At 54.1% G+C, this 57671-nt stretch carries 51 protein-coding genes and 1 pseudogene; 41 read left to right on the plus strand and 11 right to left on the minus strand.

The window, feature by feature from the left end; all coding sequences use genetic code 11:
- Window positions 1-692: 692 nt before the first annotated feature.
- Genes B7E11_RS04210 through B7E11_RS04220 form a run of 3 tightly spaced genes read right to left on the minus strand, consistent with a single transcriptional unit; the run spans window position 693 to window position 3790 of the window.
- Window positions 693-1523 carry a carbohydrate ABC transporter permease gene (locus tag B7E11_RS04210; protein ID WP_080832356.1) on the minus strand — a complete coding sequence of 277 codons (831 nt, stop codon included), beginning with the start codon at window positions 1521-1523 and terminating at the stop codon, window positions 693-695.
- Window positions 1520-2461, minus strand: coding sequence for a carbohydrate ABC transporter permease (locus tag B7E11_RS04215; protein ID WP_080832357.1), 942 nt, complete (start codon window positions 2459-2461; stop codon window positions 1520-1522). Before B7E11_RS04215 ends, B7E11_RS04210 begins: the two co-directional genes overlap by 4 nt.
- Window positions 2462-2485: 24 nt before the next feature.
- The gene (locus tag B7E11_RS04220; RefSeq protein ID WP_176220601.1) at window positions 2486-3790 is read right to left on the minus strand and encodes an ABC transporter substrate-binding protein; all 1305 of its coding nucleotides are present in this window, start codon (window positions 3788-3790) and stop codon (window positions 2486-2488) included.
- Between the two features lie 280 nt (window positions 3791-4070).
- On the opposite strand from B7E11_RS04220, the gene B7E11_RS04225 reads away from it, so the two are divergent.
- The 4 genes and pseudogenes from B7E11_RS04225 to B7E11_RS04240 all read left to right on the plus strand — a co-directional run bounded on the left by B7E11_RS04225 (window position 4071) and on the right by B7E11_RS04240 (window position 8474).
- Window positions 4071-4835, plus strand: coding sequence for a response regulator transcription factor (locus B7E11_RS04225; protein WP_080832359.1), 765 nt, complete (start codon window positions 4071-4073; stop codon window positions 4833-4835).
- 1043 nt (window positions 4836-5878) lie between these two features.
- Window positions 5879-6135: pseudogene (locus tag B7E11_RS30100) on the plus strand (sensor histidine kinase); the annotation flags it as partial.
- Between the two features lie 63 nt (window positions 6136-6198).
- Window positions 6199-6600 (plus strand): sensor histidine kinase, encoded by a 402-nt coding sequence (locus tag B7E11_RS04235; protein ID WP_245809622.1) that lies wholly within the window; start codon window positions 6199-6201, stop codon window positions 6598-6600.
- 509 nt (window positions 6601-7109) lie between these two features.
- Window positions 7110-8474, plus strand: coding sequence for a DEAD/DEAH box helicase (locus B7E11_RS04240; RefSeq protein WP_080832362.1), 1365 nt, complete (start codon window positions 7110-7112; stop codon window positions 8472-8474).
- Window positions 8475-9199: 725 nt separating this feature from the next.
- Here B7E11_RS04240 and B7E11_RS04245 read toward each other — a convergent pair.
- The gene (locus B7E11_RS04245) at window positions 9200-10390 is read right to left on the minus strand and encodes a stalk domain-containing protein (RefSeq protein ID WP_176220602.1); all 1191 of its coding nucleotides are present in this window, start codon (window positions 10388-10390) and stop codon (window positions 9200-9202) included.
- Window positions 10391-10655: 265 nt separating this feature from the next.
- Here B7E11_RS04245 and B7E11_RS04250 point away from each other — a divergent pair, with 265 nt between their 5' ends.
- The 3 genes from B7E11_RS04250 to B7E11_RS04260 all read left to right on the plus strand — a co-directional run bounded on the left by B7E11_RS04250 (window position 10656) and on the right by B7E11_RS04260 (window position 12011).
- Window positions 10656-11357: a pirin family protein gene (locus B7E11_RS04250; RefSeq protein WP_080832364.1), complete on the plus strand. Its 702-nt coding sequence runs from the start codon at window positions 10656-10658 to the stop codon at window positions 11355-11357.
- A gap of 31 nt (window positions 11358-11388) precedes the next feature.
- The gene (locus B7E11_RS04255) at window positions 11389-11724 is read left to right on the plus strand and encodes a hypothetical protein (protein WP_080832365.1); all 336 of its coding nucleotides are present in this window, start codon (window positions 11389-11391) and stop codon (window positions 11722-11724) included.
- Window positions 11725-11795: 71 nt separating this feature from the next.
- A complete protein-coding gene (locus tag B7E11_RS04260) occupies window positions 11796-12011 on the plus strand; it encodes a YwbE family protein (protein WP_245809616.1) in 216 nt (71 codons plus the stop codon).
- A gap of 43 nt (window positions 12012-12054) precedes the next feature.
- Here the strand turns inward: B7E11_RS04260 and B7E11_RS04265 are convergent, their stop codons facing one another.
- The 3 genes from B7E11_RS04265 to B7E11_RS04275 form a co-directional block, all read right to left on the minus strand.
- Entirely contained in the window at window positions 12055-12933 is an 879-nt protein-coding gene (locus B7E11_RS04265) for an HNH endonuclease (RefSeq protein WP_080832367.1), read from the minus strand.
- A gap of 288 nt (window positions 12934-13221) precedes the next feature.
- Window positions 13222-13767 carry a P-loop nucleotide/nucleoside kinase family protein gene (locus B7E11_RS04270; protein ID WP_080832368.1) on the minus strand — a complete coding sequence of 182 codons (546 nt, stop codon included), beginning with the start codon at window positions 13765-13767 and terminating at the stop codon, window positions 13222-13224.
- Window positions 13768-13900: 133 nt separating this feature from the next.
- Window positions 13901-14242, minus strand: a complete 342-nt coding sequence (locus B7E11_RS04275) for a winged helix-turn-helix transcriptional regulator (protein WP_028598480.1) — start codon at window positions 14240-14242, stop codon at window positions 13901-13903.
- Window positions 14243-14379: 137 nt separating this feature from the next.
- Between B7E11_RS04275 and B7E11_RS04280 the strand changes: the two genes are divergently transcribed.
- The gene (locus tag B7E11_RS04280; protein ID WP_176220603.1) at window positions 14380-15018 is read left to right on the plus strand and encodes an NADPH-dependent F420 reductase; all 639 of its coding nucleotides are present in this window, start codon (window positions 14380-14382) and stop codon (window positions 15016-15018) included.
- 76 nt (window positions 15019-15094) lie between these two features.
- Here B7E11_RS04280 and B7E11_RS04285 read toward each other — a convergent pair whose 3' ends face one another.
- The 3 genes from B7E11_RS04285 to B7E11_RS04295 all read right to left on the minus strand — a co-directional run bounded on the left by B7E11_RS04285 (window position 15095) and on the right by B7E11_RS04295 (window position 17566).
- Entirely contained in the window at window positions 15095-15607 is a 513-nt protein-coding gene (locus B7E11_RS04285) for an SRPBCC domain-containing protein (protein WP_080832370.1), read from the minus strand.
- 36 nt (window positions 15608-15643) lie between these two features.
- On the minus strand, window positions 15644-15976 hold the full coding sequence (locus B7E11_RS04290) for an ArsR/SmtB family transcription factor (RefSeq protein ID WP_080832371.1): 333 nt from the start codon (window positions 15974-15976) through the stop codon (window positions 15644-15646).
- A 618-nt stretch (window positions 15977-16594) separates the two neighbouring features.
- Entirely contained in the window at window positions 16595-17566 is a 972-nt protein-coding gene (locus B7E11_RS04295; RefSeq protein WP_080832372.1) for a lipoate--protein ligase family protein, read from the minus strand.
- A 312-nt stretch (window positions 17567-17878) separates the two neighbouring features.
- On the opposite strand from B7E11_RS04295, the gene B7E11_RS04300 reads away from it, so the two are divergent.
- Window positions 17879-19984, plus strand: coding sequence for an alpha/beta hydrolase family protein (locus tag B7E11_RS04300; RefSeq protein ID WP_080832373.1), 2106 nt, complete (start codon window positions 17879-17881; stop codon window positions 19982-19984).
- 61 nt (window positions 19985-20045) lie between these two features.
- On the opposite strand, the gene glpK (B7E11_RS04305) is transcribed toward B7E11_RS04300, so the two are convergent.
- Window positions 20046-21590 carry a glycerol kinase GlpK gene (gene glpK, locus B7E11_RS04305; protein WP_080832374.1) on the minus strand — a complete coding sequence of 515 codons (1545 nt, stop codon included), beginning with the start codon at window positions 21588-21590 and terminating at the stop codon, window positions 20046-20048.
- Window positions 21591-21944: 354 nt separating this feature from the next.
- Here glpK (B7E11_RS04305) and B7E11_RS04310 point away from each other — a divergent pair, with 354 nt between their 5' ends.
- The 32 genes from B7E11_RS04310 to B7E11_RS30745 all read left to right on the plus strand — a co-directional run bounded on the left by B7E11_RS04310 (window position 21945) and on the right by B7E11_RS30745 (window position 57608).
- Window positions 21945-22523: a glycerol-3-phosphate responsive antiterminator gene (locus tag B7E11_RS04310; RefSeq protein WP_028598486.1), complete on the plus strand. Its 579-nt coding sequence runs from the start codon at window positions 21945-21947 to the stop codon at window positions 22521-22523.
- Complete coding sequence (glpK, locus tag B7E11_RS04315; protein ID WP_080832375.1) at window positions 22524-24020, plus strand: glycerol kinase GlpK; 1497 nt, start codon at window positions 22524-22526, stop codon at window positions 24018-24020.
- A gap of 165 nt (window positions 24021-24185) precedes the next feature.
- Complete coding sequence (locus tag B7E11_RS04320; RefSeq protein ID WP_080832376.1) at window positions 24186-25859, plus strand: glycerol-3-phosphate dehydrogenase/oxidase; 1674 nt, start codon at window positions 24186-24188, stop codon at window positions 25857-25859.
- Window positions 25860-26111: 252 nt separating this feature from the next.
- A complete protein-coding gene (locus B7E11_RS04325; RefSeq protein WP_080832377.1) occupies window positions 26112-28445 on the plus strand; it encodes a type IA DNA topoisomerase in 2334 nt (777 codons plus the stop codon).
- A 181-nt stretch (window positions 28446-28626) separates the two neighbouring features.
- Complete coding sequence (gene rlmH, locus B7E11_RS04330) at window positions 28627-29106, plus strand: 23S rRNA (pseudouridine(1915)-N(3))-methyltransferase RlmH (protein WP_080832467.1); 480 nt, start codon at window positions 28627-28629, stop codon at window positions 29104-29106.
- Between the two features lie 409 nt (window positions 29107-29515).
- Window positions 29516-30400, plus strand: coding sequence for a leucine-rich repeat domain-containing protein (locus B7E11_RS04335; RefSeq protein ID WP_080832378.1), 885 nt, complete (start codon window positions 29516-29518; stop codon window positions 30398-30400).
- A gap of 4 nt (window positions 30401-30404) precedes the next feature.
- The gene (locus B7E11_RS04340) at window positions 30405-30857 is read left to right on the plus strand and encodes a hypothetical protein (RefSeq protein WP_080832379.1); all 453 of its coding nucleotides are present in this window, start codon (window positions 30405-30407) and stop codon (window positions 30855-30857) included.
- A 155-nt stretch (window positions 30858-31012) separates the two neighbouring features.
- Window positions 31013-32662 (plus strand): stalk domain-containing protein, encoded by a 1650-nt coding sequence (locus B7E11_RS04345; protein WP_080832380.1) that lies wholly within the window; start codon window positions 31013-31015, stop codon window positions 32660-32662.
- 110 nt (window positions 32663-32772) lie between these two features.
- Window positions 32773-33597, plus strand: a complete 825-nt coding sequence (locus B7E11_RS04350) for a hypothetical protein (RefSeq protein ID WP_080832381.1) — start codon at window positions 32773-32775, stop codon at window positions 33595-33597.
- A gap of 204 nt (window positions 33598-33801) precedes the next feature.
- The gene (locus tag B7E11_RS04355; RefSeq protein ID WP_080832382.1) at window positions 33802-38856 is read left to right on the plus strand and encodes a hypothetical protein; all 5055 of its coding nucleotides are present in this window, start codon (window positions 33802-33804) and stop codon (window positions 38854-38856) included.
- A 408-nt stretch (window positions 38857-39264) separates the two neighbouring features.
- On the plus strand, window positions 39265-40272 hold the full coding sequence (locus tag B7E11_RS04365) for a hypothetical protein (RefSeq protein ID WP_080832384.1): 1008 nt from the start codon (window positions 39265-39267) through the stop codon (window positions 40270-40272).
- Window positions 40265-41293: a DNA adenine methylase gene (locus tag B7E11_RS04370; protein ID WP_080832385.1), complete on the plus strand. Its 1029-nt coding sequence runs from the start codon at window positions 40265-40267 to the stop codon at window positions 41291-41293. Before B7E11_RS04365 ends, B7E11_RS04370 begins: the two co-directional genes overlap by 8 nt.
- A gap of 757 nt (window positions 41294-42050) precedes the next feature.
- Entirely contained in the window at window positions 42051-42230 is a 180-nt protein-coding gene (locus B7E11_RS04375) for a hypothetical protein (RefSeq protein WP_139787060.1), read from the plus strand.
- A gap of 45 nt (window positions 42231-42275) precedes the next feature.
- Window positions 42276-42482: a DUF5348 domain-containing protein gene (locus tag B7E11_RS30870; protein WP_425430052.1), complete on the plus strand. Its 207-nt coding sequence runs from the start codon at window positions 42276-42278 to the stop codon at window positions 42480-42482.
- A 21-nt stretch (window positions 42483-42503) separates the two neighbouring features.
- Window positions 42504-43025, plus strand: a complete 522-nt coding sequence (locus B7E11_RS04385; protein WP_080832388.1) for a hypothetical protein — start codon at window positions 42504-42506, stop codon at window positions 43023-43025.
- Window positions 43026-43074: 49 nt separating this feature from the next.
- Window positions 43075-43758, plus strand: a complete 684-nt coding sequence (locus B7E11_RS04390) for an HNH endonuclease family protein (protein ID WP_080832389.1) — start codon at window positions 43075-43077, stop codon at window positions 43756-43758.
- A gap of 15 nt (window positions 43759-43773) precedes the next feature.
- Window positions 43774-44460 carry a hypothetical protein gene (locus tag B7E11_RS04395; protein ID WP_080832390.1) on the plus strand — a complete coding sequence of 229 codons (687 nt, stop codon included), beginning with the start codon at window positions 43774-43776 and terminating at the stop codon, window positions 44458-44460.
- 978 nt (window positions 44461-45438) lie between these two features.
- On the plus strand, window positions 45439-46173 hold the full coding sequence (locus B7E11_RS04405) for a hypothetical protein (RefSeq protein WP_080832392.1): 735 nt from the start codon (window positions 45439-45441) through the stop codon (window positions 46171-46173).
- A 45-nt stretch (window positions 46174-46218) separates the two neighbouring features.
- On the plus strand, window positions 46219-47034 hold the full coding sequence (locus tag B7E11_RS04410; RefSeq protein ID WP_080832393.1) for a class B sortase: 816 nt from the start codon (window positions 46219-46221) through the stop codon (window positions 47032-47034).
- 250 nt (window positions 47035-47284) lie between these two features.
- On the plus strand, window positions 47285-47827 hold the full coding sequence (locus B7E11_RS04415) for a hypothetical protein (RefSeq protein ID WP_080832394.1): 543 nt from the start codon (window positions 47285-47287) through the stop codon (window positions 47825-47827).
- Between the two features lie 14 nt (window positions 47828-47841).
- On the plus strand, window positions 47842-48432 hold the full coding sequence (locus B7E11_RS04420) for a hypothetical protein (RefSeq protein ID WP_080832395.1): 591 nt from the start codon (window positions 47842-47844) through the stop codon (window positions 48430-48432).
- A 126-nt stretch (window positions 48433-48558) separates the two neighbouring features.
- Window positions 48559-48828 (plus strand): hypothetical protein, encoded by a 270-nt coding sequence (locus B7E11_RS04425; RefSeq protein ID WP_080832396.1) that lies wholly within the window; start codon window positions 48559-48561, stop codon window positions 48826-48828.
- Window positions 48829-49103: 275 nt separating this feature from the next.
- Entirely contained in the window at window positions 49104-49967 is an 864-nt protein-coding gene (locus B7E11_RS04430; RefSeq protein WP_080832397.1) for a hypothetical protein, read from the plus strand.
- A 105-nt stretch (window positions 49968-50072) separates the two neighbouring features.
- Window positions 50073-51815: a GLUG motif-containing protein gene (locus tag B7E11_RS04435; RefSeq protein ID WP_080832398.1), complete on the plus strand. Its 1743-nt coding sequence runs from the start codon at window positions 50073-50075 to the stop codon at window positions 51813-51815.
- Between the two features lie 288 nt (window positions 51816-52103).
- Window positions 52104-53054 carry an amidoligase family protein gene (locus tag B7E11_RS04440; protein ID WP_080832399.1) on the plus strand — a complete coding sequence of 317 codons (951 nt, stop codon included), beginning with the start codon at window positions 52104-52106 and terminating at the stop codon, window positions 53052-53054.
- A 72-nt stretch (window positions 53055-53126) separates the two neighbouring features.
- Window positions 53127-53669: a gamma-glutamylcyclotransferase family protein gene (locus B7E11_RS04445; RefSeq protein WP_080832400.1), complete on the plus strand. Its 543-nt coding sequence runs from the start codon at window positions 53127-53129 to the stop codon at window positions 53667-53669.
- Between the two features lie 100 nt (window positions 53670-53769).
- Window positions 53770-54039, plus strand: coding sequence for a hypothetical protein (locus B7E11_RS04450; protein WP_080832401.1), 270 nt, complete (start codon window positions 53770-53772; stop codon window positions 54037-54039).
- A gap of 623 nt (window positions 54040-54662) precedes the next feature.
- Complete coding sequence (locus B7E11_RS04455) at window positions 54663-55295, plus strand: hypothetical protein (RefSeq protein WP_080832402.1); 633 nt, start codon at window positions 54663-54665, stop codon at window positions 55293-55295.
- 155 nt (window positions 55296-55450) lie between these two features.
- A complete protein-coding gene (locus B7E11_RS04460) occupies window positions 55451-55909 on the plus strand; it encodes a VOC family protein (RefSeq protein ID WP_080832403.1) in 459 nt (152 codons plus the stop codon).
- A 220-nt stretch (window positions 55910-56129) separates the two neighbouring features.
- Window positions 56130-56396, plus strand: a complete 267-nt coding sequence (locus B7E11_RS28785; protein WP_139787063.1) for a hypothetical protein — start codon at window positions 56130-56132, stop codon at window positions 56394-56396.
- 233 nt (window positions 56397-56629) lie between these two features.
- Complete coding sequence (locus B7E11_RS04465; RefSeq protein WP_080832404.1) at window positions 56630-57268, plus strand: hypothetical protein; 639 nt, start codon at window positions 56630-56632, stop codon at window positions 57266-57268.
- 130 nt (window positions 57269-57398) lie between these two features.
- Complete coding sequence (locus B7E11_RS30745) at window positions 57399-57608, plus strand: DUF6199 family natural product biosynthesis protein (protein WP_342744448.1); 210 nt, start codon at window positions 57399-57401, stop codon at window positions 57606-57608.
- The last annotated feature ends 63 nt before the right edge of the window (window positions 57609-57671 follow it).

Raw genomic sequence — 57671 nt, forward strand, 5'->3', positions numbered from 1 at the left:
CAGCCCGCCATGCGCATGCAGCCGAACTCATTTGAGTAACCATGACTCATCTCGCCGTCTTCGCACGCACGCTAACGATCCAGTTGAGTCGTAGCTACTCATCTCAGCCCGCCATGCGCATACAGCCGAACTCATTTGAGTAACCACGACTCATTTCGCAGCCCTCGCAGGTCCGCTAACAATCCAATTGAGTCGTAGTAACTCATCCCAGCCCGCCATGCGCATACAGCCGGACTCATTTGAGTAACCATGACTCATTTCGCAGCCCTCGCAGGTCCGCTAACGATCCAGTTGAGTCGTGGCGACTCATCCCAGCCCGCCATGCGCATGCAGCCGGACTCATTTGAGTAACCACGACTCATTTCGCAGCCCTCGCAGGTCCGCTAACGATCCAGTTGAGTCGTGGCGACTCATCTCAGCCCGCCATGCGCATGCAGCCGAACTCATTTGAGTAACCACGACTCATCTCGCGCCTTCGTACGCACGCTATCGACCCAGTTGAGTCGTAGCTACTCATCTCAGCCCGCCATGCGCATGCAGCCGGACTCATTTGAGTAACCACGACTCATCTCGCCGCCTTCGCAAGCACGCTAACAATCCAATTGAGTCGTAGCTACTCATCTCAATCCGCCATACGTCAATCCGACCATGCGCATGCCGCCGCACTCCGTTGAGTAATTCTTGCCGTGCCGTCATCCCTTCAAGCCGGTCGTCGAGACGCCTTCCACGAAATATTTTTGCGCCATGAAGAAAATGACGACGCAAGGAATGATCGTCACGACGGACATCGCCATGATCTGGTTCCAGTTGACGGCGCCCTCCGTGTCCAGGACGAGGCGAAGGCCGAGCGACACCGGGAACTTGGTCACGCTGTTGATGTAGATCAAGGCGTTGAAAAACTCGTTCCACGTCCAGATGAACTGGAACAGGCACGTCGAGATGATCGCCGGCACCATGAGCGGGGCGAGCACCCGGACGAGGATGCCGAACGAGTTGCAGCCGTCGATGACCGCCGCTTCGTCCAAATCGCGCGGAATGCCGCGCAGGAACTGGACGAGCAGGAAGATGAAGAAGGCGTTGGCGGCGAGCAGGGCCGGGACGTAGAACGGCAAATACGTGTTGAGCCAGTGGAAATTTTTGAACAGGATGTACCTCGGAATCATGATGACGGCGTCGGGCAGCATCAGCGTCGAGATCATCAGGGTGAACAGCAACCCCTTCAGCGGAAAGCGGAAGCGGGCGAAGCCGTAGGCGACGATCGTGCTGGACAGGGCGGTCAGCGCCGCGACCGGGACGACCAGCAGGAACGTATTGGCGAAAAAGGTGCCGAAGCTCGTTTTGCCGACGCCTTTCCAGCCGCGGGCATACGCGTCCCAGACGAACTCGGACGGAAACAGGCCGATCGTCGACAGCACCTCCTGATTCGGCTTGAACGAAGCGCCGACGAGCCAAAGCAGCGGATAGCAGAACAGCAGCCCGAACGCGGATAGGCCGAAGACGGTCAATATTTTGCGCAAGGTCATTTGCCATCGCCTCCGTCTTCATAGTGCGCCCAGCGGTTGGACGTCTTGAACAGCACGAGCGTGAACAGCAGGATGATGACGAACAAAATCCACGATTGGGCGGAAGCGTACCCCATTTTGAAAAACTGGAACGAGTTGTCATAAAGCATAAGCCCGTACAAATAGGTGGATTTCATCGGCCCGCCGTCGGTAATGACGAAAGCGGCCGTAAATTGCTGAAATGCGTTGATCGTCTGCATGATCAGGTTAAACAGGACGATCGGCGTCAGCAGCGGAAGCGTAATGTGGAAAAACGTCCGGAACCGGGCGGCCCCATCCACCTTCGCCGCCTCGTACAGCTCTTGCGGCACCTGCTTGAGACCCGCGAGGAACAGCACCATGGAGGAACCGAATTCCCATACCGGCAGCAAGGAAATCGTGAACAGCGCCAGCTTCGGATCCCCGAGCCAGTTGATCGGGGAGATCGACAGGGAGGACAGCATCGAGTTGACGAGCCCTTCCTTCATGAACAGAAACCGCCACAGCACCGACACGGCTATGCTGCCGCCCAGAATGGACGGAAGATAATAGATCGTCCGGTAGAAGCCGATGCCCTTCATCTTGATATTCAGCGCCATGGCGACGAGCAGCGCGATGGCCAGCTTGGCCGGTACGGCCATCAGCACGTAGAGCAGCGTCACTTTCAGCGATTGCGCGAACGTCGGATCGTTCGTGAACATCTCGACATAGTTGGCCAGCCCGACGAAATGGAAGCTGCCGACCATGTTGTAATCGGTAAACGAGTAGACGAGCGAGGCGACGAAGGGAAACAGCGTCAGGACGAGAAAGCCGATCAGCCACGGGCTGATGTAGGCGAGTCCGATGGCCTGGCCTTTGCGTTTTTTTCTCCGTACGGGAGCCGCAGCGGGCTGCCGACGATGGTCGAGTCTGGTACTCATGCTTAAGCCCCCGTTCGTCGTTTTTTACTTAATCGTTTGCAGTTTGTCGGCCAGGCGCGAGGTCAGCTCCTCGGCGGCTTGCGCCGGTTCGAGCTTGCGGAAGGCGACGCGCTCCAGAATGTCCTGGGAAATCTGGTTCAGCTCGTTGTTGTTGCTGAGCCCGTTGACGGGCGCTCCCGGATTGCTCAGGGCGATCTCGACCGCTTCGGCGACGGTCGGATCGATCAGCCCTTCCTCGGCGAGCATGGCCGCGTTCGCGGTGGCGGCCGGAACGCTGTAGACGTCCTTCAGAATCCGGGCCGCTTCCGGGTCGGTGAGCAGCCAGCTGGCGAATTTGGCCGCCTCTTCGGGATACTTCGTATCTTTGTTGATCGCGAGCGGGTTGCTCGGATTGACCAGCACGGCGGACGTTTTCGCGTCGGCCGGCACCGGGAACATGCTGACGCCGACGTCCGGCGTGTACGACTTTACTTTGGCGATCGTGGACGCGAGCGTGAACATCATGCCGATGTTGCCGTTTTGCCATTGGAGGTTTTCCGCCAAATCGGGATACAGGCTGCTTTCTTCCACCGGCTGAATGACGCCGTCGTCGAGCAACTGGCGGTAGTAGGCGAAGGCTTTTTCCGCCGCCGCGGCATCAAAGCCGAGCGATTTGTCGTCGTTGATCCATTGGTTGCCGGTCAATTGGTTCACGAACGGCTGCAGGAAAATCCGGTAATCGAACAGCCCGAGCAGATAGGCGTCGGGGTCCTGCTCGTGGACTTTTTTGCCGATTTCGTGAATCGTGTTCCAGTCCCATTTCGTATTTTCCGAAATGCCGAACTTTTCGAAAAACTCCCGGTTGTAAAGGGTTACAATTCCGTTCGCGCCCATCGGCAGCCCGATCAGCTTGCCGTCGAAGGTCGCGTAATCGTTCAGAAACTCAGCATCGAAAGCATCCAGGTTGAGGTGATCCTTCAGCGTGTTCAGATCGAGCACCAGATTGCCTTTGACCGCGATCTCCTCGATCCAGTCGACGGACAGCGGCGTCAGGTCGGGCGCGGTTCCGCCGGCGAACTGGGTGACCAGCTTCTGGTAATAGCCGTCGAAGCCGCCGTATTCCGGCTCGATCGTGACGTTCGGATTTTTCTCCATATACAAATCGATAGCCTCGAGCAACGCCTGATGCCGCACTTCCGACCCCCACCAGGAGAAGCGAAGCGTCGCTTTTTCTTCTTTGGCCTCTTCCGCTCCGGAAGAACCGGAATCGGACGAGCAAGCCGCCGTCACCGCGACCGTCAACGCCAGGCACAGCAGCCCGGCCCACTTCGAGAAACGTTTCAGTTTCATGTTCATGAAGCCCCCTCGGTTGTTTTCATATGGTTGCCCTCTTACTATAACGAGGCGTCTCCGGTTATGAAAAGGCATACAAAACGGCAAAAGGTATCCGTAAACCGCTTGTTTGCGCAAAAGGTATCCGGATTCCCGGGTCCGGGAGAATCCGGAGTGCAAATGCGTTTTGGGCAGGAGCGGACGGTTATGTCGGCGCCCTGTAAAAAAAAGAAGAAATCCATTATTCTGGTGAATGCGGTAGCATATGACTTCGATCACAGCCTGGAGGTGCGCGTTCATGTATAAGCTGCTGCTGGCGGACGACGAAAAGGAGATCCGGAACGGGTTGTCCCAGTATTTCCCTTGGGCGGAAACCGGCTACGAGCTTGTCGGCCTGTGCGAGAACGGACAGGAGGCTCTCCGGTTTATGGACAGCCGGCCGGTCGACGTGCTGCTGTGCGACATCCGGATGCCGGTCATGAACGGGCTGGAGGTGGCCAAGCGCCTTCACGAGACGAAGAGCAAAACGAAGGTCGTGTTCCTGAGCGGCTACAAAGACTTCGAATACGCCAAACAGGCACTTTCCTACGACGTGCACGACTATATCGTCAAGCCTACCCAGTTCGGCGAGCTGAGCCGGGTGTTTACGTCGCTCAAGCTGGAGCTGGACGAAAGCTCGTCCGCAGGCGCGCCCGCCTCCGGGGCTTCCTTCGACGAGAAGGTGATCGCCGCGATCAAAAGCTACGTGGAAGAAAACTATCCGAACGCGACGCTCGAGGAAGCGGCCGCGAGGGTGCACATGAACCCGCATTACGTGAGCAAATACTTCAAGGACAAGACGGGAGACACGTTCTCCGATTATCTCGTCGGGGTCAAAATGGCCAAAGCGGCCGAACTGTTGATGGATATCCGCTACAAAACCTACGAAATCAGCGAAATGGTCGGCTACGGCTACGCCAAAAATTTCACCCGGACGTTCCGCAAGCATTTCGGGCTCAGTCCGCGCGAGTTTCGCAGCAGCCGCACCGACGCCGCACCGCCATGCGCCGAAAATTTTTCCTGAAAAACCTTTTGCTGTTCCTCATTCCGCTGCTTATTCCGACGTGCGTCCTCGGCGTGCTGTCGATTAATTTGACCCAACGCTACATTCAAGGCGAGATTCATACGACGCAGACGCAAATTTTGCAGCAGCTGGAACGGAACGCCGACATGATCCTGAACGAGATGGACTCGCTCGCCATCGTGTTCGGCAATTCCCAGACGCTGTTTCGCGTGGAGGAAGTGCTGCGGACGCTGACGGTGTCGCTCGACAATTTGCGCCTTATCGAATCGATGGTCAATTACGTCAACGCGCCGGCCAACGCCCGGCCTTTCATCGAATCGATCTATATGTACGTGCCTAATCCGTACGGGCAGTTTCTCGCGAGCGGAGAGGGGCTCACGAGCTTCGACCGGTTCCACGACGTCGGGTGGAAGGCCGAGTTCGAAGCGCGCGCGGGGGCCGGAGACAGGTGGACCTCCCGCCGGCAAATTACCCGCTATTCCTTCGAAGGGCCGATTTCCGTCACGACCTTCTACAAGACGCTCCCATCCGTGCTGACCGACAAGCCGTACGCGGTCATCGTCATGAATGTGTACAACGATTACATGGACAAAACGCTCCGGTCCATCGAGCAGGTGCCCGGCCAGCGGCTTTTTATTTTGGACGAAAACGGAACGCCGCTGTTTCAGTCCGGCGGCGGGACGGAGTTCGGCGCATCGTTGCCGACCGGGCTTGCCGCGCAGGACGATTCGTTCGACATGGAGCTGGACGGCGTCGCCTACAACGGCGCCAAGCTGACGATGGCCGGCAGCGGCTGGACGTTCGTCTCGCTCATTCCCCGGCATGAGCTCGTGCAGGTGCCGTTCCGTTTGAGCCAATTTACGGTGTACGTCGTGTTCCTGTCGTTCGCGCTCGGGCTCGTGCTGACCTATTTCCTGACCCGGCGGTCGCTGCGGCACATCCGCCAGATGATCGCGATCATCAAAGCGGCCGGCAAGGGACTTCCGCTTCCCGAAGTGAAGCCGGCCAGGGGGCAGGACGAGTACAACTACATCATCCAGACGATGACGCGCAATTTCATCGAGCAGCACTACTTGACCGTGCAGCTGTCGGAGAAAAAATATCGGCTGCAGGCAGCGGAGCTGCTGGCGCTGCAGTCGCAGATCAATCCGCATTTTCTGTTCAATACGCTGGAAACACTGAACTGGAAGGTGATGGGGCTGACGGGCGGGCCGAACGAGGCGAACGGCATGTGGGGCACCTGTCGGAAATTCTGAAGTATTCGCTCGATACGCCCGACCGGGTCGTCGATGTTGAAGAGGAGATTACGTACACAAAGCACTACATCGCTATCCAGAAGGAGCGGTACGGGGACAAGTTCGAGGTGCGGTGGCGGTACATTCCCGAGGAAATCCGGGGCTGCCGGATCGTCAAGCTGCTGCTGCAGCCGCTGATCGAGAACAGCCTGTACCACGGCATCAAGGAAAAAGAGGGGAACGGCGCGATTCTGGTTAAAATGGACAGGGATGCGGATTTTCTCCGCATCGCGGTCGTCGACAACGGCGTCGGCATGAGCCGCGGGCGCCTGGCGGAAATCCGGGCCCGGTTGGAGAGCGCGGGCGATTCGAAGGCCGGCGATTCGGAGACGGGCGATCGCATCGGCCTGGCGAACACGAACAAGCGCATCCGGCTGTCCGATCCCGCGGGCGGGGAGCTGCGCGTCTGGAGCAAGGCCGGGTTCGGAACGGCGGTCGTCATCCGGATCGGGGTCGGGGGCGGGCGCTAGGGAACCTTAGGCGATGCCGACGAAAACCCGCGCGGCTTGTTCATGGGTGCCAGTTGCGTGCACGGGGATAGTGGTATGTCTGCCGCCCGACGGCCTGTGCGCGCGCAAAGGCATATGACAGCAGAAGCAGCCGGCCAGCTGGGCGGGAGGGCGCGATGCTTACGGCGGATCGTGATCGGCCTGGCAAACGCGAACAAGTGCATCCGGCTGTCCGGTCCCGCGGGCGGGGAGCTGCGCGTCTGGAGCAAGGCCGGGCTCGGAACGGCGGTTCGGATTCGGCGAGGAAATCGGGGGGCAGGAGTTTGCCTTTTTCGGCCCTCTCGTCGATATCCCGTTGGCTCAGCATCCCGCCGTTATGGTACGATAGGTGAAACGTTGCCGCGCGGCGGTCGGCCGGGAAGGATGCGAACGGCGATCGGAGCGGCGGACAGAAGCGGCCGCTTTGCCGCCTTGGCTTGCGGCCGGCAGACGGCAGATGGCGTTACATTTTTCGAATATGGGGTGCTTTCGTGACAAGCTTCGCGAAGTTGGGAATTTCGGAAGAACGGTCGGCCGTTCTGAACGTTCAAGGGATAAAGCAGCCGACTCCGATTCAGGAGATGGCGATTCCGGTCGTCATGCAAGGTAAGGATATGATCGGCCAGGCGCAAACGGGCACGGGCAAAACGCTGGCGTTCGTGCTGCCGATTTTGGAGAAGATCGACGTTGGTTCGGAGTCGCTTCAAGGGCTGATCGTGACGCCGACACGGGAGCTGGCGCTGCAGATTACGGAGGAAGTGAAGCGGTTCCTCGTTCCGGACGAGGGCGTGCGCGTGCTTGCCGTTTACGGCGGGCAGGACGTGGAAGCGCAAATGAAGAAGCTGGCCGGGCGGGTTCATTTGATCATTGCAACGCCGGGCCGTTTGCTCGATCATATGCGCCGGGAAACGGTGGACCTGTCGACGGTTTCGACGCTCGTGCTGGACGAAGCGGATCAAATGCTGCACATGGGCTTTTTGACCGAGGTGGAGGACATTTTGCGGGCGGTGCCGGCGAGGCGGCAAACGCTGCTGTTCTCGGCGACGATGCCGGAGAAAATCCGCGAGCTGGCGGGCCGGATTTTGCGGAATCCGGAACATGTCACCGTCAAAAGCCCGAAAGTAACGGTAAAAGACATCAAGCAGCTCGTCGTCGAAACGACGGACCGGGGCAAGCAGGCGGCGCTGGTGGCGATGCTGGAGGAGACGCAGCCCTTTCTGGGCATGATTTTTTGCCGGACGAAGCGCCGGGCTTCGACGCTTAACGCCGCTTTGCAGGCGATGGGCTACGCCTCCGACGAGCTCCACGGCGATTTGTCGCAGGCGAAGCGGGAGCAGGTGATGAAGCGGTTCCGCGAGGCGAAGCTGCAACTGCTGGTGGCGACCGACATCGCCGCGCGCGGACTGGACGTCGAAGGGGTGACCCATGTCTACAACTACGACATTCCCCACGACACCGAAAGCTACATTCACCGCATCGGCCGGACGGGCCGTGCGGGAAGCGCGGGCATGGCGATTACGTTCGTCGCGCCGAAGGACCGGGCCGAGCTCGGCGTCATCGAGTACGGCATCGGCCAGGAGCTGGAGCGCCGGGCGGGCGTGCCGACGCCGCGCGGGGCTCGGGCCGACGGCGGGAACGCGCCGGGCGCATGGGGCTCGCGAGCCGGCGGGCAAGCGGGCCGCGGTGCCGGGGCTGGCGGCCGGACCGGCAGGGGAGCCGGGCCCGCGGGCCGACCGGGCAGGGAGGCGGGCCCCGGAGGCAGGGGCGGCCGCCCGCCCAAGCCGGCGTTTTCCTCGGCCGGCCGCAAAGGACCGGGCGGCGGCGGGAAGCCGAAGCCGCAGCGGGGCAGAAGGTAAAGCGGCCGAAGAAGTCCGTCCGGCGGGCTGCATGAGGCAGAAACGTGAGGGAGAATCGGCGCCGGCGAAGCCGAAGTAGCGCACCCCGTGCACCACACGGGCGCAAGCGGCGCCGGCGAAGCCAATGTAGCGCACCCCGTGCACCACATGGGGCGCTAACGGCGCCGGCGAGGCTAATGTAGCGTACCCCGTGCACCACATGGGGCGCAAGCGGCGCCGGCGAAGCTAATGTTAGCGCACCCCGTGCACCACATGGGGCGCTAACGGCGCCGGCGAGGCTAATGTAGCGCACCCCGTGCACCACATGGGGCGCAAGCGGCGCCGGCGAGGCCGAAGTAGCGCACCCCGTGCACCACATGGGGCGCAAGCGGCGCCGGCGAAGCTAAAGTAGCGCACCCCGTGCACCACATGGGGCGCAAGCGGCGCCGGCGAAGCCGAAGTAGCGCGCCCCATGCACCACATGGGGCGCAAGCGGCGCCGGCGAAGCTAAAGTAGCGCACCCCGTGCACCACATGGGGCGCAAGCGGCGCCGGCGAAGCCGAAGTAGCGCGCCCCGTGCACCACATGGGGCGCAAGCGGCGCCGGCGAGGCCGAAGAAGCGCACCATGTGCACCTCATGGGGCGCAATCGGCCCGGCGGCGCATCATGCGAGGGGCTGTCCACAGGGTCAAATCTGACCTGGCGGACAGCCCCGTTCGTTTTATGAACCGTTTGCGCGCGTGACGCTATTGCAGCGTATAGGTCAGCTGCGACTGCTCCCCGGTGAACAGGTTGCGATAGTCGAAAACGAAGCTGTCCCCGTCGCGCTTCACGAACGTTAAATTGTCGGCCGCATCCGGAACAAACGGACTCGGCTCCGTCGTTTCGATCCGCGTAATTTCCTCCACGGACAGAAGCTCCTTGTACAGCGCGACAGCCGAGCCGTCCCGCAAATCGACGAGCAGGGTCGTGCCGCGGATATAAGGCCGGATCAGCAGCAGCCGATCCTCGACCGATGCATACTCCACGGTATACGTGTCGTCGTAGCCGCCCAGCGCCTTCAGATCGAACCGCTCCTGCACGTAGCCGTCCGGGCGGACGAGCTGCAGCTCCGAGCCGTCCAGCAGGACGAGCAGGCCGTCCGCCTCCTCGACGCTCTGCGCGCGGGCCATGCCGTAGTATTCCACGGCCGTCTCCCGCACGAGCTTTCCTCCGGATACGACCAGGCGATAAATGTCGGTGCCGAGCGCAGGCTCGCCGTGCGAATGGGTGACCGTAAGCAGCAGCGAGGTTTCGCCCGTATTTTTCACGTCGAGGTACCCGTATTGGGTGACCCGTACGCCGGAATAGCCGATTCTTCGCGGCATTTCGGAGCCGACTGCCGTATAGACGTTTCCGTTGTCCTTGCGCACCCAGTACCAGCCGGCCGGGCTGCCTCCAAGCAGGCTTCGCGGGCCGTAGCCGACGAGCAGGGTGCCGCTCGTGTCCAGCTTCATCGTAGCGCCGGCGACCATGACGATGTCTCTCAGCGGAACAAACAGCTTTCCGTTTTTCAAAAAAGGAGCCGTCGACATCGCATGCACCGAGTCGTTGATGAGCGCCTTGGAAGAGCCGACGCGCCACTTCAGCCGCAGGTTCGGAGCGGTCGCGATCAGGTAGCGGGTCGTCTGGTCGTAGGACAGCACCAGATCGGAGAACAGGGTCGACAGCTCGTTCAGCGACAGAAACGTCGTGCCTTTTTTCAAAGCGATTTCCGGATTCGATTGCTTGATGTTGTACGCCCACTGGTACGAGGGGACGTTAACCGGAGGCGGATCGTCCGGCGTTCCGGCGGCGGAAGAGGTGCCGGGACGGAAACCGGCGAACAAGGCCGCGGCCAACGCGAACACGGCGGTTAAAGCGATCCATTTTTTGCTAATCAAGGATGAAGCCTGCATATCGGGAGCCTCCTGCGACATTGGAAATAAGATCCATTGATTAGACGCGGGCCATGCGGAATTAGTTTCGCAAAAGAAGCTTATGCTTGGAAAAACAAGGGTAAAAGATGACGGCAAAGACGGCGAACCCTCGCCGTTCCGGGCTCCGGAGACGTTCGAAGCGGGGCGCCCGTTATGTCCGCCAAAAACGCGGTTGTGATTCCGCCGAGATTCAACTATAATTCGGTTAGTTACTTTCGATTTTATAAAAAAGAGGAGGCGTCCCATGATTCAACTTTATCCCGAGCGATTGCGCCACAAGACGGATCTGGGCTGGCTGAAAAGCCGCCCGAGCTTCCAGTTCGGAGAATATGCCGATCCGGAAAACAGCGGCTTCGGCGTCATGCGCGTGTGCAACGACGATTTTGTCGCTCCGGGACGGGGCTTCGGCGCTCATCCGCATAGCGATATGGAGATCGTCTCGATCATCTTGAAGGGGCAAATCCGCCACGAGGACAGCCTCGGCAACGTCGAAATCGCATCGGCAGGCGAAGTGCAGCGGATTACGGCGGGCAGCGGCGTCGTTCACGCGGAGTACAATCCGTCCGAATCGGAGGAGCTGAACCTGCTCCAGTTGTGGTTCATGCCGAGGGAAAGAGGGCTGACGCCTTCCTACGAGACGGCCCGGTACGATCAGGCCAAGCTGCGCAATGCGCTGCTGCCGGTGGCGGCGGCCGTTCCTGCGGAAGGCGTCGCCAAGGTCGAGCAGGACCTGACGATTTATTTGAGCCGGCTGGACGCGGGGCGGGAGCTTGCGTTCCGGCAGGAGAAGGGACGGCGGGTTTTCCTGTTTGTTATCGAAGGAAGCTTGACGGCGAACGGCCTGGCGCTCGGCACCCGCGACGAAGCCCGGATCGCGGACGTTCCGGAGCTTGCGCTTGCGGCAGGCGGGGAAGAGACGTTTCTGATGCTGATCGATTTGCCGTAAGCGGCCGAAAGCCGAAAGGAGGGAGCTTGGGATGAAGGAAACGTTTATCGTCAAGCATGCGGTAGGGGGCAAAATTTTTATCGATACGGGCAAGCGCCCCGTTCCGTACAAGCTGGAGAAAAAAGCGGACGGCGGCTACCGGTTTACGGTGACGACGCCCCGCGGCCCGGAAATCGAGGAGCTGCTGGAGCTGGCTCGCGAGCTTAACGTGTTCGTGTTCCGGGATTACTCGGAGGAAAACGAGCCGACGATCAAAACGTGGTTCTACGTGAAAGACGGACCGGTCGCGTACGACGACGGGCGGCAGGCGCTGACGATCGACGCCGAAGCGAAAATCGAATACGTGCCCGACCGGTATTTGAGCTGAACGAAATTTCGTCCTCGGCTTGCGGTATGGTAAGATGGCAGAACAGATACCGACAGCGGAGGGTACGACAGGTGGAAGGAAACGGGAAAAACCGCGGCGATGTCCGGCCGGGACTGGTAGTGGACATCGTGCTGAAGCAGGACCAGCGAACGGGTAAAACGACGCGCGGCATCGTGAAGGATTTGCTGACGAAGTCGGCGTTTCACCCGCACGGCATCAAGGTGAGATTGACGGACGGCCAGGTGGGCCGGGTCCGGCATATCGTTTCGCAGCCGAACGAAGACTGAAACGGCCGAAAGCGGACGCGTCCCGGCGGGTTCGTTCGGCGCTTCAATCCGAAGCGCGAATGAATTCGTCGAGGTCGCGGTCCGCTTTCGACTGATTGCACAGGTTGCAGGCGCAAACGCAGTTGACCGGAGTCGTATGGCCGCCTTTGGCGCGGGGGAGCAGATGGTCGATCGTGTCCCCGTATTGTCCGCAGAAGTAACACGTATACTTGTCGCGTTCCAGAATAAGCCGGCGAAACTCCTTGTTGCTGTACAGGCGCCGGATCGTGTGGCGGCTCGCGACGACGGCGGCGCGCTCGCGCACGAGAATGAACGCAAGCTCCGGCTCGATCTCCTGATACCAGCGGCGGCCGTTATCCGACTTGCCGAGCATGCGGACGAAGCCCTGCTTCGTCGGTCTGAGGCCGGCCGGAGCCGGGGGAGGATCGGCCGGGAGCTTGACGGGCCTGGCTTTGGCCAGGGCTTGGGGTTGAGCTTGGGCGGAAGGCGCAGCGGGGTTCGCCGCATGCGCTTTTTTGCGTTTGCGCCGCCGCCGCTTGCGCTTCGGCTTGGGAGCGTCCGCCGCCGGGGCTTCCGCGGTTTCCGCGCCGGACTCCGGGGCCGCCGCACCGGGGTCCGGGATCGCGAGCCCGGCGGCGTTCATGCCGGCCGGCTGCGCCGGCGTCAGCGGAACTGCCGCCAGCGGAACTGCCGGCGCCGACCCGGGCGCCGCGTCCGCGGCGGCGGGCCCCGAAGCCGCCGGCGCGGGAAGGGCCGGGCTTGCCGCCGCGCCGGACCGCTCCTTCCGCCGGCATTCGCGGCAGACGCCGCGGCGCCTCCTGCGGCCGGATCTTCTGCCGCTTCTGCCGGAAAACTCCGCCAGCGGCTTGAATTCGAGGCATTGCCGGCACGTTTTGCCGGAGGCCCCTTTATCGCGATGCATCGTCTCGTTTGTCATAGCCCGAGTATATCATACCTGCGCGGCTCTAGTCTGTCGGGAGACTTCATTTTACCGGTTATGCTCGCGCGGGCCTGCCGAAGCTGCTCGAGCCCGTCCCGCCGCAGTTCGGCAGCGTGCAAAATTCGGCTGTTCCGCGCGGGACCCTGCACCTTGTCGGCGGGGATGAGCGTGTCGTGCTCATGCCGAGCAGGCTCGCGTCGTTCTCGGACAAGCGGCTTCCGGCACCGGCTGATGGAAAACGGGCTTATCCTTCGTCGGATCGCAGCGCCGCTACTCGGCGACAAGCGCCTTTTCCCGGAATTGCCGCAGAATGGCGTCGGCGGTCTCCTCCGGCGTCAGCTCGGACGAATCCAGCCACCACCCGATCCGGGGCGTCTCTTTGCGCAGCACGTCGTCCAGGCCCGATACGGTCCAGATGCCGTAGCCTTTCTTGGGCCGCGCGGCTTCCCTCGCCTCGACGGCCTGCGCGTTCGGGCACAGCACGACGACGTAAAACGGACGGTTCCGCACGTACGAGACAAAGTCCTCCAGCACTCGTCCCACGACCACGTCCTGGACGATGACGTTGAATCCCGCCTCCAGATAGTCATCCGCGGCCTGTGCGGCCAGCCGGTAGCGGAGCCGCAGCTGGTCCAGCCCGTCGTCGTCCGAGTCCGGCCGCACTTCCCGGCGGTCGTTGACGATCATTTTTCGAAAGATGTCCCCGCGCAAATGCACGGACCGGTCGAACCGTTCGGCCAACAGCTGCGAGACGGTCGATTTGCCGCTCGCCATAATTCCGGTGACGAGTAAAATAAAGGGCTGCCCGGCGTTCATCGGTTTTCCTCCTTTGCCGGAATCATCGTGAACACATTCGTCTCCCGGCGGGCCGACTCCTTCCGGAGGTTGCCGAATGGCGATAAAAAATTGCGCCTTTGCGTCGGCGGGACTTTGGAGCGGCGCCATCCTGTCATTGTTCGGGGCCCAAGTTCCGGATATGCGCGATTCCCCATTCGCTCATCCGATCCAGAAAGCCGATCATGGACCTCCCTTGAGGCGTGAGGGAGTATTCGACCTTTGTTTTGGGCGGGATATCCGGGGTGACCGTTCTTTCGACAATCCCGTCGGCTTCCAGCTCGCGGAGTTGTTCGGTCAGCATTTTTCCGGAAATGGCGGGGAGATGGCGCAGCAATTCGCTGTAACGCACGGGCCCCCGGCTGGTGTGCAAGTGTCGGTAAATCGGGATCTTCCATCTGCCGCTCAGCATCGAAAACACGCGCTCCACGGGACAATCGTTCAATTGAGCGGGCATCGTTTCATCCCGTCCTCCGTTTTTTTATTCATATTATAATGCATTCGCACGCGGCATGGGCGGGAAACGAAAAAGTGCCTTATTGCCGGCCCGCGGGCTCGGCTCCTATAATCTCCCGTAGAAGGGAGCGGGTATTCATGAAGATCGGCATTTTGGGCGCAGGACGCGTGGGAAAAACCATAGGCGAGGGGCTGATTCGGGCGGGCCACGAAGTCCGCATCGGCAGCCGCGACCCCGAGCATGCGAAGCATCGGGAATGGAAGCGGGAGGCGGGGGGAAAAGGGGACGTCGTATCCTTGAACGAAGCGGCAAGGTTCGGCGATCCGGTCTTCGCGGCTTTGCCCTGGGACGGCTTGAAGGAGGCGCTCGAACGTCTGGAGCCCGGAGTTTTGAAAAACAAAACGGTCGTCGACGTCACCAACGCCGTCCGTTTCGAAGACGGTCCGCGGTTGATGTACGGCGACACGTCGGCCGGCGAGCTCGTTCAGCGGTGGCTGCCGGACAGCAGCGTCGTCAAAACGCTGAACACGGTCAGCGACAGTCGGATGGTCCATCCGAGCTTCCGGGACGGCATGCCCGCGATGTTCGTGTCGGGCAACGACGCTCGCGCGAAAAATCAGGTCAAATCGCTGCTGGAGGACTTGGGCTGGCGAGACATGATCGATCTGGGAGACATCCGGCAAAGCCGGCTGCAGGAGGCGCTCATGCTGGCCTGCGTCATCAGTGAAATTCGGCTGGGGTCGCCGGGCATGGCGTTTGCGCTGCTGCGGGGATGAGCTCCGCTTGCGAAAAGGGAAGGGGCTGCCGGCGGGCGGACAAATCCGCCGCGGCACCCCCTTGGAAAACGCCGTTTTATGGTTGTACCGCCTGCAGGTGCTCGGCCAGACGATCCCACGTTTGGGTGACCCCTTCCTCCATGCCCATATCCACAACGGTTTTGAGCGCTTCGGGGGTATCGTACCGGGAAATGCTGATTACCTTGGTCTTGCCCTCATGCTCTTGAAAAACCACCGTAGATTCGGGAGCCGGCATGTCCTCCGAAATGCTGCCTTCGGCATCGGAGAAGTAGTCGATATAGACGATCTTTTCGTTCGGGACGATCTCCTGATAGACCGATTTGCCCCAGGATTCCATGCCGTAGAAATCTCCCTGATTCGGGTCCATGCATTTCATGCAGTAATGCCAGACGCCGCCGGGACGGAAATCGATGTCGCACGCCGTCAGCTCCCAGCCTCTCGGCCCCCACCATTGCTTCAAATGCTCCGCTTCCGAAAACGCTTTGAACACAAGCTCGCGGGGCGCATCGAAAATCCTCTCCATCGTAAACTCCCGGCCTTCCGCTTTGATCGACATCCGGTTCGACATGCGCGACTCCTCCCTGGATTTGGGTTGACAGGGTCATTATTCGGGCTGATCGTCTTCCTGGGCTTGCAGCTTCTGCAGGTAAATATCGAGATTGTCGAAACGCTCGTTCCAAACGTTGCGGTAAGGCTTCAGCCAATCGTACAGCGTCTGGAACGGCTCCGACCGCAGCCTGTAATTCCGGCGGTTGGCGACCGCTTCGACTTCGACGAGCCCGGCCTCCAGCAGGACGCGCAAATGCTTCGAGGCTTGGGGCTGCCGGATTTGCAGGCGCTCGGCGATCTCGTTCACCGTCAGGGGACCGTTTTTCAAAAGCTCGACGATGCGCAGCCGATGGGGCTCGGCCAGCGCGCTGAATATCGCGGTTTCCATCATCTGGCCATTCCTTTAAGCCATGTTGCGCGAAGTACGGCGGAGATTGCAACTTCGGTTTGAATCATGCGATCCACCTCGTTTCCTCGGTTCGTAAACCGTACCTCGAATCGAATATACCATGAACGGAATATTCTTGTAAAGGAATATTTAAAATTTCTCCATCCGCCTGTCCGTGAACCATACGATTACTCTGCAAAGCCGGCCTCCAAGCGGTTCTGCTGGCGTTTTTGTGTGATATTTCATACAAAATCCGGTCATTTGGCGCTTTTTCGAAGACATTTGTATGATTTTTCGTACAAAATTGGCTCGTCGGGCGGTTCTGCTGGCGTTTTTGTGTGATATTTCATACAAAACTCCGTCATTTGGCGCTTTTGTGATGCCGTTTGTATGATTTTTCATACAAAATCGGTCTGTTGGGCGGTTCTGTGGACGTTTTTGTATGGTTTCGTACGAACCTTCGTCTTAGCGCTTGGCGCCAATCGGCATAACCGCATCCCGCCGCGTCAAAGCCAAACCGACCCCAACCCCATTCGGTTCCCGGGTTCCCGCCCATAACCGGGCCGGGACGGTCGAAAGCCTCATAGCCGAGCACAAATGTTGCTCGGCAGGAACGAGCTACTGGCTCCGCGGGCGGTACCGCTGCCGAAGCGTTTCGGCCATGGCGCGGATGTCGGCCGCGGCCGGCAGTTCGGCGGGCGGGACGGCAAGCGGGGCCGGGACAGCGAGCGGGGCCGGTTCGGCGGGCCGGCCGGCAAGCGGGCCGGGCTCGCCGGCGGCGTTGGCCCCGGCCCCGGCGGTCCCGGCGGCGGCTGCCCCGGCGGCGCCGAATGCCGCAGCGGCGCCCGCCGCGCCCTGCCGGCGCCCGATCGCGCGCCGGACCGCGTCCGCGAACGCGCGCGCCGCGTTCGCGCCAAAGCCCGCCAGCTCTTCGAGGCTGGCGGTGCTGCCGTCCGCCACCCGCGGGTAGGCGGACGGCTCCGCGCCTGGCGCGGCGCGTTCGTAGAACGCGCGCACGAGGCGCGTCCGGTCGTCGCCGGCTCCGCCCGCGACGACGAACGCCTGCACGCTGGCGGCGCGCAGCTGCCGGCGCTGGGCGATGCCGCAGAACTTGCGGCCCGCGATGCTGAGATCGTAGTCGCCGGGGCAATAGGCGCCCGCGATCTCGCCTTTGTCCACGGCGACGCCGGCGAAGGCGAGAGCCTCGCGAACGAGCGCGTACATCCGCTCGAAGTCCTGGCGAAAGCGCGCGTCCGCGCCGCCGCTTTTCGGAAAAATAAGCGAGAGATTGACGACGCCGGCATCGAGCGGCACCGCCGCGCCGCCGGAATGGCGCACGACGACCTGCCAGCCCTGCGATTCCAGCCAGCGCGACGCCTCCGCCGCATGCGGCAGCCGGCTGTCGCGCTGTCCGAGCACGAAGGCGTTCGGATGCCGCCACATATGGCAGAAAGCATCTCCGGTCTCGCCGGCGCGCCTGCACAGCAGCTCGTCGAGAGCGAAAGCCTCCAGCGGATCGGCGGCGGCCTCCGCGTCAAGCCGATCCACGAGCCTCATGGCGCCGGCCCAGTCCACCATTTCGTCGTTCATCTTCAGCCGCTCCTTCGTCCGGTCTATTTTCGATAGGTACTGCGCATCATGCCCGATGACCGCCGCCGGGAATCCGGCACGGGTTCCTTTTATTGTAGCAGGCCTCCCGTCCGGGCCCAACTCCCGCGAAGGGCTATTCAACCCAAATTTTCCGTGTTATAATGATCACAAATTAATAGCGGGTTGGAGAACGGGAGACACCACAACACTTGGCTGCGCGAATCGCGCGGTCGATGGCGTTGTGGTTTTTTTCATTCGGCAAGGGAATGACAGCGCTGTCACCCGCTAATAAAACTCAGAAGGAGTCTGCACATGGCACAATCTCGATCGTTTTGGAAAAAGCCGCAGGGGCTGCTGGCCATTTCGTTGGCGCTTATGATCGTCGGAAGCTTCCTGGCCGGCATGTTCCACACCTCGTTCTACTCGGTAAAAGTAAAGGAAATCTCGTTCGATGCCGATCACGGCCAGCTTCACGGGCTGCTGTACATGCCGGAGGGAGCGGGCCCCGACAATCCGCGGCCGGTCATCGTGACGACGCACGGCTATTTGAACTCGAAGGAAATGCAGGACGCGCCCGCTATCGAAATGTCCAGACGGGGCTACATCGTCCTGGCGCTGGACCAATACGACCACGGCGACTCCCGCTGGACGGCCGACATTCCGGTCGACCAGATGTTCTCGACGTTCTGGATCTATTCCCAGTTCGACGCGGCCAAATATATTTACGACCAGCCGTACACCCTGAAGGACGAGAACGGCAACGCCTACGTCGCCGTCAGCGGCCACTCCATGGGCGGGTTCTCGTCGCTGCTCGCCATGTATTTCGACGAGATGAACGCCCTGCAGGCCGGGCACCGCATGATTCATGCGGGCATCGCCGTCGGCGCGGACTTCTCCTACGCCTCCGCGGTCGCGCCGCAGGATCAGCTCCAGGCCGCCTTCGGCAGCCGCACGGTCGGGGTGATCGGGGGGCAATACGATGAATTTTTCTTCAACAAATCAGACGCGGAGAAAACTCCGTCGGAGCTGGAAGTGCAGGGAACCGTCACGCGCAAGGATTTCGTCGCGACGCTGTCGGGCAAATCGTTTCTCGGCGTGCCGGCGGATCAGCAGGCCGAGGCCGGCAAGTTTTATACCGTGCAGTCGGGCGACGTTCTGGTGGAGGAGAAGGCGGTCCGGCCTTCGGAGACGGGCGAGCGCATCATTTTCACGCCGAATCAGACCCACCCGTGGAACCACTTCTCGCCGACGGTCACGGCCAACCTGATCGATTTTTACAACCATGCGTTCGAGGGCGTCGCCGCGTCCGATATCCGGTCGGACCTGGGCTCGGGCAATCAAATTTGGTGGCTGAAGGAAGCCTTCAACGGCGTCGCGCTCGTCGGCTTCTTCCTGATGTTCGTCCCGCTGATCGGCCTGCTGCTCAAAGCGCCGTTCCTGCGCAAGTCCGTGACGGAATCGACGGCCGCCGTACCGGCGCCGGCGACCGGCTTGCAAAAAGCGCTTTTCTGGATCGCGTTCGCCTTCAGCGTGCTCATCCCGGCGATTTTGTTCCCGACGCTGATGGACAAACAAGAGGGCGGAATGAACGCCCTTGTCGTCATCTCCCTCGTCCTGCTCGGTCTGGGCGTTGTCGGGGCGATCGCCGGCTTCGCGGCGAAGAAAAGAAACATCGGCACGGGCAGCGCGCTGCTGGCGGTCGTGTCCCTCGTCATGTGGCTCGTCTTCGACAATGCGGGATCGATTCTGCAGCTCGGATCGACGTTCAACGAACCGACGACGAACCAGATCGGCTATTGGGCGATTTCGGTGGCGCTGATCTTTGCCTTCCTGACGATGGCGTTCCACTACTTCTCGAATAAAGGGGCGGGAACCTCGTTCGGCCAGTACGGCATCAGCCTGAACCCCGTCGTCATCGTCGCCAGCCTGTGCACGGCGGCGATCGCGGTCGTCGTCGGCTATGCGCTCCTGTTCGCGCTGCAGGCCGTTTTCGGAACCGACTTCCGCTTGTGGGTGCTTGCGGTCCGCACGTTCGAAATGGAGCACGTCGTCACCGCGCTGCGGTACCTGCCGTTCTTCCTGTTCTACTATTTCGTCAGCGTGGTGGCGCTCAACGCGAACACGCGGGGACGCAAGGGCGGCTATCTGCTGTCCGTCGTTCTGAACGTAGGCGGGCTCGTGCTGTGGCTGATCGCCCAATACGGCAAAGACTTCCTGACCGGCGTCTCGCTGTACCCGGATCAAGCGTTGAACGGCATTCTGCTCTTCGCGCTCGTTCCTTGCCTGGTCGTCGCGGCGGTCTACGCCCGCAAGCTGTTCGAGAAAACGAACAACGTCTGGCTCGCCTCCTTCGTGAATACGATCCTGTTCACCATGATTACGGTCGCGAACACGGCGTTGTTCTGGAATCTGGTCTGACGACACCTAAAAAAGCCCTTCGGCCCGGCGGCTGCGCGCCGTCTGCCGAAGGGCTTTTTGCTTATCGTTTGCCGTTTGGGCTCTTCGTTTTGAAGGCCATAGCGGCATGAACGGCCTGCACCCATCCTTCGTACCGCTCCTGCCGGACCTCCTCGGCCAGATCGGGTTCGTACGTTCGATCCTTGCCGGTCCGAATTTGCAGGGAAATCTCTTCCTGATCCCTCCACAACCCGACGGCAAGTCCGGCCAGGTACGCGGCTCCGAGCGCGGCCGTCTCGAGCACCCTCGGCCGTTCGATCGGGACGTTCAGCAAGTCCGCCTGCCACTGCATCAGAAATTCGTTCGCCGCGGCGCCTCCGTCCGCCGTCAGCTTGACGAGCCTGATTCCGGAGTCCGCCTCCATCGCCGTCAAGACGTCCTTCGTCTGGTACGCGATCGACTCGACGGCCGCCCGGATGATATGGTCCTCCGTCGTTCTCGCGGTTAGCCCGAAGATGGCTCCTTTCGCCTCCATGTCCCAGTAAGGGGCGCCGAGGCCGACGAACGCCGGCACGAAATAGACCCCGTCGGCCGAGGGAACGGCCGCCGCGTGCTCGTCCGAATCCGATACTTTCCAGATCGTCTTCAGCCCGTCCCGCAGCCATTTGACTACCGCGCCGGCAATGAAGATGCTCCCCTCCAGCGCGTAAACGATCTTGCCGTCGATGCCCCAGGCGATCGTCGTCAGCAGCCCGTTGTCGGACGAAACCGGCTCCGAGCCGGTGTTCATCAGCAAAAAGCAGCCCGTCCCGTACGTGTTCTTCGCCATTCCCTTCTCGAAGCAGGCGTGGCCGAACAGGGAAGCGTGCTGGTCGCCCGCCATCCCCGCGATCGGGATGGGGACGGGGAACAGGGATTCGGAAACGTAGCCGTAAATATGGCTGGAAGGCTTGACCTCCGGCAGCATCGAAGCCGGAATATCCAGCATGCGCAGCAGTTCGGGATCCCACTCGAGCTCATGAATGTTGAACAGCAACGTTCGGGAGGCATTGGAGCAATCGGTGGCATGCACCTTGCCGTCCGTAAGCTTCCACAGCAGCCAGGTGTCGATCGTGCCGAACAGCAGCTCCCCGCGCTCGGCCATCTCGCGCGCCTGGGGGACATGGTCCAGAATCCACCGGATTTTCGAGCCGCAGAAGTACGGGTCGAGAATGAGCCCCGTTTTTTCCCGCACCGCCGGTTCGAAGCCTTCCGCTTTCAGGCGGTTGCAGATGTCCGCCGATTGCTTGCTCTGCCAGACGATCGCCCGATAGATCGGCTGGCCCGTCAGCCGGTTCCAGACGACGGTCGTTTCTCGCTGATTCGTGATGCTGATCGCGGCGATCTGCTCGGGGGCGACGTCCGCCCGCTGCAAAACCTCGTACATGACCGCGGACTGGCTCTCCCAAATTTCCTCGGCGTCGTGCTCGACCCAGCCGGGCCTAGGATAATGTTGCTTGAATTCTTTTTTGGCGACGGCCTTCGGATTCCCCTTGCGGTCGAACAGAATGGCGCGGGAGGCGGTCGTGCCCTGATCCAGCGTAAGGACGTACTTGGCGTTCCCGGCGTTTTCGGCGTTTTGGCGGATGACGGTAACCTCCTTGTGCGGAGCGCACGCAAAAAGAAAAAGCCGACAGCTAGCCCTTCGCGAGTACGCAAGGACTAGCTGCCGGCTCTGCTTCTCCGTGGCAGCCTGCAGATTAATTTATTTTCTATCATACTTGACAAATTCAGGATGTCAATGCTTGGCAAGCCGAATGCCATCCGAAAAAAGACGCTTTCATATAGACACTCCTTTCCGTTTGGTTTATAATGTGCTCAAGTTGATATGTGTGGCGGAGAAAAGGAGAACACGCGAATTGGGTCCTCGTCGGACCGGTTCGTCATTCTCCTTTTTTGTCATTTAAGCCCCCCGTTCAGGGGAGCGGAGGGAGAGGCCGACATGAATTTCCGTAACCAGAGCGTATTGCCTGCTGCCCGGAAAGTGAAGGATTTGGAGAAGCTGATCAAGCTGTCGTACGAATATATCGTGATCCTCGACACCCACATCAGTCAGATCCGGCCGATCGTCGATCTGGCGAAATCGCATGGCAAGAAGCCGATCCTGCACGCGGATTTGATCGAAGGACTGAAAAACGACGAATACGCGGCAGAGTATTTGTGCCAGGTCGTAAAGCCGGCGGGCATCGTGTCCACCCGGGCCGGCGTCATCGGGAAAACGAAGCAGAACGGGCTGCTGGCGATTCAAAGGCTGTTCCTGCTCGATACGAACGCCCTGGAAAAAAGCTACGCCATGTTCGAGAGGACGAAGCCGGACTTCATCGAAGTCCTTCCCGGCGTCATTCCGCACATCATCGCGGAAGTGTCCGAACGGACGGGGATTCCGATTTTCGCCGGCGGCCTGATCCGGACGGTGAACGACGTCGAACAGGCGCTTCGCGCCGGGGCGTCGGCGGTAACGACGTCGAATTACGAGCTGTGGAAGCATTTCGAGCCCGCAGGGCGGAAAGGGGAAGGTTGAGTGTCGCAGAAATACATTTTGGCGATTGACCAAGGGACGACGAGCTCCCGGGCGATCGTGTTCGACCGGCAGGGCCGCATCGTCAGCACGGCGCAGCAGGAGATCAGGCAATATTTTCCGCAGCCGGGCTGGGTGGAGCATGACGCAAGCGAAATCTGGGTATCGGTGCTGGGCGTGATCGCCAGCTCGCTGTCCCAGGCGGAAATTCTCCCCGAGCAGATCGAGGCGATCGGCATCACGAACCAGCGGGAGACGGCGGTCGTATGGGATCGCCATACGAGCCGGCCGATCCATCACGCGATCGTCTGGCAGTCCAGGCAAACGCAGGACATTTGCGAGGAGCTGAAGCGGCAAGGGCATGAGGAGCGCTTCCGCGGGAAAACGGGCCTGCTGATCGACCCTTATTTTTCCGGGACGAAGATCAAGTGGCTGCTCGATCACGCCGAAGGAGCCCGCGAGAAGGCGGAAAACGGCGATTTGCTGTTCGGCACGATCGATTCTTGGCTCGTCTGGAAGCTGAGCGGGGGCAAGGTTCACGTCACCGACTATTCCAACGCGTCCCGGACGCTTCTCTACAACATTCACGAGCTGGCTTGGGACGAGGAATTGCTCGACATTCTGGGGGTTCCGGCGTCCATGCTGCCGGAGGTGCGCTCTTCGTCGGAAGTGTACGGCCGGACCGTCAAGCACCACTTTTTCGGCAACGAGGTGCCGATCGCCGGCATCGCGGGCGACCAGCAGGCGGCGTTGTTCGGGCAGGCCTGCTTCGAAAAAGGGATGGCCAAAAACACGTACGGAACCGGCTGCTTCATGCTCATGAACACGGGCGACGAAGCCGTCCGCTCCGAGCACGGGCTGCTGACGACGATCGCCTGGGGCATCGGCGGCCGGGTCGAATACGCGCTGGAAGGGAGCGTATTCGTCGCCGGATCGGCGATGCAATGGCTGCGGGACGGCCTGCGGATGCTGAAGCAGACCGCGGACAGCGAGACGTACGCGACCCGGGTGTCGTCGTCGGAAGGGGTGTACGTCGTGCCGGCTTTCGTCGGCATGGGCACGCCCTATTGGGACAGCGAAATGCGGGGAGCCGTATTCGGGCTTACGCGGGGAACGACGAAGGAGCATTTCGTTCGGGCGACCCTGGAATCGCTGGCCTATCAGACCAAGGACGTGCTGGACGTGATGGCCGTCGATTCGGGCTTGCCGCTCAAAGGCTTGCGCGTGGACGGCGGCGCGGTGCGCAACGATTTTCTGATGCAGTTCCAAAGCGATCTGCTCGGGGCGGAGGTCGAGCGCCCGGTCGTCAACGAGACGACTGCGCTCGGAGCGGCGTATTTGGCCGGGCTTGCCGTCGGCTACTGGGCGGATAAGCAGGAGATCGCCGACGGCTGGAAGCTGGAGCGGACGTTCCGGCCGGCGATGCCGGAAGACGAGCGGGACCGCGCGTACGCGGGGTGGAAGAAGGCGGTCCAGGCCGCCATGGCGTTCAAGCCGTAATGGGGCGGCCGTTTGCTTTCGTTCTTTCGGGTAAAATGCTATAATCACTTTAACAAGTTCATACACGGTAGGAGATCGGGAGAACCACGGACGTTCCCGCTGCGCTTGCGCGGCGGGATGGCAGTGGTTCTTTTTTTACATTAACGGGAAAATGAGGGATGACGGATGAACGGAAACTACGGCACGGATCGCCGGGGACGGCTGTCGGAATTGGAAGACGGCGTGTTCGACGTTTTGATTATCGGCGGCGGGATTACGGGCGCGGGCATCGCGCTGGACGCCCGGAAGCGGGGGATGTCGACGGCGCTGATCGAAATGCAGGATTTCGCGGCCGGGACGTCGAGCCGTTCGACGAAGCTCGTGCACGGGGGGCTGCGGTATTTGAAGCAGTTCGAGGTGAAGATGGTCGCCGAGGTCGGGAAGGAGCGCGCGGTCGTCTACGAGAACGGCCCCCACGTGACGACGCCGGAATGGATGCTGCTGCCGTTCTATCAGGGAGGGACGTTCGGGGCGTTCACGACGTCGATCGGGCTGCGCGTATACGATTTTCTGGCCGGGGTCAAGCGCGAGGAGCGCCGCAAAATGCTCAGCAAGGAAGAGACGCTGGCCAAGGAGCCGCTGCTGCGGCGGCAAGGGCTGAAGGGCGGCGGCTACTATGTGGAATACCGGACGGACGATGCCCGCCTGACGATCGAGGTCATGAAAAAAGCGGTCGAAGCCGGAGCGCGCGCGGCGAACTACGTCAAGGCGGAGGAGCTTCTGTACGAAGGCGGCAAGCTCGTCGGAGTCGTCGCCCGGGACGTCATCGGCGGCGGGACTTACCGGATCAAGGCGCGCGAGGTGGTCAACGCCACCGGTCCCTGGGTGGATACGCTGCGCGAGCTCGACCGCTCCAAGGAAGGGAAGACGCTGCGGCTGACGAAAGGCGTTCATCTCGTGTTCGACGGACGAAGGTTTCCCCTTCGCCAGGCGATTTATTTCGATACGCCGGACGGCCGGATGGTGTTCGCGATTCCCCGCGAAGGCAAAACATACGTCGGCACGACCGACACCGACTACGCCGGAGATACGGTCCATCCCCGCATGAGCGAGGAGGATCGGGACTATATCCTGGCCGCCGCCAACGGCATGTTCCCGGACCTGAAGCTGACCGGAGCGGACGTCGAGTCCAGTTGGGCGGGATTGCGTCCGCTGATCTACGAAGCGGGCAAATCGCCGTCGGAAGTGTCGCGGCGGGACGAAATTTTCGTCTCGGCTTCCGGGCTGATCACGATCGCCGGCGGCAAGCTGACCGGTTACCGCAAAATGGCGGAAACGGTGACCGATCTTCTCGCGGCCAAGCTGCGGGAAGCCGGGCGCGGGCCGTTCGAGCCGTGCGGCACGAAGACGCTGCCGATCTCGGGTGGCGACGTGGGGGGATCGCGGCAGTTCCCGTCCTTCGTGCAGAAGATGACGGAAGCCGGCGTGAAGCTCGGCTTGACGAAGGAGGCGGCGGAGCGGCTCGCCCGCCGGTACGGGTCGAACGTGACGGCCGTGCACGACCGGATCCGGAACGGGAAAGGGAAGGCCGATCCGCACGGGCTTCCGCCCGAGCTGCGGGCGGAGCTGCTGTACGCGATCGAGGAGGAGATGGCGGTCAAGCCCGTCGATTTCTTTCTGCGGAGAACGGGGGCCGTTCTGTTCGACATCGACTGGGCAAAGCGCTGGAAGGAAGCCGCGATCGATTTCATGGCGGACTGCCTGGCCTATTCGGACGAGCAGAAGCGCGAGTATACGGAAGAGCTGGAGCGGGAGCTGGCCGCGGCGTCGACGCCGAGCGAATCGCTCGGCGGCCGTTAAGGGGCCCGGAGGCGTTGTTTGCGCGGCGCGCGCTTGATGCAGGACGCCCATCGAGCGCATGGCGCGCACGGCGTGTACGACTCGAAAGCAAGCAAAACCCGTCGCAGGGTCGGAATGAACCCCGCGATGGGTTTTTTCGCGTTTCGATTTTCGGGCCGGCAGCGGGGCCGGATGTGGTAAAATGGAACAAAGCCTTGCGGATCGGAAAGCCTCCGTCGCGTATTCTAGTGAATCCGGAAAGGGACATGCCTTGTGAAAACGCTGGTAATCGCGGAAAAACCCGATATGGGCCGCAACATCGCCTCGGTCATCGAGCCGAAAGCGAAAAACATGCGGAGTTATCTGGAGGGGGAGCGGTACATTATCACGTGGGCGATCGGCCACCTGATCGGACTGGCGGAGCCGGATCGTTACGACGACAAGTACAAAAAATGGAATTTCGGCGATTTGCCGATCATTCCGGAGCAGTTCAAGCTGCTGCCGAACCCGAAGACGAAGGATCAGCTTGCCGTTATCCGCGAGCTGGCTTCGCGCTGCGATTCGCTTGTGAACGCGTGCGACGCCGGGCGGGAGGGACAGCATATTTTTTCGTTGATTCGGCGGCATTTGGGGCTGCGGCAGCCGGTGCGGCGGCTGTGGATTTCCGACCTGACGGCCGAGACGATCCGGCGCGGGTTCGAGGAGCTGAAGGACGAGGCGGAGTACGCGAACTTGACCGAAGCGGCGCGGGCCCGGAGCGAAGCGGACTGGCTGATCGGGATGAACGGGTCGCGCGCGTTCACGACGAAGCATAACGAGCTGCTGTCGGTCGGCCGGGTGCAGACGCCGGTGCTGGCGCTTATTTACGATCGGCAAAAACAGATCGAGGCGTTCGATTCGATGAAGTTTTACGAGGTGGCCGGGCTGTTCGAGCAGGGGGCGACGTCTTACCGCGGCTTGTGGCAGGGCGACCGGATTCTCGATCCGGCGAAGGCGGAGGCGATCGCGGCCAAGGCGAAGGGCAAGACCGGCGCGGTCGAGAGCTACGAGGTCAAGGACACGAAGGAGTATCCGTTCAAGCTGTACGACCTGACGCTGCTGCAGCGGGACGCGAACGGCAAGTTCGGTTTTTCCGCGAAAAAGACGCTCGACGTCGCCCAGGCGCTGTACGAAAAGCACAAGGTCATCTCCTACCCGCGCACGAACTCCAACTACGTCAACGAGGAAAACATTCCGGAAATGCACCGCATCCTCGACTCGCTGCGCGGGGCGGACGACTACCGGGACTTCGTCGCGGGAGCGGACAAGCGGTTCGTGCACAAGGGGAACCGGGGCGTCTGCAATCCGGCCAAGGTCGAGGATCACCACGCGATCATGCCGACGATGAAGCGGGCCGGGGCGCTGAGCCCGGACGAGCGAAAGGTGTACGATTTGATCGTGCGGCGGTTCCTGTCGCATTTCTATCCGGCGGCGGAGTACAAGGTGCATACGGTGATGACGCTAGTCGAGCAGGAACGGTTCAAAACGACGATCAAGCAGCTGCTGTCGCTCGGCTGGAAGGCGCTGCTGCCGGACGGCGGCGCGGGCAAGGACGGCGGACGCAGCGGGAAAAAAGCGCGCGGCGGCGGCGGGGCCTCGGCGGGCGCTTCGGGCAGCGGGGACAAGGAGCAGGAGGAGCCGCTCGAGGAGACGGACGCTCCGTTCGAGCTGGACGCTTCGCAGCCTGTCTTGTGCGCCGACGCGGAAGCGAAGGAGAAGGAGACGCAGCCTCCGAAGCACTATACGGAGGGCACGCTGCTCAAGGCGATGGAAAGCGCGGGCAAGCAGATCGAGGACGACGAGCTGCGCGACGCGATGAAGGACTCGGGGCTCGGAACCCCGGCCACGCGCGCGGCGACGATCGAGCGGCTGAAGCAGGTCGGCTACATCGACATGCAGGGCAAGAAGATCGTCATTACGCCGAAGGGCCGCACCGCCGTCGAGCTTATCCGCGGCGCGGGCGTCGAGCTGCTCACCTCGCCGGAGATGACCGGCCAGTGGGAGAAGCGCCTGAACGAAATCGCCCGCGGCCAGGCGTCGGCGGAGACGTTCATGAACAACGTGAAGCGGTTCACGGTGCAGATCGTCGACAAGGTCCGCGTGCAGCCGCCCGCGGTCCGCACCGCCTTCGGGCGCGGCGAGGCTGGCGGCGGCGGCGGCGGTTCCGCGCCCGCGGGCGGCAAGTCGCGCCGGGCCGCGGGCAAGGCCGCCGGCGCGGCTGCGCCCGCCCGCACGCGCCGCCGCAGCGCGGTCGCGACAGCCGCGGCCCCCGCCCCGTCCGCCGCCCCCGCCGCGCCCGCCGTCATCGGCGCGTGCCCGCGCCCGGGCTGCGGCGGCCAAATCTTCATGGGCCGCAAAGGCTACGGCTGCAGCCACTACAAAACCGGCTGCTCCTTCGTCATCTGGAAGATGAGCTTCGGCCGCAGCCTCACCGACGCCATGGTCCGCAGCCTGATCGAAAAGGGCAAAACGGGCAAACTTAAATTCAAGAACGGCGCTGGCGAAGCGTACGAGGCTCGCATTTTATTGGTCAATCCGGGCACGGGTGAGCTGGCGCTGGAAGCTTGACCGTCCGGAGATGCCGGATTTCGGAAAGGGAACGATGGCCGCGTCCCGGGAGGAGGAATCGCGGGGTGCGCGGTCTTCGGGGCCGGTGCGTCATCGTTCCCTTTTTTTCGCTTTATCGCGATATCCCCTTCACTCAGAACCCGGGCCGCCGCGCGGCTTGGCCGGAAAGGAAGAACCCTTTTTGCATATCCAGATCGTCTCCGTCGGCAAGCTGAAGGAAAAATACCTCGTCCAGGGCATCGCCGAATACGTCAAGCGCCTCGGCCCCTACGCCCGCATCACCCTAACCGAAGTCCCCGACGAAAAAGCCCCCGAAATCCTCAGCCCCGCCGAAGAACGCCAGGTCAAGGACAAAGAGGGCGAGCGCATCCTTTTGCAATTGAAGGACGACGCGCACGTCATCGCCCTCGCCATCGGCGGCGAGCTCTGGTCGTCCGAAGACCTCGCTTCCCATCTCGACAAACTCGCCACCTACGGCTCCAGCCACGTCGCCTTCGTCATCGGCGGCTCCCTCGGCCTGTCCGACGCCGTCTTAAAGCGCGCCGACAAGAAGCTTTCCTTCGGCCGTCTCACCTACCCGCACCAACTGATGCGGCTGATCCTGGTGGAGCAGGTGTACCGGGCGTTTCGGATTAATCGGGGGGAACCGTACCATCGATAACCCTAAAACCACGCTCTTTGATCTTTGTGAAAAAATTGAGTTTGTATTGTTTATGTTGAATGGTAAAGTTGTACGTGCCAAACGTGTTGTTTGATGGGTCAGTCATGACGGTTTATATTTGCTTGTGGGTCATCCAGTAATTGTGAAAAGACGAAGGTACCGATTAAAATTGGCACCTTCGTCTTTTTGTTGTGCTCCCTAGGTGAAAATCTATTCTGTAAATGCTTAAAATTCTATCTGCCCTGTCATAAGCGGTTCGCTGTAATAACTCTTATCATGTTGTTTTAAGATAATTATTTTCAAATCACCCGAAGAAGATCTTCCCATCATGGCACTTTTACGGTAACATAGAACACCGTTTCTTTAATGCAGTAATTTACGAAAGTATTAATCTTAGAGAGGTGGTCATATGGGGTTCATCGAATTTTTGGACAAAGGCTTTGAAAGTGCGGTTAAGACAGCTTTGGGCATGGGAAAAGAGAGGCTTTCGCACAAAGACGTTGCCCGACTAGACAGTATTCTCATTTGCGCTTCAGCGAACATGTATCTTCAGGTTCCTTGGCAATCGGAAAGTGGGGCATTTATCATCCATAAACCGGGGTTATGCTTCAACGTACTGAGTTCGGAACATGGTCTGTGGAAATCGGATTTGCGGCACTTTAGCCACCTGAAAGCTCTTTACTTGTATGCAGAGACAACAGATCTTAGTTTCCTATGCGACTTTACGAAGCTATCCGAGTTGCATGTCGTCGATAGTCGACATAAAGACTGGTCGTTTCTAGGAGAATTGCTTAACCTGCGATGCTTGTTCGTTCAGAACGCTTCGTTGCAGGATTTATGGGTGCTCGGTGAATTGGCAATTAAACAGGAGGAAATCGCGGCCCGTTCCAGTGATCCGTTCCTCTGGAGCCACAAGCTTGAGTTCGTTCGATTAATACATTGCGGAATTCAAAATATGTCTCCCCTTGCAGAGTTGAAATGGCTGGCCGAATTGGACTTGTCCCATAACGAGATTTCTGACTTCAGTTCGGTTTTGGATCTGCCACTCTATTCTTTAACGCTTAGATATAATCGGCTGAGTGACTTATCGTTCATTGCCAGAGATCGCTGGCACTTGAACTATTTGGATTTGCGCCATAACCAGATTAAAGATATTTCTCCATTGGTTCACCTCGTCAATTTGAGTAAATTGTACGTGGGACATAATCCTATCACCGATTATTCTGTTTTGAATCAAATGCCGATTCAGCGACACGATGTGGATTCGTATAACCCGAGAAGAAAGCGAGGTTAATCGAATGCCGGATATAGTCGGTTATTGGACAGGGGGTTCACTTTATCATATCGCATGGGAAGACGATGCGCTTGCATTGATGGAGAACGGAACCGGTTATTACTTCTGGTTTAGCGCGGCGGAGTACGATTCGTTTCATACGTTCCGTTGGAAGCTGGACGGAGACCTTCTTACATTAACATCGATCAAGGAATATCATTTCCAAGGCGACGAGTTGATAAAACCGAAAAAGTTGTCGAATAATGTTGTCCGTTTCCCTTCCGACACTATCGACGTGCAGGTGGTTCGGACAATTCGTGAGGGGGTCGGCATGAAGCAAATACCAGCCTTAGAATTTTCGCAGCCATTCTTCTACTACACGCAGACCGAGTTCGGTTTTGATCGGTCAGATGTTTTGGAAATCGATTGGCATCGACAGAAGGTCGAGCAATTAAAGGAACTGGGCGCATGGATATGAACTGTCTCCGGGAAGTTTTTACTTCAAGAAGTTTCATAACTCCCAACGATTACCGGCTCTCGTTTCGAAGAAAGAAATATCTTTGCTGACCTACAAACAGAGCGTGAATACAACAAGTGGCGAGGAAAGCCAATTCGCAAAGGAGGTCAACATTGATGAACGAAAAGCCGGTAAAGCAAACACTCAGTCATGTCAAGGTTCAGATGAGTTCCGTCTACACGCGCAGCAAGCCAGCCAAACGGTCGTTCGCTCTTGTTGTAAATGGGGTTCTCATGACCACCGCTCTGATCGGCCAGTTGGCTCTCGGAGGGGGTTCAGCAGTTGCGGCTCCTTCCTCTCTCCCCACCCTAACCACCGCCGCGCAGCAGCAATCCGTCTCTATCGGCTACGAGACGAACGTTTTCGATGAAGAGTCGTATGTGTCCAATCTCAACAAAGCAGTTGCCGCCCTGAAAGAAAGCGGTTGGAGCATTGAAACTGTGACTCAGGTAACCGATAGTTTGTCGGCCATCGAAGAGAAGATGGACGCTGGCTTTGCTTTTCAGGGTGAAAGTTTGCGGAAAGCCCTCATGAACACCAAAATCGTCGTGACCATCCAAGGCGGCGACGGGTTGTCTGCGCTTCGAGGCCAGAGCAACACCCTCATGTCGCAAATAAACCGAATCAAAGACCGCTTGGACGGAACTTCAACCGCTCCTTCCGGGAAAAGCAAAGTCATGATCGCGTCTGTACAAAAGAAAGACCCCGTTGTCGTGATCGATAACGTGGTGCAGAACTACCCGCAGCCGCCGATCATGGTGAATGGCAGTGTACTTGTGCCGCTTCGGGGGATATTTGAAACGCTTGGCGCAAAAGTCGGTTGGGACGGCGCAACCGAGACCGTTACCGCCACAAAAGGAGCAACGACGATCAAGCTTACGGTCGGCCAGAGCGAAGCCACCGTAAACGGCAAAACGGTAAAGTTGGCCATACCGTCGCAGAAAGTAAACGGCAGCACGATGGTACCGCTCCGTTTCGTGAGCGAATCATTAGGCGGAACGGTCAGGTGGGATGGCGCAACGTATACTGTTTATATCGAAAGTGCTGTCGGGGGTTCTGAAAATACCGGCACTGCCCAAGAGCCGGTTACGACAGGAACGGTCTTACCCGCCGAAAAAATCAGGATCGTCGACATGGACGGTAAATTTCTCGAGTACCGCAATTTTGAGAAACGTATAGTTCGCTATGGGCGGCACGACTATGGAAGCCTTGACCAACCCCAATACGATACGGTCATGAAAATTGTCGATGAAGCCGTTGCTGGATTGGATAAAATCGACATCTCGCAAGAGGAGAAGTATCTGACCGAGTACATGAACGGCGCCAGATGGTCGGGTGACAAAAGTGATCGTTCGGAACGGAATAAGGGGTTATATTTTACCGAACAGCGTTATGGAGAACTTGTTGCAGACGGCGTTAGCAAAGAAGAAATTGTAAAGATCATTAAAGCGCGGATTCTTTCCACCCAATTGGTTGCGAAGGCAAAAGATCTTGGCGAGGCTCCCTTTTCGGCGTACCAAGCACTGATTGAGTTGAATCGCGGATGCGAATCCATTTCACAAGTCGATTCCGCTGTATTCGATGCGTTGGGGTATAACACGATGATCTACGGCCCGGAAGGGCATGCGGAGTCAGCCATCATGATAAACGGGAAATGGTACAACTTGACTGGTCTGCATAGACTGCCTGACTTTGACCAGTGGGAAAAAGACTTTTTCATTTACGTTCAACCAACCGATGGTTCCAAGATCACTCTTAAGCATTAACCAAGCCGTTTAGTTGTGGAAAAATGGCTCGAACTGAAAAAGTTCATTCTCTGATGCAGAAGGCGACTTCTGCATATTGCTTTTTATTTGAGGAAAATGGAGGCTTTCCTATGACATTGCTGAGAAGGATCGTCGGGATATTGGTGCTTGTCTGTTTATGTTATCTTCCCCCACCGTCAGTTCATGCCGCCGACCAAGGAACAGCGATCAGCGAAATCGAAGTTCCGGTTTCGGAACAGGAAGAAGTGGCGGTCATTTTCAGAAAATTGGGGGCAGGAACAGAGGATTCCCGCATTCAACTTGAGCCTAATGTGGATCATCCGGTATCCACGGAAAAAGAACTGTTCACCTATAACCCGAATGCGGGGGTAATCGCCTTCAACAGATTGGCTTTTAAGGAAGCCACCCGTACCAGCAAAAACCGCGCTGTGGAAGAGTTCGTGTCTGAGGTAAAAGCTTCAAAGTTGAGCTTACAGACGCAACAATATTTGTTTGACCGGATATCCGATGGAGATTCGAACATGTCACGAATGTTGATTCCGTTGGTATCGACAACAACGAGTGCGGATTTATTCACAGCCATTGGTTGGATCAATCCTGCCGTTCCAATCATCAGAGGGGTATTGGGCGTAGTCACCTTTGTTCTTACGTTATTCTGGACATTTTCTACGATTGCCGATCTTTTGTTTATCGGGTTGCCTTGGGCGCGAGAAAAGGTGTATAACGGCGGGAAGATATGGTTTGTTTCGGCGGATGCGAAATTCGTGATCCGGGAAATCGAGACAAGTCTTGGCAACGACGAGGGCTATAAAAACGGCTATTTGCTCTATTTCAAGAGAAGAGTATTCGCCTATATTGTCCTTGCCTTATGCATTTCGTATATCGTGCTGGGAGGGCTAGGAGATATCATTTCTGCCATACTTCACTTATTTTAGGTTTTTCACAACCGGAGCGATACCTGAGCGGTATCGTTCTTTTTGCTGTGAACAAAGTGTGGATAAATCTGTGGATATTCGGGGGTTATTTCCGAAGATATTTTTTCGCGGGGGCAGTGGATTTCCAAGTGAATGTACTCCTATCAAGCACCGGCGAAGCCAAGTTGCATAGGTGCAAACCAAAGTTTACAGGAGGAAAGCAGAATGCAGAGAATCATCAGCAGTCTGGCAGCAACGGTCTTACTTTTCTCGTTGTTTGCCACATCCGTATTCGCGGCGGAACCGACAGCCGGTAACGGTTCAGTCGATTCGCAAGTTGTAGCCGCTAGTGGAGCCGGGGGTTCAGAGTCTCTATCCGGTCTACCCACTCTAACCTCTGTTCCCACAGAGACCACATCGCCCACAACGACCTCTCAGGTGACAGTCGACCGCTCCGACCGCACCGTAACCGACGGTCTGTATGTCGATGTGTACGCTCCAGCGGGATGGGGTTCGGATTATATCCCTGAATTCACGCTGGAGCTATGGTCGGCACAGGACAACAAGCTGATCAGTTCCGCCACAGGCAACATCCAGAACTTCGACCGCAAGACGAACCGCTACCGGCTCGTCTTCAATCATCCGGGATATCGTCTCGGAGATCGGCTGGCGCTGGTTCTCAGAAAAGCAGACGGAGTAATCGAGCATTTGGTTTTCAGCGATGATGTCCCCGAAGCGGATGGCAGTGTGACCCGGCATGACTTCAATGTGAAAGTCGGCACCCACTTTCCTTTCACCGTTCGCACGTTCGACTATTCAGAAGGCGATCAAGAAGACCAAACCATTCGTGATCTGACGGGAACCAAGCTTCACCCGTTCGGAGCGATGATGCAGACCAACCCGAAGCTGGTCGGCTTGATGCTGAAGGATGCTTCTGGCGCATTGCTCAAAAATGTTCCTGTCGAGATCAAATTACTGGAAGGCAAAGGCACATTATCTTTTACTTCCGATGCCAATGGCATGGTCTGGATCGACAAGGACAAACTCACTTGGAAGTTCCTCGTCTCGTCTGCCGGAAGAACCGTCAAAGATGGAGCCAACGGAAAGGCAGAAATCAGTTTGCCGACTTCTCTCCTTTCCGGTTCATCGAGCAGCGCAGTCGTGTTCCCTGTCGTCTTTGAACAGGCTATTGCAAAATCGGGTTCGATTAGCGTCCATCTTTCTACGGAGAGTAACGTCGATTTAAGCCAAGCGTGGTCGGAGGTTGATGTCACCCTTACGTCCTCCGATGGGGTATCGAGCATTTATCCGCTGAACCTGAGCAGTAAAACCATCGAAGGTATTGCCGATGGCACGTACAAGGTAACGGTCGATGGCAAGTACGCCGCGGCGAAGGCCAGTACCGATACCTTAGTCGTTTCAGGGGGTAAAGCCAACATCAATATCGTCCTGACACCGAAGCACACGCTGGAGATCAGCAAAGGCGGCAAAGACTACAACTTCTCGATCATGAACGTCGCGGCGGTGGCGGATAAATCCTATCGAGGCCATAAATCGGAAACATTTGCCGTAACACCAGGCGAGTCGTTTATGATCAAGGACAATGATACGGACGAAATCATGACCGCCGCTATCGATGCAGGTTCCCCCGTAACCAAAGTGGTATTGGGAGCCGGTATCGCAACCGGGGCCGGAGCGTCGAGTCCGAAAACGGGAGACGTGCTTCCGTATCTTTGGTTGGCGTTCGTCCTTTGTGCATCCGTGTTCACAGGCGGAGTTGCATTCCTTCTATATAAAAGGAAACGCACAAATTCTGCACTTACCCGTTCCAGCCTGAGTATTATTCTGGTGCTGGCCTTGGTAACATCGACTTTTTCATTCGTCGCGCCTTCGGGGGTTCATGCCGCATCAAGCGAAGCAAACGTTGGCGGCACTCCCCCGGCGACAGGCGGCAGTTATTCTTCGACGCCAGCCGGATCGTTCCAAACTTCCGATTCGGTGGCGGTATTGCAGGTTGGTTTCCTGATTGACGACGATCAGGTATTGTCGGCAGACGCTACCGAATCGGATATGCAGAATGGGTTCAACTTCAACAACGAGTCGATGATGTTCTACATGGCTCCGAACAAAACCTCTCATGATCTGTTCACCAAGCAAGGATCGGGGTTGGTGACGTTTGAACGCAGCGGCTCCAGCAGCAGGGTGAAAACGTTGTACGGCGACAATCCGTTGTATCCTGACAGCGCTCCGGGGGGTTCCCGAGAGGAACTGTTAAAGCGCACGTTGCCTTATGCGAATCATGAGAACTCAACGATTATGGGTTCCGATAACTTCTTTGTGAAGCTCGTTGAAAGAGCCTTGTATCTGATGGCTCCCGACAATCCGAATCGTTCCTTGTCCGGCATTGGGACGGAGCAAGTGGCGGGTGAAACGTTCCGCAAATTGTTGACGGATTACGTAGCCGACCAGAACAACTCCGGTTTAAGTGACGAGGATAAGATGGACGCACAGATTGCGGCCAGCATGATGTTTAAGGGTTATCTGGACTTGATCAAGGAACGTGGCATATTGTCGGGCCGGGAGTACGATGATTTTGCATCGAGGATGAAGGAAGCCTTTAACCAAAACAAAGTAATCCTCAACTTGCAAACGGTTGTCGGAATCAGCGTTCGGGACGGACGCAGCCCGTTGGATCGGGAATATGCGTTTATGCCGATGCAAAATGCGGTCGATTGGTACTTGTGGGTTCGCCAGACGGCACGGCCCAATGACAGTACGGTTCAAGGTTTGTCCGCATTGCGTCAGGCCGAAGCAGTCGCTCTCGGGGGTGCATCTTCCGCCGCGGATGCGGATCGTTCTCCGTACAAGGAAAACGGAAATATTCCGTACACGTTCCGTTCCTATGCACGGGATTATTACGCCAAGACGTTGCAGCCTTCCAGCGAAAGCGTTCCGGTATCCGCCGATTACAAGGCCAACCCGTTCGGCGGATGGGGTTATCAGCCGTGGGGATATGGCAGCGGGAAAGATATGAACAACCAACCAGCGATTGATGCCGAGTTGAACGTCGAAGTCGTTGACCGCAACGGCACTCCGACAGGGGTTACCTTTACCGAGCCGGTGAAAGGCTGGACGGAAGACAGCAAACGATATTTGTGGGATATTGCGAAGAACGCAGAGGAACAGGCCATCCAAGGCAGCATGTCGGTCGAACATGAAGGAAAAACCTATGATCTGGTTCCCGATCCCAAAGCCCGCTTCTCGTTAGTCGACAAGAAAGACAACGAGAACATTAACAAGTCAGAGATGACCAAACGGGCTACGGGTGTGGATGGTTCAGTCTCGATTCCGGTTTCCGCCGAGTCTAACAGTTGGGAGATCGATTTGGGGTGGGACACTCCTGCGCCAGACAAGCTTCATTTCTATCTAGGCGGTGACGGCGACCCGCTACCTTCAGTTGAGAATAAGTACAAGGATGTCAAGGAGAACGGCAAACCCGTTTATTCCAATGCGAAGTTGACGCTGTTCGTAAAAGCGGTCGAGGATAGTCCCGAGCCTGTCGTATCGGGGTTCGAGGTTCCGCAATGGCGGTTATCGCAATATTGGGGAAATATCGCGGACGAAGGCGTGAACACGGCGAGATTCACACTCTCCATGCCGATTCAGACGTTCATCAATCCCGGCCTTTCCCCTTCTGGAAGCACAATGTTCCGTCTGATCGATCCTGACTTGAGCAATGTGAAATGGGCCATGAGCAAGGCGAAGCTGGTGAACGATACGCCGATCAGATCGGTAACGCCATATTCGTCATCGGCTTCCTTTAACTTGGCAGGCGACTTGCTGGCGATCCGGGATAACAGTTCGGTGTCGAACATCAAACTGGCGTCGTGGGTCAACAACTTCAACCTGTTCGATGGTCGAATTACTGCCGCAAGCATGGGTGAGGAAGCGAACTGGTTGACCGTTCTTAAACAATCCTTGTTCCAGTATGGCATCAAAAGTCCGGCAGACCGTTATACGTACAGCGAGACCCGCTATTCCTGTGATTTGTTTGGCTGTACGCCATATCGCTGGTCGGGATCGGCAACTCCATCGTATCGCACTGCCGATTACCGTACCAGAGTGATGTTCAAGCGTTACGTGCCGAAGGACGATAGCACGCTCCCTACGTTCAGCGCCCAATCGCAGTCGGAGAATGGTCTGTTCTGGCAAACGAAGCAGAGCGATAAAACCTTCAAGGTGAACCCCGAGGTGTTGTACGCCTACTCCGATACTTCGGGCAATACCAGCGTGGCGTTTGCAGCCGGAGACAAGTTGCGGGAGATCAAGCCGGTCAGCTTCAGCATGGTACAGTTCGACAATGTCAAGGTAAGCCCCGAGGTCACGGGGGTATCGACCGCGACAGAAGCTGGCGCGAAACAGTTGGCGGCTTCACTGGGTGCAAACGGTAAACAGGTCATCTACAAGGATTCCGCAGTGACGGTCAGCGGCAAATCCGATGGCGACTTGAAGATCAGGAACTTCGCGCTGGATATCAGCAGTTCTGCCTTGAATAAAGTATGGAATCCATCCGGCACGTATAATCCGGACGAGATCAATCAGGGGTTCCTGAGCCAGTACGGTACGAAGGGCGACGACGGAAAATGGTCGATACCTCTTACGATTGAAGGCAGACTGAAAATCGGCGGCAAGGAATTCGGCTCGGTCACTTCCAACGTGTCGGCTACGGAGGCATCCACATCCCAGGTCGTCCATACGCTCGAAATTCGTGGAGGTAAGCTCGTCGGGGTGGATGGAAACAGGTCGGTTCAAAACATTGATGCCGATTTAAAGACCGCTCTGGTCAACATGAAAATCCTCAGCGACGATAACGTATTCGCCAACTTCGAGAAAAATGGCGGTGCAGCATTAAGCGAATCGTTGGTCGCCACACTGGGGAATGCGGTGCGGGGTACAAACGATCTTCAGGTCGGACAAGGCTGGTATTCGGAGGACACCACGCAGCTCGTCGTCCGCGAGTACATCACAACGTTTGCTTTGCCGCTGGTGACGTATACGGACAAAGTGCCGCTCGAGATCGAGGGTCTGCAAGTACCCTCCGACAAGTCTCAATTCTTCAGCGTCGGTAAGCAGGGGTTCGTCACGATGGACTTCAAGCTGGCTAACCGCAATGACGCTCACATGAAGGCCGATTCGTCGACGGGAGAGTTTGCCGAAAAAGGCGTCAACTTCATCGCGCCGAACGTGAGTGTTTTGGATTCGTTCGGAGCGGTGCAGTAAGAAATGCTTGAGTGTCGGTTGCCGATTCGGTGACCGACACTCTTTGATAAAGAATGTCCAAATCAATATTCGTTCTTGTAATGGTTTCTGAAATGAATCAGGAGTATTTTACTATGCGCCATCTTATATGGCGCTTTATTTATGCTTTAGATTGGTGGTTGCTTGGTCAAATGGTATACATATGTTCTTTTTCCGCATTAGCTTTTATGATGTCTGCTTCTGGAGTCAGAACCCCATTTACAAGATATTGGAAATGAAGCTGGATTGGATATTTGAGAAGGCGAAAAAATTTTTCGAGAAGGGCTAAAAAGGGTTAATTTTGGCCTTTTTCTAATTTACTTTTGTAAAAATATTCGGATCGCCTGTACTTCTCTCGCAAGTTAAAAAGATGCGAGAGGAGAAATAAAAATGGTACAAGAAGAAAAACAGAAGAACGAATTATCGGAAAATGCGGGCGCGGTAACTGGAGCAGATCACGGAACTCCGGTACAAGGCGAAAACAACCCGCAACTGCCCATCAGTAGCAATGCTGAGCAGGGCGAACACAGGTGTAATTTCGAAGAGTCTAGTTACGACAAGTGCGAAGAAGGCGAATCCGATGACAAAATTTTAACATCTATTGAAGAAATCGAAAAGTCTTTTGAATGGAAAGCCGAATTCGCAGCTGGTTCTGTAGTGTTTGGCAAGCGTTGGAAAGTGACGGTCTACCGGGCAAAAACCATTAAATACCCGAAAGGCGTGTTCTTGGTCGAGTTTAAATACTTAAAATTCGATCAACCAAGCCAGTCTTATGTTTTACACGAGCTTTATGAAGGTAACGAGAAAAAGATTCCTGAAATTTTAAGTGCGCTTTTTGAATTTGGCGGTTACTTGTCACGAAAACAATTGGAGGAAATGATTAGTTATGCGAAGAAGCTTGCACAAACAGACTATGTAAAGCAGATCACGTCAGCAGAGTTTGAGGCGCTTCTCGGAGGAGCATTGGGCCAAGAGAATGCTCAATCTAATCTCGAAATTTTGGAAGAAGAGTTACTTCTCGATCTCTCGGAGATTGCCAAGCTCAGTGAAAGAAATTATTCCGAGGAAGCTCACAAAGCAATTGTCTTGGACACCCCGGATTATCCTCCAGGGCTAGTAGCTGTTCACCCGCATACAGTAGATGCTGCTTTTATTTGGAACGATGACTCGAATCAGCCAAGTCGTGTTGGGTATATTGCCAAGACAAATCCTAAGCGTAGCGAGATTTTGACTACTTGGCAGGAATTTGCAATATTAAAGGTGTTCTCAAAATCTGAGAAGAAGCGAAACGGAGACAGAATCAAAGGTATACCCTCGGAGTACAGCACGAAGCGTTTCTATATCCTTGAAATTCCTAAAGTGTATGAAGCAGTAAAAGGGGGTGTTAACAATGACTAATCCGTTCCTTTCACCAAAAAATCAGGAGAGGCATCCCCTCTCCTCTCCTTCCTTTGTTGAGGCAATTCCTTGGAGTGCGATGCAGAGAACCATTCAGTCAATCATTTCGTACCTCGGCGGTAAGTATGGCTTAGTATGGATACTGGTTCCGCTTCTTGAATGGGCGGCTAAACAGTACGGGTTGAAAAGCTATGTGGAAGCCACAGGTGGTGGAGGACGTTGTCTTTTGAATCTGGATCGGGGGTTGTTTGAACAGCGGGTTTACTGCGAGATTGATTACCCGGTTTGTTGCTTATTCAAAGTATTGGGAAATCAGAACCTCACGAAGGAGTTAGTTACAAGGCTCAGTTGGACGGATTATAGCCGCGAAATATTCGAGGCAGCAGTAGCCGCTCGGGAACAGGATAACAAACAAGCAGAAATTGGAGATTTCAATCCTGATTGGGTCGGTTCGGCGGCTAATACCTTTATCGCAGCACAAATGAGCAGAGCAGCAGATATGGAAGTATTTGATGATTTTTCAAGGAGAAGCCGTTATGATAAATTTTACAACCGCATATTAGAACTCGAACGGTTCACACCAATCCTGTCAGGGGTTGAAGTTGTGCGCTGGGATTGTCGAAGACTGATTAGAAGCATCGAGCAAGGGAAGGAGGATTATTCTCCATCACAATGCTTAGTATTTGCCGACGTTCCCTATGACCCGAATGAAATGCGTAACAAAAAGCCTTATGCCTACTCGTGGGACGTAGATGACCACATCAATTTTCGCGAGTTAATCAGGTGTACGAACACCTACATGATGGTCTGCGGTTACGATAGCGAGATTTACAATGATTTATGCAATGACGGCTGGACAAAGATTTTTCTAATGAACAAACCTGTTTCTTCTTCAGGAACAGACCGAAGGGCTAAGGAGTTCATCTATGTCAATTTCCATATCCCGGATGAAGTGCTGGCTATTATTTCACCCGATATTCAAGTTAAACAGAGGGCTGAGAGACCACGGTTCCCGCTATGACCACAATGACCGCAGTGACCATAAGGATTTTTAGTAAATTCATAAAAGTACAGGTAAGCCCGAATCGGTTGATTGCAGCCGATTCGGGTTTCCCTGTCTTGAAATTATTTCATGACCACGCTTAACCGGGAGTAATCGTGATCCAGTCAGAATACCTGTCTTAAAGAACACTTTTCCTTTATTTCCAGTCGAACTTAGTGACAGCATGTTGTCACAAGTCTACCGTATAAACACACTTTCGGCCTGATATGCCCCAAATGTCCGCATAGCTTTGTCGAACCGTGTCGTGGTGCACCATCACGACCTTTCCAAAAAGTACACTTCCTCAAAAATCATGAGTTAAGCGAATCCTGACGATATTCGAGCGGGGTTCGCTTCCCTTCGCTCGGATTTTTATTATCCCACGCCTTTTCCAACTAAACCCAATTTGCTCCGGCTTCCTTGCCGATATCCCTGCTTTCGTCACGCCTTCTACGTTTGCCCAAACGGGCGTTCTCTCCCCCGGCTGGTGCTTCACCCTTACCCTCCCCCTCTCGTCGTCTGACAGGCGGCTTTCCGGCTGTCACGTTGTCGACTGTTTTTGGCGGTCGGGCGGCGGTCGGTCTGCGGGGGTAAAAACTTTTATTCTTGCCTAAAAACTAGTTGCGTTGACGGGCAACCCATGCTATAACATAACACAACCGCTAAAGGTTTTAATGGTAAAAAAGTAAAATTATAGTTTTTCTAAAAGAGAGAAAAGATGGAGGAGTTGGTCGCAATGCTGTACCTGTTCCTGTTCACCAGTATTCTGTTCAGTTTCACCTGCGGAATTACTTGTTTGGAGATCGCAACGAATGAATCATTTCCAGTTGTCGTTCGGCAGATCAGCAAATCAATTGCTATTGCAATGGGTATTGTTCTGGTGTTCTGCGTGATCGCGTCCAAGTTTGCAGGTTGATCGATTCTCCCTGAGAGGTGGTGAATGCTTACGATGGGTCATTCTATGAGTTATGATGCAGGTCTTGACCGTTGGGTTGTTGATTTGGGTGACGGGTCGGACTATCCACTTCATTGTGGTGACAGTATCAGCATTTTTATCACGAACACGTTTATACGATGCAGAATTGAGTATGACAGGGAATGGTATATCTGCATTGGCAATGTGAAGTTTAATCTTCGCAAGCAGGCTAAGTACACGGTCAGGATGTAACAACGGGAGGAGAAAATGGTTATGGCTCGATTGGGGTACATTCGGTGTCGGCGCAAGCAAGACATCGATGAGTTTAAGGTTGTTTCTCAGGCTGATGAGGTGTTCATTGATCTTGTTAATGAATTGGGGGAGTCTGGCGGCAACGCTCTTAATGAGACGTTAGACAAGCTCAATCGTTCGGACACTTTGGTAATTCGTAATCTCAGAGAGGTCGCTGATACCGTGTCCGAATTACGTCATTTTTTAAGCAAAATCCGGGAACTTCAAGTAGAATTGGTTCTTCTCGAGTCCAATAATCAACGCGTTATCTCTGATGAGGGATTCGAGACACTATCGGCTATTAAGGAATTTATTGAGGAAAAGGAACGTTTGACTACCCTTCGGCTGAAAAAGATCGGGCGCCCTATTCAAACGTTCCCGCCAGACTTTTACAAAGTGTACACCGAGTATAAAAGCGGTGCTTACAATTCAACCGAAGCCGCAGCGAGATTATCGATCCATCGGAATCGCCTTCGAGAGTTGATTCGAATCTTCGAGTCATAACGTTACAAAACCCTTAGATAAAAATAGAGAAAAGATGGAGGAGATCAACATGAGTCTGAAAGGACAGTACGAAGTGATTGCCAGTCAGAAAGACTGGGTTCCGATTAACAACCTTATTCGTATTCGTGAAGGGATGACTCTCAAGCAAATTCGGATGGCAGAGTTAAATAACGGCAAACGTATTATTTCTCATGGTGTTGTTCGAATGGTATATCAAAATATCGTCCTGTTTGTGCAATATTTAGAAGGAAAGGTGTATAAATTCAACACAAACGTGTATAAAGAGATTACCGACTGTGAAGGCGATAGAATTATTCTGGAAGATATCAAAACGGGAGAACAACGAATAGTTTTCGAAAAAGGAATCTTCTATCCTACAGAAGGTGAATTTCTTCTTCATAGTTATGAGCGTTCAGGTGGCAACTGTGACAAACCTCATGATTCATACCCTAGCATTAAGTTAGGAAGTAGAGAAGAAGGCCACTTTGTTCCGAGACTCCATCAGATAGTCGCAATGCTTGGTTATGGTGAAATTGCCCTGTATGCGCTCGGTGAGAAAGGCAGAAAGTATGATATTAACCATATCGACAGGAATCATGACAACTTCAGATTGGACAATCTTGAAATTACTACTCTATCAGGAAATAACAAACATGGTCATCTTGTAAGGGAAGGAAAATCTGCAACGTATGTTCGTTACGAGAAGAGAGTAAAAGAACTGCTTGGGGTTTGAGGAGGCTGGATGGTCATGAAAACATTCAGCCTTAACAAGACGTTTACCGATATCGAGGTCATGCAGGAGATCTACCCGGTCATAACTCGACCGCTTACAAGTGCAAAAGCTCGAGAATGGCTGACGGACTTCTGTCTTCGACCAATCGATGGCAAGTCGAATGAAGGTAAGGCGAACGATATTGAGGCTTTTGCCGCGGTTTGTGAATTGTTCACGTTTACCAGGAAAATCAGCAGAGAAACGGCGATGTTGAACGATGATGAAGCAAAACGGCACCCGAGTCGCTTATACGGCATTCCACTCCGTTTGTTATGGAGTTCGGATTCTTCCAGCCCATTAGAATCCTCGAAATTTCTAGAGGATTTTGATGTCATTTGTGAAGTATTCCGACTCGTCTCTTATCATATTGCAGATGATCTGAATATTTCGCTTCCTTCGGTATTAGGCAGTGCTTTAAAGGGAACACCTTGGGGCATTAAAAAGCTTACAAATCTGATTGAACGTTTCAATGACTTTGAAGAGTTCTCCACAGTAAAATATTTGTACAAAGGTGGGAGAATGTCGTCTTTGAGTCAGCGAGTATCCGCTTGGATGCAGGAGAATGACTTCAAGACGCTTATACTCATCGTTATTGAAAATGATGAGTTGCTCGAACGCTTGAACTTGTCGGAGTTCGTTCCCCCCATTCGGCGGGTGTTCTGATATGAAGCTTCCGCTATACAATACGCCCCAATCAATAAGGTTTGAAATATGTTCATTTTTCTCCACAATCGCCTTGCCGCTTCTAGTTCTGCATCTTTCTGATGCAGTCACAGAGCGGCGAGGCATTTTCTCTTTATACCGTCGTTCGATTTATGTTTTTTTATGCCCTTTTGGTTGATACGTATTGCAAACCGGTCTTCTATCCCATCATCCATTCCTTTTCCTTTCTCCGATACTGACTTATAAATCTGGCTGAGACCGTTATAACTGTCGGTTAGCGTTTTATAAAAGTTGGTTAGACTTTTATAAATGAAGATCAGCGTCTTATAAAAGTTGCACAGTATTTTATAAAACGAGATCAGTCGCTTAGAACAGATCTTCATTCTTTTAGCAAACGTGAATATGCGGTATTCATATGCAGACGATGATTCCCGCTATGGAACAGTTGAGATCGTCGAAAAAATTACGGGTATCCCAGATAATTCTTATTGCAGTGGCGCGAGTCACGCAATCGGCCAGCAGAGAGGTTTCCCTGCTCGTCATCCGGGGTAAAAATCCTTTCTATTTATGTCAGTTCAATTGGACTTCCGTCTTTTCTGTCCCAATCAGGGGGTAATTATCAGATAAGGTTCCTTCTTTAACAGTGCTGTTCGCATCTCGCTTCTATCGGGGTGCGGGCAGCACTTTTTTCGTGAATTACAGCAGTGTGAAAAATAAAAGCCCGACCTCGATCTACTCTTACTTGAATGCACGACTGAGAAAAAAAGGTCGGCTCCGTTCTATTCTTTTATTTCTTCTGGCGTCGAAGGGCTGTCAACTCTGGGTTTTGGGAGAGGGGGAAAGTCAAAAGTAAAAGCCATTTCCCAGTTTCACTGATTGGAATTTCTAAGTAAATGAACGAATTCTCGTTCTGGTTGTTTTCTTGTGACTTTGGTTGTTACCTAAGCAGCTTGGTGTTCTCGGGGGTGAATCAGAAAAATGGCAAAGATCATCTTCAAGCAGCTTCATGAAGCAGTTTATACCGTCAGAAAGAGATTGCAGTCGAACCCACTTGTTGATGAAGAAGCAAAACGGTTGGAGGAAAGTCGATACGCTGCTTTGATGGAAATCGTTGAGTACACGCGCACTCAGGATTTCCTTACTCATAAGTCTGTCAAGAACAAGATCCGTTTCTTTTTCAACAGTAACTACAACTACAAGCTGACTGCCGAGCATTTTAATTGTCCGTTGAACAACATCGAGTCTACTGTCTCCTATGCCGGAAAATGTTTGGAAAAACGTATCGGCAGGGACACAATTCGCCTGGTCATGCAAGCACAAACCCAGGATGCTTTGGACGCCGCCATGTTGCAGTTTCGCATTGGAATTAATCCGACTGGCACCCAGAGCCTATTTGTAGGCGATTTGAGTAAATGGTTCCCGGAGCCTAGCAATATGGGGTTTCGAGATTTAAGCGAATTCCGAAAGGAAATGCGGTTGCTGTTCTTTTTCTCTATTGGTTACTTCAAGGAGTGCTTCGCACAAGTTGATCAGAAGCGTTTGGCTCATCTTCTCTATATTTTGCAATCTACAGATAACGCGCATGTGATGGAGCGACAGGTTTTATACCGGCTTCTTCAAGGGGAGTATCAGGATTTCGTGGAAGCTTGGGAAGCTTGGACAACGCTTGAAGAAAAAAGTCCATTTGAAGACAGAACCGCAATTTCGCAATAGAACAAGCTGAAAATTTTATCAGTTTGAAACCGGAGGTGCAGTCATTTGGTTAAGCCGACGATTCGTAAATTCATTTTTTACGGTATGTTGTCCAGTTCCTTGGTTCTTTTGGGACATTTCTCATCTGCCTTGGCATCATGGCATTCGGATGCAAAAGAAACCAACCAAATTCTTGAGGAAGTTCAGCAGTATGCCAAAGCGCCAATGCCTGTTTCCGCACAATCGGTCAATATCGTCCCAGTCGGGGGTTCAAATGCCCAACCCTTCCTGCCGGTCAATTTCGATAAATTGTTGAAACAAAATGAGGAAACCGTTGGATGGCTCAGAATCGGTTCAATTGGCATCGATATGCCGATCGTGCAGACAACGGACAACGAGTTTTACCTTGACCACGATTTTGACAAGAAACCAAGCTCCTTGGGATGGGTGTTTGCTTCCGCATCAAGCAACATGAGGAACCTTGGTACGAATACCGTTTTGTATGGTCACAATCTCAGCAATAAAAGAATGTTCGGCAGTTTGAAAGAGTTGCTGACCATTCTTAAAGAGGAGCCGGACTCGGGAATTATTCAGTTGACAACGCCTTCCCAACAGATGGTGTTCAAAATCGTATCGGTCTACGTCACGGATGAAGACGATATGCTCTACGTCGGTAACGGCACTCAGTTGCCTTGGCGCGAATCTTTCGTGAAGCATATCCGCGAGAAAAATGAGGTCAAGGCCATCGACAATCATCTGATCACGCCGCTGGATCAATATCTGACGTTATCGACCTGTTACGGGCCAGCCGGGACGACGAAACGGCTTGCCGTTCATGCTCAATTGGTGGCGGTGAAAGATACTTCAGCCACCGTAGTATAAACGAACAGAAAACTTGCCGTAAATGCTAGTTCGGGTTCGGTTTCCTTCAGACATTTTTTATCGGACGCATGTAAAAACAGAGATGATTTACTTTCTATTGGAAGTACAAGGGTTTCCAAACCCGGTTGTACGACCGTTCCTCCTTTCTTTTCTCTTTTGTCCGTATGCGGCTCAAACGTCGCATACGGAACCTTTTAGAGATGAGATGGGGGTATCAATCAGGCTTCAGTTAGGAAAGGAGGACGCTTTCTTGAGCGAGAATGAGCGAAACCGTCAAAAGAACAGTCGTAACCGGAACCGCTGGATCGGGATCGGAGCGATATTGGTTATTTCCGTCCTATTCATATTTCTTCGAAGTTGCCACCATGACAGCGATCCAGTGGACAAGAAAAAGCCGGTTCCACTGCCCGGAGGAGGTGAAGTGCTGGACGGAGACTTGCCGCATATGTCCGATGACGCCATCCGGGATTATTTGAAGCAAAAGCAGGACGCTTCGATGTTTACGGTGACCGTCAACTCGGAGGCAACGATTCAAAAGGGCAGCAAGACGCTTCATTTAATGGTGGCCAACCCGGAACGCAATTCGCTGGAGTGCTACGTGGAGGTGATTCATAAAGGTGAAACGCTGTACACATCGCCGCTCATGAAGCCCAAGCAGTACATCCAGAAGGCAGAGCTATCGAAGCCGCTGGAGGGTGACAAGAACAAGTTGATTGTCCGATACAACATAGTCTATCAAGGCGAAATTGTCGGGGTTCAGGAAACCGAGATCATGGCAGTCACTCAATCATAAGGAGGAAAACTTCTATGAGAACAAGCTTTCTTAAGAAAGTTACTACAGGAGTCTTATTGTTGTCGCTTTTATTCGGTTCCGCAGTCGCTTCTGCCGACCAGCCAATCGATCCGGACAACGGCTCGACAGTAGATGTCGTGGGTACTGCCAGTGCCACGACTATCGTGGTAACTATGCCGACTGTTTTGTCGTTTGCGATCAATCCGAATAACGTGAAACCCTTCACTTCCGTTCCGGCAACCGTTGTGAACAGCACCTATGCGCCGGTTGATCTGCAAATACTCGGAATCACATCCACCAGCGGCACCGATACCAAAGTGGTCGATGTAACTTCTCATACGGATCAGGAATGGTCGGCATTGGGAAGATCCGCGACCACTTCGCAAATTGCTCTTGGATTAGAATCGGTTAGTGGTACGCCAATTACGGTCTGGTCGCCCGCAGAAATCGAGGGGGTAACGCCTTCTGTCTCGGCTGGCACTTTCCCTCTGGAACCAAACAGTTCGGAGGAAATTCAGGTCGTCGCCAAGCACGGTAATGCGTGGGATGTTGCCAAGACATTGAACTACAAGTTGTACGTTCGCGTGGCGTTGACCGAAGGGTGATCGAAAAAATGAAGTTAGCCGCCGCTGTCGGGATATGTAGCGGCGGCGTGTTACCTTAATTCTGGTTTATCGGATTTGAGCGGCGATTCCGGTTACGTTTTGCAATCAATTATGGGGGTGTGCAGGATGAAAGCAAAGCTCCAGCATGTATTAGTTCGAATCTTCGCGAGTAATGCGATCTGGAAGGTACAGCGGACGTTGATCTGGCTGCTTGAGACAACCGTTATTCTGCTTGGAATCTTGGGGGTTACCATCGGTTATTTAACCATTCTGACTTTGATGGGGCAGCAAGTTCACTTCGAGTTGAATGTCGGCAAATATGTCGTATCGATCTCAGTAGCGTCGATTGTGGCTTACTACCATTGTCTTAGATTGGAAGACAAGGACAAGATTTGACAGAGTGAGACTAGGAAAGAAGGATTGAATTTATGAAACTACCGTATAGCTTGTCTTTTCTGGTTATGTTCTGGTCAGTACTCGATTCTTTCCTACTCCTCATGATTTTCGGAGGAATTGGCCATTTGTATAATTTTGACTCAAGGATGTACTCATGTGTCGTGTCTTAGTTACAGTAATGGTTAAAGCTATGCTTGTGCCTTTCTGTATTTTCAGTTATTCATTTATCTCCTCTAGAAAAGAAAGTGAACTCGTAGAAAGCGAGGTCAAGCCCAATGAAAATGAATAAGCTATATCTTTTGCTGATGCTCACGTTGACTTGCTTCTTGGCTTTCGGGTCATCTGTAGCATTCGCTGATGTATCGGATGGTACTACTGGAACGAAAAACTCGTCGGTTATATCGATTCCGATTAACGCTGGAGATCGACCTTACTTTGAGAAAGTCTGGGATTCGTTAGGCACAGATGGCTCCTACATGCAGTTGGACTTTACATCCATGTCGGATAACCAGAACACGGACACAAGAATGCTGACGTATGACAAGAACAAGGGAATTCTGGAATATCACGACGATAATTTTCGGTCAGCAACCGCGAAGTCCCGCAAGAAGGCTTTAGGCTTGTTTATTGAAAATCTCCAGTCTTCACGGGTATCGAAAAGTACGCAGGACGATATTTATCAGCATTTGACGATGGCGAATGACGAGATTTCGAGAATGATGGTTCCGTTGATGATGGATAAGACATCGGCAGACTTGTACACGGCTGGAAAGTGGGTAAATCCTTTTATCCCAACTATCAGGGTAATCATTGGCGTTGCAGTTTTCATTATAACCTTCTTTCTGATTGCAACATCCATCTTGGACTTGCTTTTTATAGGCATGCCGATGGCGAGAGAACGAATGGTCAAAAAGGATGGACAAAAGATTTCGTGGGTTACACACGATGCAGAGTCGGTTGTCCGAGAAGTTGAGAGTTCAATAAGCTCTGTAGGCGGCTATAAAAATCCGTACTGGCTTTACTTGAGACGTCGTGTGTTTACGTACATTATCCTCGCGCTTTGCTTATTGTATTTAATCGCCGGAGAACTTGGCGGTTTGATTTCATGGCTCTTGAAGCTTATGAGCGGCGTAATCTAAGAGCGACCTTTCAGGTTGTCTTTCGAGGAGTAACTCCATGACGGGGGTAATGATGCCGCATTATCCCCCCATACTCAAAAACCAAGAATAGGATGGTGCTAAGGAATGATGAAAGCTATTTCGAAGATCATGCTTATGTCTCTATTAAGCGCCTTGTTGCTGGCAGTCCTCTCTCCCCTTTCATCGTATGCGGCTCCGGCCACACCTCCCGGTTCCGGCACAGAATCCGATCCGTACTTAATCAGTACGGTTTCGCATCTGGAGTGGGTATCGGATCAAGTTACGAATCAAGGGAACTCGTTTCAAGGTAAATTCCTGAAGCTAAACAATGATATTGATGTTGCTGGCTGGACATCGGGTTATCCGTTTTTTATTGGCACGTTTAACGGAACGTTCGACGGGGATGGGCATAAGCTGTTGAATTTGACCAAAAATAATCCATCGAACAACATGGACACCGGACTATTTGGGTATATTGGCAGCACCGGAGTCGTGAAAAACCTTGGATTAGAGAATGTAAATTTCGATACAGTTGGCAATAAAGTTGGAGCATTGGCCGCGTCTAATGAAGGTACAATTTTTAACGTTTACGCAACTGGTACGATTAAAGCTACCGAAGGCAACCAATGGAATGGGGGTATTGGTGGTCTGGTCGGGGTGAACTTTGGGTCGACTGTGACAAACATTAAGGGAACGATCAGTGCATCTTATGCCACAGTGAATGTCACTGGTTTTCAGAATGTTGGAGGGCTTGTCGGATTTAATGCCGGTATACTCACTAATGTGTTTGAAACTGGTGATGTTAGCGGTGTTTATTATGTCGGTGGCCTAGTTGGACAGAATGTCGGAGCAGGGACAATATCCAATTCGTATTCTACAGGAAACTTAATAGACATTTCCCCAATTGGCAGTTGGGCGGGGGATCATTTTTTTGGTGGTTTAGTAGGTGGAACGGATGGCGCTCCGACGGAAGTCGATATTTCTTCTTCCTACTGGAATATGGATACATCTATCGTCGTGGAAGGCCTTCAACAAGATCCTAAACTTGGCTTTGGAGTCGGAGATATAACTGGCATTACAGCGAAAACAACAAGCGAGATGACCTCTCCGGAGTTTGCTCAATTATTAAATGCAAATCGAAACCTCTTGAGTGTGGAATGGGTTTCTACAAGCAGTGTTAATGACGGATATCCGCTCGTTACACTTGCTAGTATTGGCGACCCAAGCGGTGACCCAGGTGGCACCGGGGGTACAGGAGGTTCCGGTGGAGATACGGGTGGCACTGGGGGTTCAGGGGGTTCAGGAGATTCAGGCGGCACTGGAGGCTCCGGTGGTTCTGGGGGCACCGGGGGCACGATTGGCGGAAACGTTATCCAAAATTTTGATATCGTTGGAACTGTGGACGCAACATGGATAATCGTAACTGTGCCGACAACGGTTAGCTTTGCAATTTTACCGGACGCGTCGGACAAATCTTTTGTCAGTGTTCCGTTTCAGGTGTTGAACCAGTCAAACGCGCCGATTGATGTGAAGTTTCTCGGCATGCATTCGACCGGTCAGACATCGACTAAGGTTGTAAATGCGGATAAGTACACTGATCAAGGATGGTTAAAACTTCCCGCGTCTAAGTCATCGAGCGAAATCGCTCTTGGCATTAACTTGGATGGAAAAACGATCTGGTCACCTGCTGAAACCCAAGATCAAGTCCCGGATACGGTTGTGGGGTTGATCAGGCTTGATCGACTGGGAACGAAACAATTGAGCTTGGACGGTAAGCATGGCCGAGCGTTCACTGAATCCAAGGTAATGAGTTATCAAATGTATTTGCGCGTCGGGCTTGCCAGTTAATCCTATAAGGGGTTCCTCCCTCCCCTCAATCAGAGGGGATTTTTTATGTCCCAAAATAGGGTTTCAAATTTTTGATGATGATCTTGACTTTCTGTACTAAACAAGGCGATACGGATGGGGGTGATCGTGAAGATCGGGTGTTTATCGCAATGCTGATCGTTTAACTGGCATCTTCACAAAATTCTTCTCAGAAATTTTTCACAAACCTGCGAGAAAGCCTTCACTTTTTCTGAGTGGCTGTACAACTACCGTGGGGAAATTTGCGTTGGTTGGGAGGCTCAGAAGGGGTTGGTTGATTGCCGAGAACTTAAGTTTGGTATTGAAATTGAGTTTACAAGAATCAATCGGTCGAAGGCAGCGGAAGTCATTGCAAAGTATTTTGGAACTTCCGCAACGCAGATTGGAGGTTGGGGGTTCGATAATTACGAGGTCAAAGATCGTCAGAATCGGATTTGGCGAGTTGTGCGAGACGGCTCCGTCACACCGCATCGGTTAGAAAATAATCGGGTGCAAATTGCGACGGACGATTACAAATGCGAGTTGGTTTCGCCCAGGCTAGACTATGAAGACATCCCCACATTGCAAAATGTTGTGCGCGAGCTTCGCCGCGCCGGGGCTGGAACGAACAGCAGCACAGGCATCCATGTTCACGTCGGAGCCGAACATTTTACTCCGAAAAGTCTGCGGGTATTATGCAACATCGTGTATGCCAAACAACACTTGATGTACAAAGCCGTACAGTGCCATTCGAGTCGACAGAATCGGTTCTGTCAGCCGCTTTCAAATGGTTTCATCCGGCAGTTAAATAAGAAGAAGCCGACAACTTTCGATGGATTCGGGAATGTATGGTATGCGTCTGTCAACTCGGAATCGCCAATTGATCATCGCTATCACGATAGCCGTTACTGCTTATTGAATCTCCATAACCTTCTTTCAGGAAGATTCAAAACCGTAGAGTTCCGCCTATTCAATGGTTCCCTGCATGCGGGAGAAGTCAAAAGCTATGTTCAGTTCAGCTTACTGATCGTCGCTCAGGCGTTAAATCAGCATCGGGCGACCAATCGAGTCACCGCCGCGCATAACGGGAATGACAAATATGCGTTTCGCGTTTGGTTGCTAAGGATGGGGGCGATCTCCGACGAGTTCAAGACCATGCGCCATCATCTGTTAAAGCATCTTGAAGGAAATTCCGCGTGGCGAGATCCGGCAGCACAGACGCTGGCGGAAATAGCAGAATAACGAGAAGGCGCTTGGATTGAGTGGGCAAGTGAGTTAAGTTAGAAGACCAATTCTAACGAAAGGGTGAACAATATGCAAAAATCAAAGCTGTATGCCGCTTACGGAAGCAATATGAATCTGATCGGGATGTCGGTTCGTTGTCCCGAAAGTCAAGTAGTGGGTCACGGCTTTATCGAAGACTTTGTTTTGGAGTTTCGTTATTACGCCAACATTACGGAAGCTCCCGGACAACGCGTACCGGTTGTGCTCTGGCGAATCTCAGAGGCTGATGAAGTCCGGTTGGATCGTTACGAAGGGGTTCATATCGGTCTTTATCGTAAAGAAATCCTGACCGCCCGGATTGAGTCATTGTATGAAGAGGATGACCAGATTGGCGAATTAAAGGAATCGGCAGAGGTTCGAGTCATGGTCTACATCATGAATCCTGACACAAGACCGATTCAGCCGCCCTCTCTTGACTACTACAACACAATCCGCGAAGGATATGAGCAAAACGGGATGAGTAAACGACCATTGGCAATCGCGGCTATTAAAGTTGGAGCTAAGTTCCCTGAACTGGATATTGAAGTTGGTGGTGAAAATGAGGATACAAATGCGCCGCGGCGGAACAAGTAAAGGGCAAGAGATCCTAAAAATCAGCAGATTTGATTTGTGTCAATATACTTGGATTTCACGTAAGAGCGGCGCATAAATGCTTTTGTGGAGGTAAGTAATCATGCGGTTAATGAAGGTCATGACCGTTGGGGTGAAACGAATCGGCTGTTCGGATTGGGGTTTAGTCATTTCGATCATTAACAGGCTATTCGAAGATCATGAGCATTTTATTGTCTTTCGGAAGGCTGATGGTAAAACCGTTGTTACTGACGGTAATGAAAACCGTCTGGTCACGGTGGACAAGCCGCTCTTTTCTGAAACAGTGTGGGCGGTTTACGGTAATGATGGTAAGGTTCAGTATTACACGTTCATGCTTCCCGACGAGTATTGAACTAATTGCTGTAACCCCACGGGGGTTCGGAATATTTTTTGCAGTTTGGTCGTCCCTCCCCCATCTCATTTTGACCGGCTCAGGGTTAGCTGTAAAATTTGCATAGTTGATCAAGAGGTGTCGTGCAATAGACGGCACCTTCTTTTCTTGGGTTTACGGCCATCGAAGAAATTTTTTGTAATGATTGAGAATGCCATTGTTTCATTGGATGCTAAAAATTATGTCTGGAGTAGTACTTAGAGCCGGGGTACATAAAGTACAAGAACAAGGCGAAGACAAATCAGTTCGCAAACCGCGAAGTCGACAAGGTTAAACGGATCAATTACTCCAGAACAAAGAGACGATTCCGATCCGGGGTCTGGAATATTTTCGGTTTATAGGAGATATGACCATTCTGCCCTCCTAACCTCCCTATCCTCTGTATCCGCAATATACTCTTTGACCACATTATCCTTACAGAAGTATCCTTTCCCGAATGAGAAATCTGAAACTTCCAGAGCCGATTTCTGTCGAGCAATCACTTCGAGAAGCACTCTGCCATAGTAGTGACTTTATAATGGCTACGCAACAAAATAAATACCAAGATCGTCAATAGCATACAGAGGTTACGGGGGAGGTTTCTCATGAAAAAATGCAGTTTGTTGATATTGATGATATTACTTATCTTACTATCTTTCAGCAAAATAACAGAAGCAAAATTATCTATTATTCCTCCACAAGACATGATTAAGCAATCGAGTCTTATTATTATTGGTACTGTAACGAAAAAAGAGTACTCCGAAGAACAGAGACAAGTCAGAATTTCCGTTGAAGCAGTTGTTAAGGGGGAAAATCAGCAAACAGAAATTACTTTAAAGCGCGATAAACCACCGATGTATGGGTGGCTTGGATTTGATTTTCCGGAAGTAGGGGCAAGAATTATGGTTCTTTTGCAACAAAATGACAAATTAACTCTTACAGGCGATGTCAACGCTGTTGCTGTTCTGGATGGCAATAATAATGTTAAGTTGTATAAAGGTTCAACAATGGGCCAGTGGACACCAGAACGATATGAAGAGACCTATAAGGCATTCTTGGATGAACAATCCTCACGAATGATCAGTGTTACAACGGACGATACCAAGGGAATTATGCCAGCAGTTGAGGCAAACCAGCAATCATCCACTGCTTTTGCAAGTATGCTCATTATTACTGGGTGTATTGTTGCTACCTTGTTCGTTATTTATCGCATCTTAAAGCGTAATAAACAGACTTAACATACCTTTATCACATCTTGCATCTTAATCTCAGGCGTCATTGTTGAACTGTAGGCATGATGAGGAAATTATCTGCATTGCCGTGGCAGGATAATTTTGGATGGGTATAGAATTAGACAACAATAATGTTTTATAAAGATTGGAGGGACTTGGTCGTGAAATCATTGAACAGAGTCAAGTATAAACCCGAGGGAATGAGAACTGTAAATCCCTATTTAATGGTGGAAAACGTATCGCTTTTGATAGAGTTTATAGAAACGGTATTTAACGGGAAACTAAAATATAAACTTGACAGGCCAGACGGATCAATAATGCACTCCGAGATCCTCGTAGGGGATTCTATCATAATGGCAGGAGAGCCAATGAATGAGTATGGGGTTTTTCCAGCTTCAATGTACATTTATGTTCCTGACTGTGACAGCATATATGAAAAAGCAATTCAAAACAGGGCCCAATCGATTATGGTTCCAACTGATATGACACATGCAGGCGAAAGATATGGCGGGGTTAAAGACCCTTTCGGAAATATTTGGTGGATAGCAACTCATATTGAAGATATGACTCCCGAAGAACAGGCAAAAAGAATCGAGGAAATGAAAAATACCCAGAAATAAAGGGACTACACATATTAACTGCCCTTTTCTGTGGGCGAATTTATTTTGGTAAAAATTCAACAATCAAGGGTATTAGGGACTTTCAATGAGAACAGATAAGATGACTACAAAATGTCCTCATTCAGGTAAGCCATATACTTTGGATTCCAATCAAACAACTTGTATTTGTCATACCCTACCATCACCAGAGGGGCGTTATGCAGGGCAAAGAATCGATCCTTTGAGGTACAAAACCTACTGTAATTCAAAATCATACGCATTCTTGGAGTGCGAGATATATGTTGATTGGAATGAAGTTAATTCCATGTTAAAGCCATCCACCGTTGAGGAGTATAAAGCCTACAAAGAGTCCCTTCAGGTAAATATAGATGCCGCTAAACAAAGAAACCCTCGACGTGGCCCGGGTCGTCCAACAAAAGAAGAAGCGGAGAGAAGAAAACAGACGTTTGAAGAATTAAGAAGAATAGTTACCAAGGACAAGAAGTGACAATTTCCCTAAGCACGAAGCCGATTTTCAAAGGCGTATTGCATTGCAGTATTTGCTTATCCGTTCCCCATGCACGGCTTCCTTTAGACAGTCTATTCTCGACTTGAAGTACCCTTAACATGGATGCGGTATCGCTGACCGAGCAAGGAGTCCCGTCCTTCCTCCTGCGGGGGTTCTCTTGATTTGATAATCAGCGTTCCGCATCCTTAGTGACTGTGTACGGGGGTTCTGCCATGAACACATACAATTTCGATATGCTCGGCATTGACTTGGCGTTTTCGCCAGTTATGAATCGGCATAGCGATATTATTGCGTATGACGCGATCTTAACTCTTGAAGATTCAGCCCTCGCCCGACACTTCCTTACATCCAGACCCGATGATGTCAAGGATCACTTGGATTTATACTACAAGCGCCTTGCCGTCGAGTCCTATTCTGGCGAGGCACCTTTGATTCTTAGTACCAGCGAGTGGCTTCACCGGGGTTCTGCATCTGCGCCGCGGCCACTTTTCTTTGAAATTACCGTCGTATATCAATCAGTTTGGTTAAGCGTCTATTACTACGAACCGACTAGAGTTTCATTGAAGGAAATGCCGATTCGGAAAATCGGTCAAGGACTTCAAGCGTTACCTCTGCTTATTCAAACAGCGAAACCCCGATTCATCATCTTATCACGGCGGTTTCCCCTTCAGCGGAATCAGGTCGAGATCGTAACTGCTTTAACGAGAGTTCTGGAATATCTCCGCGATTTGGGCATCGAGTTCATAGCAGCCGGTGTATCGACCAGAGAGTTGGCGTGGTTTCCCGATCCAGGCTCCATTCATCTTCCTCAAACCAATGGTGATTTTTTGCAAATAGCTGAAGGCTCCTAATTCGACTTGTTTTAACAGTCAAGGGCAGTCGATTTTTTATTGAAGTTTCGGTCGCATAACGGGGAAGCAATTTATGTTTATGCAACTTTTTCCACCTTCAAACGTATGAAGGTAAAATGCTGATTGGGGGATGAACGTTTTGGGGATTGTGGGGGTTCTTCTTTTATTATTGGGACTATTTATGTTGTTTAAACCTTCGGTAATCTGGTCAATTACGGAAAGTTGGAAATCTAGCGATGCAACAGAGCCATCTGACTTATATGTATGGTCGACTCGTATTGGTGGATTGATGTTTACTCTTGCAGGATTAGGCGGAATTCTGGCGTTTTGGGTTTTGTAGTATAGTAATGAATATTAGTCTTTGAACTCTAACCGGATACGCCAATAGTACGCTTCACGTGAC

The sequence above is a fragment of the Cohnella massiliensis genome (genome assembly GCF_900169535.1).
In the GTDB taxonomy this organism is placed as follows: Bacteria; Bacillota; Bacilli; order Paenibacillales; family Paenibacillaceae; genus Cohnella; species Cohnella algarum.

Excerpts from the sequence above, each read along its gene's own strand:
- B7E11_RS04210 (WP_080832356.1), bottom strand. The coding sequence starts at position 1,523 with ATGACCTTGCGCAAAATATTGACCGTCTTCGGCCTATCCGCGTTCGGG.
- B7E11_RS04215 (WP_080832357.1), bottom strand. The coding sequence starts at position 2,461 with ATGAGTACCAGACTCGACCATCGTCGGCAGCCCGCTGCGGCTCCCGTA.
- B7E11_RS04220 (WP_176220601.1), bottom strand. The coding sequence starts at position 3,790 with ATGAAACTGAAACGTTTCTCGAAGTGGGCCGGGCTGCTGTGCCTGGCG.
- B7E11_RS04225 (WP_080832359.1), top strand. The coding sequence starts at position 4,071 with ATGTATAAGCTGCTGCTGGCGGACGACGAAAAGGAGATCCGGAACGGG.
- B7E11_RS04245 (WP_176220602.1), bottom strand. The coding sequence starts at position 10,390 with ATGCAGGCTTCATCCTTGATTAGCAAAAAATGGATCGCTTTAACCGCC.
- B7E11_RS04250 (WP_080832364.1), top strand. The coding sequence starts at position 10,656 with ATGATTCAACTTTATCCCGAGCGATTGCGCCACAAGACGGATCTGGGC.
- B7E11_RS04255 (WP_080832365.1), top strand. The coding sequence starts at position 11,389 with ATGAAGGAAACGTTTATCGTCAAGCATGCGGTAGGGGGCAAAATTTTT.
- B7E11_RS04265 (WP_080832367.1), bottom strand. The coding sequence starts at position 12,933 with ATGCATCGCGATAAAGGGGCCTCCGGCAAAACGTGCCGGCAATGCCTC.
- B7E11_RS04270 (WP_080832368.1), bottom strand. The coding sequence starts at position 13,767 with ATGAACGCCGGGCAGCCCTTTATTTTACTCGTCACCGGAATTATGGCG.
- B7E11_RS04275 (WP_028598480.1), bottom strand. The coding sequence starts at position 14,242 with ATGCCCGCTCAATTGAACGATTGTCCCGTGGAGCGCGTGTTTTCGATG.
- B7E11_RS04280 (WP_176220603.1), top strand. The coding sequence starts at position 14,380 with ATGAAGATCGGCATTTTGGGCGCAGGACGCGTGGGAAAAACCATAGGC.
- B7E11_RS04285 (WP_080832370.1), bottom strand. The coding sequence starts at position 15,607 with ATGTCGAACCGGATGTCGATCAAAGCGGAAGGCCGGGAGTTTACGATG.
- B7E11_RS04290 (WP_080832371.1), bottom strand. The coding sequence starts at position 15,976 with ATGGAAACCGCGATATTCAGCGCGCTGGCCGAGCCCCATCGGCTGCGC.
- B7E11_RS04295 (WP_080832372.1), bottom strand. The coding sequence starts at position 17,566 with ATGAACGACGAAATGGTGGACTGGGCCGGCGCCATGAGGCTCGTGGAT.
- B7E11_RS04300 (WP_080832373.1), top strand. The coding sequence starts at position 17,879 with ATGGCACAATCTCGATCGTTTTGGAAAAAGCCGCAGGGGCTGCTGGCC.
- B7E11_RS04310 (WP_028598486.1), top strand. The coding sequence starts at position 21,945 with ATGAATTTCCGTAACCAGAGCGTATTGCCTGCTGCCCGGAAAGTGAAG.
- B7E11_RS04320 (WP_080832376.1), top strand. The coding sequence starts at position 24,186 with ATGAACGGAAACTACGGCACGGATCGCCGGGGACGGCTGTCGGAATTG.
- B7E11_RS04335 (WP_080832378.1), top strand. The coding sequence starts at position 29,516 with ATGGGGTTCATCGAATTTTTGGACAAAGGCTTTGAAAGTGCGGTTAAG.
- B7E11_RS04340 (WP_080832379.1), top strand. The coding sequence starts at position 30,405 with ATGCCGGATATAGTCGGTTATTGGACAGGGGGTTCACTTTATCATATC.
- B7E11_RS04345 (WP_080832380.1), top strand. The coding sequence starts at position 31,013 with ATGAACGAAAAGCCGGTAAAGCAAACACTCAGTCATGTCAAGGTTCAG.
- B7E11_RS04350 (WP_080832381.1), top strand. The coding sequence starts at position 32,773 with ATGACATTGCTGAGAAGGATCGTCGGGATATTGGTGCTTGTCTGTTTA.
- B7E11_RS04355 (WP_080832382.1), top strand. The coding sequence starts at position 33,802 with ATGCAGAGAATCATCAGCAGTCTGGCAGCAACGGTCTTACTTTTCTCG.
- B7E11_RS04365 (WP_080832384.1), top strand. The coding sequence starts at position 39,265 with ATGGTACAAGAAGAAAAACAGAAGAACGAATTATCGGAAAATGCGGGC.
- B7E11_RS04370 (WP_080832385.1), top strand. The coding sequence starts at position 40,265 with ATGACTAATCCGTTCCTTTCACCAAAAAATCAGGAGAGGCATCCCCTC.
- B7E11_RS04375 (WP_139787060.1), top strand. The coding sequence starts at position 42,051 with ATGCTGTACCTGTTCCTGTTCACCAGTATTCTGTTCAGTTTCACCTGC.
- B7E11_RS30870 (WP_425430052.1), top strand. The coding sequence starts at position 42,276 with ATGAGTTATGATGCAGGTCTTGACCGTTGGGTTGTTGATTTGGGTGAC.
- B7E11_RS04385 (WP_080832388.1), top strand. The coding sequence starts at position 42,504 with ATGGCTCGATTGGGGTACATTCGGTGTCGGCGCAAGCAAGACATCGAT.
- B7E11_RS04390 (WP_080832389.1), top strand. The coding sequence starts at position 43,075 with ATGAGTCTGAAAGGACAGTACGAAGTGATTGCCAGTCAGAAAGACTGG.
- B7E11_RS04395 (WP_080832390.1), top strand. The coding sequence starts at position 43,774 with ATGAAAACATTCAGCCTTAACAAGACGTTTACCGATATCGAGGTCATG.
- B7E11_RS04405 (WP_080832392.1), top strand. The coding sequence starts at position 45,439 with ATGGCAAAGATCATCTTCAAGCAGCTTCATGAAGCAGTTTATACCGTC.
- B7E11_RS04420 (WP_080832395.1), top strand. The coding sequence starts at position 47,842 with ATGAGAACAAGCTTTCTTAAGAAAGTTACTACAGGAGTCTTATTGTTG.
- B7E11_RS04425 (WP_080832396.1), top strand. The coding sequence starts at position 48,559 with ATGAAAGCAAAGCTCCAGCATGTATTAGTTCGAATCTTCGCGAGTAAT.
- B7E11_RS04430 (WP_080832397.1), top strand. The coding sequence starts at position 49,104 with ATGAAAATGAATAAGCTATATCTTTTGCTGATGCTCACGTTGACTTGC.
- B7E11_RS04435 (WP_080832398.1), top strand. The coding sequence starts at position 50,073 with ATGATGAAAGCTATTTCGAAGATCATGCTTATGTCTCTATTAAGCGCC.
- B7E11_RS04445 (WP_080832400.1), top strand. The coding sequence starts at position 53,127 with ATGCAAAAATCAAAGCTGTATGCCGCTTACGGAAGCAATATGAATCTG.
- B7E11_RS04450 (WP_080832401.1), top strand. The coding sequence starts at position 53,770 with ATGCGGTTAATGAAGGTCATGACCGTTGGGGTGAAACGAATCGGCTGT.
- B7E11_RS04455 (WP_080832402.1), top strand. The coding sequence starts at position 54,663 with ATGAAAAAATGCAGTTTGTTGATATTGATGATATTACTTATCTTACTA.
- B7E11_RS04465 (WP_080832404.1), top strand. The coding sequence starts at position 56,630 with ATGAACACATACAATTTCGATATGCTCGGCATTGACTTGGCGTTTTCG.
- B7E11_RS30745 (WP_342744448.1), top strand. The coding sequence starts at position 57,399 with ATGAACGTTTTGGGGATTGTGGGGGTTCTTCTTTTATTATTGGGACTA.